General features: G+C 52.4%; 57 protein-coding genes and 1 pseudogene (1 of these 58 only partly in view). 20 read left to right on the top strand and 38 right to left on the bottom strand.

What is annotated here, in order from left to right:
• Positions 1-121: 121 nt before the first annotated feature.
• Complete coding sequence (locus tag Q4606_RS14200; protein WP_303607934.1) at positions 122-748, bottom strand: hypothetical protein; 627 nt, start codon at positions 746-748, stop codon at positions 122-124.
• Between the two features lie 1,008 nt (positions 749-1,756).
• On the bottom strand, positions 1,757-1,987 hold the full coding sequence (locus tag Q4606_RS14205) for a cysteine-rich CWC family protein (protein ID WP_303595913.1): 231 nt from the start codon (positions 1,985-1,987) through the stop codon (positions 1,757-1,759).
• Positions 1,988-2,148: 161 nt separating this feature from the next.
• Between Q4606_RS14205 and Q4606_RS14210 the strand changes: the two genes are divergently transcribed.
• Complete coding sequence (locus Q4606_RS14210; RefSeq protein WP_303595912.1) at positions 2,149-2,289, top strand: hypothetical protein; 141 nt, start codon at positions 2,149-2,151, stop codon at positions 2,287-2,289.
• 98 nt (positions 2,290-2,387) lie between these two features.
• On the opposite strand, the gene Q4606_RS14215 is transcribed toward Q4606_RS14210, so the two are convergent.
• On the bottom strand, positions 2,388-3,353 hold the full coding sequence (locus Q4606_RS14215; protein ID WP_303595911.1) for a LysR family transcriptional regulator: 966 nt from the start codon (positions 3,351-3,353) through the stop codon (positions 2,388-2,390).
• Positions 3,354-3,492: 139 nt separating this feature from the next.
• Positions 3,493-3,816, bottom strand: coding sequence for a thioredoxin (gene trxA, locus Q4606_RS14220; protein ID WP_303607935.1), 324 nt, complete (start codon positions 3,814-3,816; stop codon positions 3,493-3,495).
• 271 nt (positions 3,817-4,087) lie between these two features.
• Between trxA and Q4606_RS14225 the strand changes: the two genes are divergently transcribed.
• A complete protein-coding gene (locus Q4606_RS14225; RefSeq protein WP_303595909.1) occupies positions 4,088-4,339 on the top strand; it encodes a hypothetical protein in 252 nt (83 codons plus the stop codon).
• 114 nt (positions 4,340-4,453) lie between these two features.
• Here Q4606_RS14225 and Q4606_RS14230 read toward each other — a convergent pair whose 3' ends face one another.
• Positions 4,454-5,038, bottom strand: coding sequence for a 2-hydroxychromene-2-carboxylate isomerase (locus tag Q4606_RS14230; RefSeq protein ID WP_303607936.1), 585 nt, complete (start codon positions 5,036-5,038; stop codon positions 4,454-4,456).
• Positions 5,039-5,068: 30 nt separating this feature from the next.
• Positions 5,069-5,800 carry an SDR family NAD(P)-dependent oxidoreductase gene (locus tag Q4606_RS14235; protein ID WP_303595907.1) on the bottom strand — a complete coding sequence of 244 codons (732 nt, stop codon included), beginning with the start codon at positions 5,798-5,800 and terminating at the stop codon, positions 5,069-5,071.
• A gap of 76 nt (positions 5,801-5,876) precedes the next feature.
• On the opposite strand from Q4606_RS14235, the gene Q4606_RS14240 reads away from it, so the two are divergent.
• Positions 5,877-6,779 (top strand): LysR family transcriptional regulator, encoded by a 903-nt coding sequence (locus tag Q4606_RS14240; RefSeq protein WP_303607937.1) that lies wholly within the window; start codon positions 5,877-5,879, stop codon positions 6,777-6,779.
• Positions 6,780-6,959: 180 nt separating this feature from the next.
• Here Q4606_RS14240 and Q4606_RS14245 read toward each other — a convergent pair whose 3' ends face one another.
• Positions 6,960-7,865, bottom strand: a complete 906-nt coding sequence (locus tag Q4606_RS14245) for a LysR family transcriptional regulator (protein WP_303607938.1) — start codon at positions 7,863-7,865, stop codon at positions 6,960-6,962.
• Positions 7,866-7,983: 118 nt separating this feature from the next.
• Here Q4606_RS14245 and Q4606_RS14250 point away from each other — a divergent pair, with 118 nt between their 5' ends.
• Both Q4606_RS14250 and Q4606_RS14255 read left to right on the top strand, forming a co-directional pair.
• Positions 7,984-8,970, top strand: a complete 987-nt coding sequence (locus tag Q4606_RS14250; protein WP_303607939.1) for a zinc-dependent alcohol dehydrogenase family protein — start codon at positions 7,984-7,986, stop codon at positions 8,968-8,970.
• Between the two features lie 26 nt (positions 8,971-8,996).
• Positions 8,997-9,809 (top strand): SDR family NAD(P)-dependent oxidoreductase, encoded by an 813-nt coding sequence (locus Q4606_RS14255; RefSeq protein WP_303607940.1) that lies wholly within the window; start codon positions 8,997-8,999, stop codon positions 9,807-9,809.
• 80 nt (positions 9,810-9,889) lie between these two features.
• On the opposite strand, the gene Q4606_RS14260 is transcribed toward Q4606_RS14255, so the two are convergent.
• The 5 genes from Q4606_RS14260 to Q4606_RS14280 form a co-directional block, all read right to left on the bottom strand.
• Positions 9,890-10,144 carry a hypothetical protein gene (locus Q4606_RS14260; RefSeq protein ID WP_303595902.1) on the bottom strand — a complete coding sequence of 85 codons (255 nt, stop codon included), beginning with the start codon at positions 10,142-10,144 and terminating at the stop codon, positions 9,890-9,892.
• A 191-nt stretch (positions 10,145-10,335) separates the two neighbouring features.
• Positions 10,336-10,896, bottom strand: coding sequence for a hypothetical protein (locus Q4606_RS14265; protein ID WP_303607941.1), 561 nt, complete (start codon positions 10,894-10,896; stop codon positions 10,336-10,338).
• A complete protein-coding gene (locus Q4606_RS14270) occupies positions 10,893-12,299 on the bottom strand; it encodes a MipA/OmpV family protein (protein ID WP_303607942.1) in 1,407 nt (468 codons plus the stop codon). The genes Q4606_RS14265 and Q4606_RS14270 overlap by 4 nt, the downstream gene beginning before the upstream one ends.
• A gap of 24 nt (positions 12,300-12,323) precedes the next feature.
• Positions 12,324-13,058, bottom strand: a complete 735-nt coding sequence (locus tag Q4606_RS14275; RefSeq protein WP_303607943.1) for a hypothetical protein — start codon at positions 13,056-13,058, stop codon at positions 12,324-12,326.
• Between the two features lie 65 nt (positions 13,059-13,123).
• Entirely contained in the window at positions 13,124-13,732 is a 609-nt protein-coding gene (locus Q4606_RS14280) for a hypothetical protein (protein WP_303607944.1), read from the bottom strand.
• A gap of 343 nt (positions 13,733-14,075) precedes the next feature.
• Between Q4606_RS14280 and Q4606_RS14285 the strand changes: the two are divergent.
• A pseudogene (locus tag Q4606_RS14285) lies at positions 14,076-14,165 on the top strand (hypothetical protein); the annotation flags it as partial.
• A 29-nt stretch (positions 14,166-14,194) separates the two neighbouring features.
• On the opposite strand, the gene Q4606_RS14290 reads toward Q4606_RS14285, so the two are convergent.
• From Q4606_RS14290 to Q4606_RS14355, 14 genes are all read right to left on the bottom strand, one after another.
• A complete protein-coding gene (locus Q4606_RS14290) occupies positions 14,195-14,605 on the bottom strand; it encodes an ACT domain-containing protein (protein ID WP_303595897.1) in 411 nt (136 codons plus the stop codon).
• Between the two features lie 172 nt (positions 14,606-14,777).
• Entirely contained in the window at positions 14,778-15,704 is a 927-nt protein-coding gene (locus Q4606_RS14295; RefSeq protein ID WP_303595896.1) for a branched-chain amino acid ABC transporter permease, read from the bottom strand.
• A 49-nt stretch (positions 15,705-15,753) separates the two neighbouring features.
• Entirely contained in the window at positions 15,754-16,641 is an 888-nt protein-coding gene (locus tag Q4606_RS14300) for a branched-chain amino acid ABC transporter permease (RefSeq protein WP_303595895.1), read from the bottom strand.
• A 92-nt stretch (positions 16,642-16,733) separates the two neighbouring features.
• The gene (locus Q4606_RS14305; protein WP_303607945.1) at positions 16,734-17,948 is read right to left on the bottom strand and encodes an ABC transporter substrate-binding protein; all 1,215 of its coding nucleotides are present in this window, start codon (positions 17,946-17,948) and stop codon (positions 16,734-16,736) included.
• Between the two features lie 64 nt (positions 17,949-18,012).
• A complete protein-coding gene (locus tag Q4606_RS14310) occupies positions 18,013-18,741 on the bottom strand; it encodes an ABC transporter ATP-binding protein (RefSeq protein WP_303607946.1) in 729 nt (242 codons plus the stop codon).
• On the bottom strand, positions 18,738-19,547 hold the full coding sequence (locus Q4606_RS14315) for an ABC transporter ATP-binding protein (protein ID WP_303607947.1): 810 nt from the start codon (positions 19,545-19,547) through the stop codon (positions 18,738-18,740). Before Q4606_RS14315 ends, Q4606_RS14310 begins: the two co-directional genes overlap by 4 nt.
• A 41-nt stretch (positions 19,548-19,588) precedes the next feature.
• Positions 19,589-21,235, bottom strand: coding sequence for a fatty acid--CoA ligase (locus tag Q4606_RS14320; RefSeq protein WP_303608069.1), 1,647 nt, complete (start codon positions 21,233-21,235; stop codon positions 19,589-19,591).
• A gap of 283 nt (positions 21,236-21,518) precedes the next feature.
• Complete coding sequence (locus Q4606_RS14325) at positions 21,519-22,805, bottom strand: ABC transporter substrate-binding protein (RefSeq protein WP_303607948.1); 1,287 nt, start codon at positions 22,803-22,805, stop codon at positions 21,519-21,521.
• Entirely contained in the window at positions 22,802-24,160 is a 1,359-nt protein-coding gene (locus Q4606_RS14330) for a sigma-54 dependent transcriptional regulator (protein WP_303607949.1), read from the bottom strand. Before Q4606_RS14330 ends, Q4606_RS14325 begins: the two co-directional genes overlap by 4 nt.
• Positions 24,153-25,874, bottom strand: a complete 1,722-nt coding sequence (locus Q4606_RS14335; RefSeq protein WP_303607950.1) for a PAS domain-containing sensor histidine kinase — start codon at positions 25,872-25,874, stop codon at positions 24,153-24,155. Before Q4606_RS14335 ends, Q4606_RS14330 begins: the two co-directional genes overlap by 8 nt.
• A gap of 165 nt (positions 25,875-26,039) precedes the next feature.
• Entirely contained in the window at positions 26,040-27,674 is a 1,635-nt protein-coding gene (locus Q4606_RS14340) for a YdiU family protein (protein WP_303607951.1), read from the bottom strand.
• Between the two features lie 65 nt (positions 27,675-27,739).
• The gene (locus Q4606_RS14345; RefSeq protein WP_303595887.1) at positions 27,740-28,126 is read right to left on the bottom strand and encodes a hypothetical protein; all 387 of its coding nucleotides are present in this window, start codon (positions 28,124-28,126) and stop codon (positions 27,740-27,742) included.
• Between the two features lies 1 nt (position 28,127).
• Positions 28,128-28,604, bottom strand: coding sequence for a hypothetical protein (locus Q4606_RS14350; protein ID WP_303595886.1), 477 nt, complete (start codon positions 28,602-28,604; stop codon positions 28,128-28,130).
• A gap of 17 nt (positions 28,605-28,621) precedes the next feature.
• Positions 28,622-29,377 carry a hypothetical protein gene (locus tag Q4606_RS14355; RefSeq protein ID WP_303595885.1) on the bottom strand — a complete coding sequence of 252 codons (756 nt, stop codon included), beginning with the start codon at positions 29,375-29,377 and terminating at the stop codon, positions 28,622-28,624.
• A 266-nt stretch (positions 29,378-29,643) separates the two neighbouring features.
• Here Q4606_RS14355 and Q4606_RS14360 point away from each other — a divergent pair, with 266 nt between their 5' ends.
• A complete protein-coding gene (locus Q4606_RS14360) occupies positions 29,644-31,068 on the top strand; it encodes a DUF1254 domain-containing protein (protein ID WP_303595884.1) in 1,425 nt (474 codons plus the stop codon).
• Between the two features lie 96 nt (positions 31,069-31,164).
• Here Q4606_RS14360 and Q4606_RS14365 read toward each other — a convergent pair whose 3' ends face one another.
• Together Q4606_RS14365 and Q4606_RS14370 are read right to left on the bottom strand one after the other, a co-directional pair.
• The gene (locus Q4606_RS14365; protein WP_303595883.1) at positions 31,165-31,563 is read right to left on the bottom strand and encodes a helix-turn-helix domain-containing protein; all 399 of its coding nucleotides are present in this window, start codon (positions 31,561-31,563) and stop codon (positions 31,165-31,167) included.
• A gap of 115 nt (positions 31,564-31,678) precedes the next feature.
• Positions 31,679-32,641: an AraC family transcriptional regulator gene (locus Q4606_RS14370; protein WP_303595882.1), complete on the bottom strand. Its 963-nt coding sequence runs from the start codon at positions 32,639-32,641 to the stop codon at positions 31,679-31,681.
• A 222-nt stretch (positions 32,642-32,863) separates the two neighbouring features.
• Here Q4606_RS14370 and Q4606_RS14375 point away from each other — a divergent pair, with 222 nt between their 5' ends.
• The 3 genes from Q4606_RS14375 to Q4606_RS14385 are packed head-to-tail and all read left to right on the top strand — an operon-like array spanning position 32,864 to position 35,996.
• Positions 32,864-34,354, top strand: a complete 1,491-nt coding sequence (locus Q4606_RS14375; RefSeq protein WP_303607952.1) for a DUF1254 domain-containing protein — start codon at positions 32,864-32,866, stop codon at positions 34,352-34,354.
• Positions 34,355-34,380: 26 nt separating this feature from the next.
• Positions 34,381-34,506, top strand: a complete 126-nt coding sequence (locus tag Q4606_RS14380; RefSeq protein WP_303607953.1) for a hypothetical protein — start codon at positions 34,381-34,383, stop codon at positions 34,504-34,506.
• The gene (locus Q4606_RS14385; RefSeq protein ID WP_303607954.1) at positions 34,503-35,996 is read left to right on the top strand and encodes a DUF1254 domain-containing protein; all 1,494 of its coding nucleotides are present in this window, start codon (positions 34,503-34,505) and stop codon (positions 35,994-35,996) included. The genes Q4606_RS14380 and Q4606_RS14385 overlap by 4 nt, the downstream gene beginning before the upstream one ends.
• On the opposite strand, the gene Q4606_RS14390 is transcribed toward Q4606_RS14385, so the two are convergent.
• Genes Q4606_RS14390 through Q4606_RS14400 form a run of 3 tightly spaced genes read right to left on the bottom strand, consistent with a single transcriptional unit; the run spans position 35,985 to position 38,597 of the window.
• The gene (locus Q4606_RS14390) at positions 35,985-37,445 is read right to left on the bottom strand and encodes a malate:quinone oxidoreductase (RefSeq protein ID WP_303607955.1); all 1,461 of its coding nucleotides are present in this window, start codon (positions 37,443-37,445) and stop codon (positions 35,985-35,987) included. The two genes, Q4606_RS14385 and Q4606_RS14390, sit on opposite strands and share 12 nt — an antisense overlap.
• Before the next feature lie 46 nt (positions 37,446-37,491).
• Positions 37,492-38,193, bottom strand: a complete 702-nt coding sequence (locus Q4606_RS14395; protein ID WP_303595877.1) for an RES family NAD+ phosphorylase — start codon at positions 38,191-38,193, stop codon at positions 37,492-37,494.
• Positions 38,193-38,597 carry an antitoxin Xre-like helix-turn-helix domain-containing protein gene (locus tag Q4606_RS14400; protein ID WP_303595876.1) on the bottom strand — a complete coding sequence of 135 codons (405 nt, stop codon included), beginning with the start codon at positions 38,595-38,597 and terminating at the stop codon, positions 38,193-38,195. The genes Q4606_RS14395 and Q4606_RS14400 overlap by 1 nt, the downstream gene beginning before the upstream one ends.
• Positions 38,598-38,818: 221 nt before the next feature.
• Here Q4606_RS14400 and Q4606_RS14405 point away from each other — a divergent pair, with 221 nt between their 5' ends.
• The gene (locus Q4606_RS14405) at positions 38,819-40,060 is read left to right on the top strand and encodes a triacylglycerol lipase (protein WP_303607956.1); all 1,242 of its coding nucleotides are present in this window, start codon (positions 38,819-38,821) and stop codon (positions 40,058-40,060) included.
• Here the strand turns inward: Q4606_RS14405 and Q4606_RS14410 are convergent.
• A complete protein-coding gene (locus Q4606_RS14410; protein ID WP_303607957.1) occupies positions 40,055-41,116 on the bottom strand; it encodes a nitronate monooxygenase family protein in 1,062 nt (353 codons plus the stop codon). The genes Q4606_RS14405 and Q4606_RS14410 overlap by 6 nt on opposite strands.
• Before the next feature lie 230 nt (positions 41,117-41,346).
• Between Q4606_RS14410 and Q4606_RS14415 the strand changes: the two genes are divergently transcribed.
• From Q4606_RS14415 to Q4606_RS14440, 6 genes are all read left to right on the top strand, one after another.
• Positions 41,347-42,312, top strand: a complete 966-nt coding sequence (locus tag Q4606_RS14415; RefSeq protein WP_303595873.1) for an ABC transporter substrate-binding protein — start codon at positions 41,347-41,349, stop codon at positions 42,310-42,312.
• A 218-nt stretch (positions 42,313-42,530) separates the two neighbouring features.
• Positions 42,531-43,499: a beta-ketoacyl-ACP synthase III gene (locus Q4606_RS14420; RefSeq protein ID WP_303595872.1), complete on the top strand. Its 969-nt coding sequence runs from the start codon at positions 42,531-42,533 to the stop codon at positions 43,497-43,499.
• A gap of 125 nt (positions 43,500-43,624) precedes the next feature.
• Entirely contained in the window at positions 43,625-43,897 is a 273-nt protein-coding gene (locus tag Q4606_RS14425; protein WP_303607958.1) for a YebG family protein, read from the top strand.
• A 169-nt stretch (positions 43,898-44,066) separates the two neighbouring features.
• Positions 44,067-45,548, top strand: coding sequence for an NAD(P)/FAD-dependent oxidoreductase (locus tag Q4606_RS14430; protein WP_303607959.1), 1,482 nt, complete (start codon positions 44,067-44,069; stop codon positions 45,546-45,548).
• An 81-nt stretch (positions 45,549-45,629) separates the two neighbouring features.
• Complete coding sequence (locus Q4606_RS14435) at positions 45,630-46,307, top strand: FadR/GntR family transcriptional regulator (RefSeq protein ID WP_303607960.1); 678 nt, start codon at positions 45,630-45,632, stop codon at positions 46,305-46,307.
• A 2-nt stretch (positions 46,308-46,309) separates the two neighbouring features.
• On the top strand, positions 46,310-47,317 hold the full coding sequence (locus tag Q4606_RS14440) for a bile acid:sodium symporter family protein (protein WP_303607961.1): 1,008 nt from the start codon (positions 46,310-46,312) through the stop codon (positions 47,315-47,317).
• Positions 47,318-47,330: 13 nt separating this feature from the next.
• On the opposite strand, the gene Q4606_RS14445 is transcribed toward Q4606_RS14440, so the two are convergent.
• Complete coding sequence (locus Q4606_RS14445; protein ID WP_303607962.1) at positions 47,331-47,945, bottom strand: J domain-containing protein; 615 nt, start codon at positions 47,943-47,945, stop codon at positions 47,331-47,333.
• Positions 47,946-48,160: 215 nt separating this feature from the next.
• Between Q4606_RS14445 and Q4606_RS14450 the strand changes: the two genes are divergently transcribed.
• Genes Q4606_RS14450 through Q4606_RS14460 form a run of 3 tightly spaced genes read left to right on the top strand, consistent with a single transcriptional unit; the run spans position 48,161 to position 53,185 of the window.
• On the top strand, positions 48,161-50,242 hold the full coding sequence (locus Q4606_RS14450; RefSeq protein ID WP_303607963.1) for a TonB-dependent siderophore receptor: 2,082 nt from the start codon (positions 48,161-48,163) through the stop codon (positions 50,240-50,242).
• A 35-nt stretch (positions 50,243-50,277) separates the two neighbouring features.
• Complete coding sequence (locus Q4606_RS14455) at positions 50,278-51,240, top strand: ABC transporter substrate-binding protein (protein ID WP_303595865.1); 963 nt, start codon at positions 50,278-50,280, stop codon at positions 51,238-51,240.
• A complete protein-coding gene (locus tag Q4606_RS14460; RefSeq protein ID WP_303607964.1) occupies positions 51,233-53,185 on the top strand; it encodes a response regulator in 1,953 nt (650 codons plus the stop codon). The genes Q4606_RS14455 and Q4606_RS14460 overlap by 8 nt, the downstream gene beginning before the upstream one ends.
• A 47-nt stretch (positions 53,186-53,232) precedes the next feature.
• On the opposite strand, the gene gorA is transcribed toward Q4606_RS14460, so the two are convergent.
• The 5 genes in view from gorA to gspK are tightly spaced (at most 57 nt apart) and all read right to left on the bottom strand, a layout consistent with a single transcriptional unit that may run on beyond the window.
• Positions 53,233-54,594 (bottom strand): glutathione-disulfide reductase, encoded by a 1,362-nt coding sequence (gorA, locus tag Q4606_RS14465; RefSeq protein WP_303595863.1) that lies wholly within the window; start codon positions 54,592-54,594, stop codon positions 53,233-53,235.
• A 26-nt stretch (positions 54,595-54,620) separates the two neighbouring features.
• Entirely contained in the window at positions 54,621-55,289 is a 669-nt protein-coding gene (locus Q4606_RS14470; RefSeq protein WP_303595862.1) for an N-acetyltransferase, read from the bottom strand.
• Positions 55,290-55,346: 57 nt separating this feature from the next.
• Positions 55,347-55,877, bottom strand: coding sequence for a type II secretion system protein M (locus tag Q4606_RS14475; protein WP_303607965.1), 531 nt, complete (start codon positions 55,875-55,877; stop codon positions 55,347-55,349).
• A gap of 4 nt (positions 55,878-55,881) precedes the next feature.
• Entirely contained in the window at positions 55,882-57,186 is a 1,305-nt protein-coding gene (gene gspL, locus Q4606_RS14480; protein ID WP_303607966.1) for a type II secretion system protein GspL, read from the bottom strand.
• Between the two features lie 2 nt (positions 57,187-57,188).
• Positions 57,189-57,414, bottom strand: partial view of a type II secretion system minor pseudopilin GspK gene (gene gspK / locus Q4606_RS14485; RefSeq protein WP_303607967.1) — the 3' portion only. It continues 785 nt past the right edge of the window; only the last 226 of its 1,011 coding nucleotides appear in the window; its start codon lies beyond the right edge, outside the window — the gene reads right to left on this strand; it ends in the stop codon at positions 57,189-57,191.

The following is a 57,414-nucleotide window of genomic DNA, read 5'->3' on the forward strand; positions in this document are numbered from 1 at the left end:
TTGTGGGTGTGCCCCATGACAGGCCCCCTTTAGTGTCCGGTAAATGACCGTCCACTAAAGCGGTGCAAGATCAGCGCGCCTGCGCGTCACATTGCAGGCGTTTGTTATGTTTTCGATCCTCCTATGCTTCATTTACGAAATCTAGAAATATTTTACATCCTTCGTAGAAATGAATACGCATCTGAATCGAGCTCCTTAACGTGACAACTTGGTACTTGAACACGGACGGATTCTCGCCGAAGAAGACGACATCTCGAAACATATGATCGATTTCTTTGATGGCCTGCAATCGCTCAGACTCTTCCTGAGAATTCGACGGACGTGCAGCAAACTCCGGAATGAAAGAGATATCTCCTTCCCACTTCTTTGAAAAGTGCAAAAAGTAGAGAGCACAAGCAAAGTGGATAATGAAAGAATCCATTCGTTGAGTCTCTATTTCATGGCCAAATTTTTCATCCACTCTCACCGCCCTTGCAGCAAATCTGGCGATTATGCTGGGGTTTCTTTGATTTTGGCGCCTGATCTGATTGCAATAATGATTCCTTCCGACCTCATTAATTGCTTCTAAACTAGTAACCACGTTTAAGAAGTACTCGTCGTCCTTTGACTTTGTTGAGTTGTGCAGCTCGCATGAAGGGACTGTCTGCAACTCTTTTCTGAGATCTTGCCCAGCACCCAGATCCTTTGCCTTTGGGAAAAAACAACGTGGGGGAACATGCTCGCGGCCAACGGCTGGCGCGGCACACATGTAGCAAGTTTCCTCAGTATACTTATTCAACATTAGTCATCCGAAAGAGAAACATAACGCCGAAGCACAGCGGCGACCTTGGAGTGGCGACGAAGGAGCCACGTAAAGGGCGTCCGGCGGCCATCGGCCGCGAACTGCTGCGCCTTGTTATATCTTGGCGACCACAGCTAGATTGCGCGGTCCTTGTATTTAACAACAAACTCACGAGCCTCTTCCAAAGTATCTGGATATGGCACGGTGTCATGGTGCCCATTTCCAACACGGATTTTCTGGAAGCGAAACCCATGCTCAAACAGGAACCGTATCTTGGCCCATTGCTTTTTATCTGACCTTTTTGGGGCTTTAAAATGGCGACCAAAGTTGTGAGCAGGTCCGCCACAGTCTGGGCAAGTCAGTGTCAATGGACATTCCTCTGCCAAATTGAACTCACGCTTGAACGACTTGCAGCATGAAAGGCAGGCAAAAGCCATGTTGTACGGAGTAGGCATACTGCTCACCAAAAGATATAACAGCTTATTAGTTTGCATTCTTATTAAACCCCAACACCATCGCCCCGTCCAACACTACTTCAAAACCCGAATAAGCTTGATTTTTCAAAGCATTACTTTGCTATCTCAGAGGACTTTCGAGATCCTAATCTTGTAAAAGGTGTGCACGCGGGATATTTGTGCACGTTTTTGCAAGTTAAATCCAGAGGGGCGAAATTTTCCCATGCCGAAACAGATACCTACAGAAATGCTTTGTGAAAAATGTGCAGAGCCGTGCACACTAAACCGCAGGAATTTTGGCGCTTTTGAATGTTTTTCATTATACCCCCACTTTAGCGACAGGCCGTTTCACCATCGAGATTCACCGGTCGCAACCGGGTCGATCGAACGTTTCTGAATTTTGGAAATCGTGGTGTCAGAGAGGCGCTGGAGGAAAAAATGGGCGGAATATGGGCGGTTCTCGAATGTCCGCTTTTGTTTAGGAGCTTCCCTTCGGATGGGTGCCTTCTGTAGTGGTTGCCTAGCCGGTGAATGGAACATCTGCCGGCTTACCCAGGTCGCCGTTTCCTGCAGCACACCGGGGGCAAAGACAGACTTTGTTGGCCTTTTCTGCAGGCACCCGAGCCAAGGCGTGTTTGCTCACGGTTGCATTGAAACACCAGCATGGCGCGGCCACGTCTGCAGTGGTAGCACGCGCGCACTGATTGTCACCGCCACAAAGTGGGCAAAAACAGGCGGGAGTCTGCTCCATGTTTATCTTCTCCATATCAAGTTACCGACTGGCATCACTGGAAATGATGTGACGTATACCGCATAGGAATTTTTTGTTCGCTTCACAAACAACGAGAATCACTACCAAGCCAATCGGGTGAAATTGTTTTTCTCAATCCTTTCCAAAAGTGGAATCGTTATATGAAAGCTATCAACAAGTTCCTGTTCGTTTTTTCAATTCTTGCCTTCTCTGTACTTGCACAGGCAGAAGGTGTAAGCCAGGAAGATATTGAGCGTGGAAACAATCCGTCTTCTGTCACTGATTCTGGAACAGGTCATTAATTAGCCGGCTCCGGAGCCAATGGGTTAAGAGCTCCTTCACCCATTGGCAACAAAATCCAGACTGGTTCACGCCTACCTGGCTATGACTTGGCCGCTGATTAATCTGACTTTTGCTCGGCAACCAAATTTCTCGATCGGCCACACGGAGAGTTCGTCATGACGTCATGCCAGCGTTCCTGAAGAAGCCTTTCGATTTGATCCCGCATCCAGATGACCCCTGGGTCCCGGTCGTGGCGGGCATGCCAGATAAGGTAGAGACTGGTTGGATCAACGTCGAACGGCAGATCACCCATCCACAAATCATTCACGAAACCGCAATCCTGGCTGATTATTTCCGGAATGGCCGCTATCAGATTTGTTTCTTTTAATATTTCGGGAACACCAGAGAAATGATTGGTGGTGGCCGCAATGCGGCGACTCTTCCCTTTCTGGTCCAGATAGTTGTCTACGAAACCGTGAGCGTCTCCGGACATGCTCACCAGCAGATGACGGGCATCCAGAAACTCCTCCATGGTTATTTGCCTACCGGCGAGTGGATGATCTGCTCTCATCGCCAGTGCATACCCTCCGTCAAACAACCAGCTGCTGCGAAGACTGTGATCGTGGTGATTCAACATCCCAACTGCGAGATCAACATGGGCTTCACGTAAAGCATCTCTAGTACCTTCCGGTGTGTACGGCACAGCATGAAGGTCAATGCCCGGGGCCTCATGTTCAAGTAGCTCAAGCAATTGACGCCAGATCAACTCAACAATTACGTCGGTCGCCGCGACCCGGAACTTCCTTCGAGAAGCCAAGGGATCAAACTGGGTGGCATGTACAGCATTTGTCAGGGCGAACATTGGCCCTCCAACCTGATCCCAAAGGCTTCTTGCGTATGAGGTTGGCTCAATATTCCGCCCCTTTCGCACGAAAAGAGGGTCATTCCAGATATGTCTCATCCTGGAAATTGCGTTGGAGACCGCTGGCTGGGTCATCGCAAGCCTGTCGGCTGCACGGGTGACTGAACGCTCCGTCATGATCGCGTCAAAGATATAGAGCAACTGAAGCTCTTGGGTTTTCATGGCTAAAGTACCTTGGCAAGAAGAGCCGTGTTCAGTCTGACCGGTAAAAGTTACCGTCGCAACCAGGTTAAACCGACGTGTTGAATTCCAGGCAGACCAAAATGAAAAGCCTCCGAACGCGGAGACTTTTCAAAGACGGCTATAAGTGCCCTTTCACAAAACTTCGAAGCTGGCCCAGGCTACCGGCACCGGTCTGCTGCGCCACTACATCGCCATCGCGGAAAAGTACCAGCGTTGGAATGCCTCGAATTTTCATCCTCGCAGTCATTTCAGGACTGTCGTCCACATTTACCTTGACGACAGTTAGCTGATTTTCGAATTCGCCGGCAATTTCCTCAAGAAGCGGCGCCACAGTTTTGCATGGGCCGCACCATGGTGCCCAGAAGTCGACCAGAACTGTCTTTTCATTCCTTTCGACTACTTCGCCAAAGTTCGCGTCAGTTACATGAACAATATCCGTCATCTGTATACTCCGGTTATGGGTTGGTTCTCATCAAAATGCACCGGATTGAACGTGATAACTAATACGCTACAGATATAGTTTGTATTTCCCTGAGTGATACCCCAACTAATTCACCAAAGGCTTTGGCAACTCATCACACGAAATGATGTGTCGCATATTGTTTCAGAATTATCGCCCCACGCTCGTTAAACCCATACTTCTCCCATCTGATATCGAGTCGGTTTTCTACATCGGTATGAGCGTTAACCCATCGAACTTTGGAGAATATGTTATGCGTAAATTTGTACTGATTGCTCTTGCTTCTGTTTTTGCGGCCGCGGCCTTACCAGCAAATGCTACCTTGGCAGACCGGAAATCAGACGAGCGGAACTTCGAGCACGTTCAACCTGCACCATACAGCGGTCAGGTCGTCATTCGCGGTGAAATCCAGGGCCGGGACTCAAAGCGAGATGCTGCCGAACCCGCTCCGTACAGTGGCCAGGTCGTAATTCGTGGTGAGCTAAGGTCTGAAATCCACGGTTGAGTTTTAGGATTGGTTATCTATAGAGCGTCGCCGCAGAGGCTGAATAGCGCCTGCGGCGTAATTCCCCGTGAACACGTTAAAAACCGGCATCTCAGCTAAACGGTATGGGGCGAATTATTCAAGCGCCCTCAATACCCAGTCCAGCCTATCCTGTCCAAAGTGCATTTCATCATTAACGAAAAAGGTTGGAGCTCCGAATACGCCCCGGCTAACCGCATCATCCGTGGCTTCAATCAGCGCGCTTTTAATCTCGGGCAGTGCCATCGCCTCCATCACTTCGTCCGCATCAAAACCTGCTCTGATAAGCGTATCCCTCAGAACCTCGCGAGATGAGAGGTCTTTACCCTCGCCCCATGCAGCAGAGAACATGGCATGGTTGTAGTCTTCAATTCGATCCACGGATAACGCCCAAAGTGCGCCACGCATCGCGTTTACGGTACTGAAAATGAAGTGCGGGTTTTGCTGGAATGGAATGCCATAATAATCAGCGTGGCGCTGAAAATCGGCCTTGATCCACTCCCATTTCGCCGGAATGGTGACAGGAGACGTGTTGCCCGTGGCCTTGAAGACCCCTCCAAGCAGGATCGGTTTGTAATTGATATGGGCGCCGGTACCTTCAGTGAATTTCGATAACCGCATATACGCAAAATATGACGAAAGGCTTATGAAATCATAATAGAAATCGATGCGCTTACTCATGGTGCATACCTATCTTGAGTTGGTAGTGAATTACCAGGATTCGGAGAAAGGCCGGGCGTCCTGCTCGAATGTCCAGGCCGAACGGGGCTGCTTATGGAGCTGCCAATAGATTTCCGCAAGGTCGTCGGGCTCGATAATGCCCCCCTCTCCTTTACTGGCATAAAGATCAGGCAGAAATTCGGCGGTGGCCTCATTGCGTATGAGCCCGTCAACAATCACATGGCCAACGTGAATACCTTGTGGCCCCATCTCCCGGGCCATGCTCTGTGCCAGCGCCCGCAAGGCGTGCTTACCTCCGGCAAACGCGGCGAATCCACGCCCTCCCCTCAGGCTCGCGGATGCTCCTGTGAACAGGATGGTTCCCTCGCTACGGGGCAGCATTTTTTTTGCTACCTCCCGCCCAACCAAAAACCCTGCCAGTGCACACATTTCCCAGACCTTTCGGTAAATCCGGGCGGTTGTGTCGCAGACATCAAACTGAACGTTTCCACCAACATTGAATACAGCGACCCTTATCGGGCCCAGTTCGGATTCCACCCGTTCAATCAATTCGCTGACTTGGTCTTCATCCCGCGCATCCGAATGAATCGTGGTTGCACTCGATCCGAGGGCAGTGATTTCGGTACTGAGCGCCTGCAAATCTCCACGTCGACGGGTCACGACCAGGTGAAAGCCCTCCCTCGCGAAACGACGGGCAATTGCGCCTCCCAAGTGATCTCCAGCTCCGATCACTAACGCGACTGGCTTGTCTGTGTTGCCCATTCTTATCTCCTGATTGCGTCAAAGAACTGGTAACAGCCTAGACCAGCACTTAGCATAGATAAAATCGATTGTTTAAATGCAAACCACAAGCAATGGTTATTATATGGAGCTACAACAACTGCGTTTGTTTCTGGCAGCTGCCGAAACACAGAGCTTTACTCGAGGTGCAAAGAGAGCCTTTGTTTCGCAGCCGGCGCTATCAGCGTCGATCGCGAAACTGGAGGGGGAGCTGGGAGTCCGACTTTTTACACGGAACAAACGCAGCGTTGTATTAACGCCTGCAGGAAAAACCCTGCTCAAACGAGCAACGCAGATAGTAAATGAATGCAATAAAGCCCGGGATGAGCTAAAAAACCATGGCCAGTTAAGGATGCTGCGAATAGGCGTTGTGAACACATTGTCTATCGCCAACATAGCCCGTCTGATTGAGCCTTATCGACGTGAGAATTCCAGCCTGAAGCTACAGGTATTCGACGCCTCAAGCGAAGAAATGGAACGACTAATGGAGTCAGGCCGGATTGATCTGTCACTAACCATAATTCCGGAACGATCTGAAAAAAGAAGGCATGTCAGCTATTCAAAGCGTCTGTTTTCGGAGTCTTATAAAGTGGCTATGGCGGCCAATCACCATCTGAGTGAATCGCCTACATTATGTCTTGCCGACTTGGAGACGGAACCCTTTGTCTCTCGCTCTCACTGCGAATACCGCCACATGTTGAAAGCGGTAATGAAAACAGCTGGCGTGCGATTGAATGTTGCGTATATCACCAACCAGGACGACCGGGCGCTTTCCTTGGTGGAACAGGGGGCAGGCATTGCCATAGTTCCAGAGCACTACGAATCGCTGAATATCGTTAAACGCCCAGTTACCGAGCTGTCAGCGACGCGATCCATTGGTTTTGAATGGGGTGAAAGCGAGAATCAACATGAAATCGACCGATTCATCACGTTTGCGTCAACGGTCAGGTGGCCGGAATAGGCTTTAGCATTTTCCGAGGTGCTCCACTGTATATCATTCGAATCGAAAGGCAGACCAGGGCCAGCTCCATGAGGGATAAAAACATGGGTTGGACACTATTACCAGGCGGGCTATACGTGCTCTTCTCGCCTGATCGGCGGTTACCCCTTAGTAAGTGAAAGGTGTCTGATAATGTCAGCCTCACGTCATCCAGGGTGGTTTCTGGCCAATTCGCTCCACCAGAAAATCTATAAAAACCCGAACTTTTGCGCTTAATGCGTTGGACTTGGGGTACACCAGCCAAAGGGCCGGCTCCGCGCCCATCCGGTAGTCTGGAAGCACTCTTACAAGAGATCCCTCAGAAAGTTCTTGATGAACACTCCAAAGTGAGTGGATCGCAACCCCCGCCCCCGCCATGGTCGCGATCTTGTAACTCGAACCATCGTCAATGATCAGGCGATTCTGCGAGCCACGAGGGTTGAACTGCCCCTTTTCTCCCTTTGGGCCTGCCAGCGTTATCGTGGCCTGGGATTTAAAAGCAATTAATTGATGGGAGTGTAAATCAACGGGATGCTCCGGAGTTCCCCATTTCGCCAGATAATCTGAAGAAGCACAGAAAACACGCACATCGTCAGCCAGTTGCCGTGCTTTCAGGTTGCTATCCGGCAATACGGAATCTCTCAGTGCCAAGTCGAAACTGCCCTGTATGAGGTCTAGTTCCATATCCGACAATCGCAGATCCAGATTGATACCCGGGTACTTTTCCAAAAACGCCGGTACCAGCGGCACAATGTATTGCTGAGCGAAGGTACTGGAGGCCGTAAATCGCAGGGTTCCGGACACATGCTCATTGCCAAAACCCATCGCGGCCATAGCCGCGTTCTCCTGTGCCAGGATTTCCCTGGCAAAGGGCAGGAATTCCGCGCCTTCAGTTGATAGCGCCACCTTTCGTGTGGAACGGTGCAGCAGGTCAGCGCCGACGGCTTTTTCAAGCTTGGCCAACCGTGCACTCGCGACGGCTGGCGGCATCCCCAATTCCCGGCCGGCGGCACTAATGTTGAGCTTATCCGCTGCCAACACAAACAGTTTTATTCCCTCGGTGTCCACGCTTTATATCCATTTTACGAATTCTGAATACCATTATTGGTCATTTATCTCGTTTTCGCGACCACTTAACCTATTCAGCACACACTTGGACAACCCAAATACGAATTGGAGACAGACGATGAAAGCAATGGTCCTCAAGCAGTACGGCGCTCAGGCTGCGTTTGAGCAAGCGGATATGGCTGCACCCGAGGCGCGTGCAGGCCAGGTAATCGTGCGTGTTGCGGCAACGAGCATCAATACCGTCGACACCATGATTCGCCAGATGGGTAAAGATCTTCCCCTATCCCCGGACCTTCCGGCAGTCCTCGGCATGGACTTCGCTGGAACTATCGAAGCGATTGGCGAAGGCGTGACCGGTTTTGCTCGCGGTGACGAAGTCTACGGATGTGCGGGGGGCCTTGCCGATCTGCAGGGCGCACTTGCCGAGTTCATGCCCGCTGACGCACGGCTGATTGCACATAAGCCAAAGAGCCTGACGATGCGCGAAGCAGCCGCCTTGCCATTAGTTGGCATCACTGCATTTGAGGGCCTGCAAAGAGCCGGTGTGAAGGCCGGTCAAAATGTGTTGGTGCACGGTGGAACAGGTGGCGTGGGCCATGTCGCGGTTCAGCTGGCCAAACACTTTGGTGCCACTGTGTATTCAACGGCTTCCGGTGAAAAGGCATTCGACATCGTCAAAAGCTACGGCGCAACGCCGATCGATTACAAGACTGAAACCGTTGCAGACTATGTGGAGGCTCACACCTCAGGTGTCGGCTTTGATGTGGTTTTCGATTCGGTCGGTGGCGGCAACATGACCAACAGCTTTGATGCTGCAGCCCTCAATGGCCATGTGAGCACAACCGTAGCCCTGGTTGAACTGGACCTGACCCCGGCTCATTTCAAAGGCCTGTCGATTCACGTAGTCTTCATGCTGATTCCGATGCTGCACGACCATCACCGGGAAGCGCACGGGAAGATTCTGGCTCAACTGGCGCAGATTGTAGATCAGGGCGGCGTAAAGCCACTTCTGGATGAACAGGCTTTCAGCCTATCTGAAGTAGGCAAGGCCTATGATCGTCTGACCAGCGGTCAGGCCATCGGTAAGGTTGTCGTGGAGATCTAACAAATTTCGGCGTAAGGACTAAAACCATGACCAAGAAAATTCTGATCACCGGCGCCACTGATGGCATCGGGCTTGAAACTGCAAAGCGTCTCTATTCAGAGGGCCACACCTTGCTGTTGCACGGAAGGAGCGCAGAGAAGCTGACAGCGACAGAAAGAATGTTGGCAAACAGCACAGGCACGGGACTGATCTACACCTATAAAGCGGACCTATCGCGCCGGGCTGAAGTGCATTCACTGGCAGACGCCATCAACAAAGAGCATGAGCAGTTGGATGTAATCATCAACAACGCAGGCGTGATGCGTGTTCCCGAAACCGTCACCCAGGACGGACTGGATGTCCGGTTTGAGGTGAATACGATCGCCCCGTACCTGCTGACAAAACGCCTTCTACCAATTATGGGCCCAACTTCACGGGTGATTAACCTGTCGTCTGCGGCACAGGCCCCAGTAGAGATGGACGCTCTTCGGGGGAAAATACGGCTTCGGGACGACATGTCGGCCTATGCTCAAAGCAAGTTGGCACTCACCATGTGGAACAATGCACTGGCTGCCTCACTTGGCAGCCGAGGCCCAGTATTCGTTGCAGTCAATCCGGGGTCGTTATTGGCATCGAAGATGGTCAAAGAAGGTTTCGGAATCGCAGGAAAAAGCCTGTCGATTGGTGCCGATGTACTCACCCGAGCTGCGCTTTCAGACGAGTTTGCCAATGCGTCAGGCTATTATTTTGACAACGACAAAGGTCAATTCGGCCCTCCCCATCCAGATGCCCTGAATGATCAGAAGTGCTCTGAGGTTGTAGCCGTTATCGAGGAGCTGATTGGCAACGCAAAGTCCTGAAATATGCAGTTTAGGCAACCACTAATGCCGTATTTCGGTAATAAACGGCATTGACCAGCTCCCGAACGGGAGGCCCACCTTTACTCGACGAATCCAGCTTTATTGCAATGGGCCCGGAATTCCAGTTTGCTGATTCGATCATCTCCGTCAGCATCTGTGATCTGCAAAAATCGTAGTCCGAGGTCAAAGTCTGTCTTGAGTGGTCGCTCTTTACTGTCGTCTGGAACAGGGCCACACGCCAGACCCTCGGTGATTCCGCATTGGCGCAAATAGATCAATTCGGATTTATCTATGTATTCATTCCCATTACGATCCGCACATTTGAACTGTGCCATTGTTGCTCCAGCAGCCGCTTTGGCAGTCCCAGTCTGCGCAGAGGACTCAGTTGTAGTGCACCCGGACGCGCTTATCCCCGCGGTGACGATCAGTGTAGCTAGCAGTCGCGTTTTCATTGGAAGGATCTCCGATAGGTTCAGGGTTAATATTGTTTTTCGATACCTTTAACGATTGCAGAAGCCTGCGCCCGTTAGTCTATGTTAAGTGGAAAAAGATGATAGCTGTGTAGCCCAACACTGGCTTCGATTAAAAGCCCACCATCAATTAGAGTAAAAAGAGCAACGCCTTTATTATAAGAAGGATTATAGCTCGCGCCCCACAGTACCACCGTCGCGTTGGCCTGACCGGCAAACTGGAAAGTCCTATTCCTGAATAGCGCGACGTCTCTTGCATCTTTCAGGAACAATATCTGTTGGTACACCTGAAAGCCAAGGTCAGCTCCCGCCAGAAACTGCCAGTGCCAGACGATGTCCGTGGCAGCGCCATCCTCGACTAACCAACCTTTACCGACGGCACCTCCGAACCCTGTTCCTGCGCGAAAATTATTGGGCAGGATTACAATGGCCTCAGCGTTATCGAAGTAGTAATCCAGCTCGGGAATGATACGAAAATCCGAAAAAGCGTTTTCAAGTTCGGTCTGAAACCCGGTGGTCAACTTGCTACTATCGCCATTATCAGGTGAGGAAGCGCAAGCACTGAGCAGAAAAGTCAGCAGAAATCCTATGGTTTTGGGCAGGCGCGACAGGCTCATCGTTTGCACTCCAGGTGACCGGCAACGACATCTGAACCTCCGGATACATTACCCAGGATATCCGAGGTCGCGAAAATGCCTGAACGATGAATCAACGTGATTCCTGCATAGCAATTACGGACGCTTTTAGCCTCTATGAAATTGCGCAAAGGAACGTCCACCTGCGCCTCAAGGTAGTTGAGAAAATGCGACGTATACCGCCCTTTCCTCTCTTGCTTTATTTGCTCCACCATCGGTATTCGTTCTGCATAGTCAAAACCAAAGCCAAAGCCATAGCGAAATACCTCACGCTGGCTCCAGGGTGAGTAACCCGTCCCCATGGCCATCACATAAGCGCTGTAGTCCCAGAAATTTTCCTGCATACCATTCTCGAAGCGACGGTTCATCGAAACTTTGCCCCAGAAATCGAGAACATCTCCATCCGAAAGCAGCTTGCCCAGAGTCAAACCGGCCAGGTAGGCATCTACATCTTTGCTGCGGCTCAAGTCACCGCGGTGAGATTTGTGGAAGGTGCCCTCAGCCTGATATCCAGTCTGAATGCGCCAGGACCAGTCCTTCACTGACCAGTTGGAAGGGCTACTCTGATCGAACACATTGCCAAATTCATAATGGAACCCAAGGAACGCCATATAGATCTGGTCTTCGTCAACCAGCGGACTGTTCCTGATCTCCTTGTCCAGTTGCTCCCAGCTCAGGTTTGCAAAAACATGCCAACCTTCAAAAACACGATAAGAGCTGTTCAAACCCAAGCGAGTCAGGTAAACGGCCTCCGGGTGATAGTCAGGCAAATCACTTCTGGATTCTCCAGCGCTTACACCATAGTAGTAATCTACCAGCTCCTCGCTTTGGTAAATCAGACTGATATAAGGCGTAATACGCAAACGGTCGTAATCCAATAACTGGCGATAAGTCAGATCAGTAACGTAGCCATTGTGGTGGCCCTGGATGTCGTTCAGCAGGTTCACGGAAAATTCATGGGTACCCCAAAGACGATTTAACGCGAGACCACCTTCCAACGTCTGGCTGCGCTTCTCCACCGTCCGGTAAAAGTCACTGGTTTCCGGTTCAAGCCGGTCAAAGCGATATTGCACAACGGCATCAACACGGAAGCTGTCGTCCCATAGATGCAGGCCTGCCCGAGTACCATGTGAGAACAGGTACTCACCTTCATAAAGGTACAGTGGCACCCTGTCCGCGTTGTTCTCATTCTCTAGACTGGAGAGTGACTCAACACCCCGGTAAGGGCTCCGCCCGAAACGTAGGCCCGCACCAAGCCCCACTGTACCCGCAGGGGTATCCGCGAAAGGAATCTGAGTGACCTGGTTATCTGCTTCCAGAGAGGACGAAAGGAGTAGTCCGGCCGCAACGACGAAAAACCACTTCTTGGCCATGTGCTTTGCCATTCGCTTGTCGCCCCGCCAACCCTGTTACCTGACGGATAGGGCTTTAGTCAGCTGAAAGTCAATCAAGGTTCCAGGCGGGATAACCACCTGATTACCCCCACTCAAGACAGCGACTCCGGCGCCCACCTTTGCCCCTGTCCGGGCTCCACTGGACCCGTCGGCTAAAGCCCCGACCGCCGCACCTCGAGCCACCTTGCCCGCGGAGGACGCGCCTGTTGGAAGGGTTAGTGCGTTAATGCTGCTGGTCGAGATGGGGACAATAACCCCGTCCAACTTGACCCCGGTAATGGTGATAACCAGACTAGCTTTGCCTGCGGCCCGCCCCGATTTTTTGGCCTCAGTAACCTCTCCAAAGACCGCGCTGCCGGCCGGAGCGACGGTGGTGCCGTCTACCGATAATGCGCCTTCCAGCGAACCTGTAAACTTGTGACCACGGGAATGCTGTCCACTATTCAGGCTATCCACCAAACGCACAGTAAGCTGAGTGCCCGCAGGCACTATGGCGGAACTTCCGGTTGATGTTTTTTCCGCCGTCTCAGACGGGGCCGCTGGACTCACAGCCGCGCCCATATCAATCGCCTCGACATCCTCTGCTTTGAACGTCATGGTGATGCCGTCGGCATCAAACTCGATACTGTCCCCCTCACGACCAATAAACGTCCCCTCAACGGTCCTGCCATTTTTGAGCTGGATGGTATCTGCAAGACACAGGGTTGAAATGAAAAGGGTGGCGAAGGAAAACAAGAAAAAGCGTTGCATGAGATTATTCCTCAGTGAAACTCACCAAAAAGGGCTACCCGACGCCGCCCCTCCATTCCTGAATTTCAATTCGAGAAATTTGTTGTTTTTTCGGGCTTAACTGACACTGCCACTGCTTCGGTGTAGGTTACCAAAACCTGATCCCCGGCATTCACTGTCTTAAAATGGTCAGGATTCTTCACCAGAAGCTCGAATATTCGACCCTGTGGACCTTTCAGAGTAATCGTTCCCTTCCCAGGGCTGACAGCCACGACATCGGCAAGGGCCTGAATGACCTGCCCTGCCCCTCCAGAGGGTTTCACGCCTAATTCAGCGCTTGCCGCAGCGACGCCGATTGAGATGTCACTGTCATCGGAGCGGACTTTCTTCAAGGTCAGTGACAACGATTGGATATACTCAACATAGATTTCATCGTTCAGGCTGATCTGGTCGAAATTACGAATCCGCTCATCCGCAGCGACCTCAACGAAATCACCGTCAGCAAACTCGAGCATCAGTGTTCGGGTTGCTGTTTCGATTCCTTTAACGATTGCAGAGCCAGTGACGATGTTGGTTTCGGTTACGCTGCCAGCCCGGCTGTCGGTTATCGAATGCTCCTGCGGTGGGCTCTGCGCTAAAACAGGCCAGGACACGAAAGACAAAGCCAAACATTTGATCAACACTAAATGACGCATTGTGCTTTCCCTATTTTCAGTTAGCCGTTAATGACTTTTTGATCGCAACATGCGTAATGCAAAGCCCGCCAGCGACATTCTGCCGCTATTCGAAAAGTTAACAGCCTGCAGCAATGCAAGACATTGGCCTTTGGACCTAATGTTCTGCTCCGGTTTTTTAAACCAGTGTGGTGTTGGTACCCCTCATAAGTCACCCAGACCGGTTTTAGTGCCATCCAGAGTCAGAGAAATCCGATTGATCGACTGAAATACAAGGAATCGAGATCCTCACATGTGAAACGTGAAGATATGCCAACGCTGAGAGGAGAGGGCTACCGAGGGCGAAATGCTCAATGCCGTCGCAGGCTTGATCGATGCCGGGAACCTCAAGCGCGCCCACGCCCTGATTAAAACCTGCAGAGCGCAGGGCAAGATTGTATTGGAGGGTTTCTGAAATACGGGAGCTCAGGCGGCGTGACCGATTTAGCTGTTGGGCTCGTTCGCAAGATCCTTCAGTGCGGCCATGGCCTCATCGGCTCGATCGCTGGGTACAAACATGTGGTCGTGATAAAAGCCGGCGATTACATTTGTGGTGATTCCCCTCTCAGTAAGCAAGGTGGTTACAACCGACGTAAGCCCCAGTGCTTCGAGGCTGGAGTGGCCTTTAAGCGTGATGCGACGAAAGACTCTGTAGTAATCCAGGCCCTCATCTTTGGCCTGCTCCAGAGGAATTACCAGAGTAAGACCTTCCAGTTCCGCAATGCTGACTATGGGGTTGAGGCTTCCCAATTCGCCATACTTTGCTTCAGGAACCGTGCAGTAGACATAGGATTTTGAATCCAGCGCTGGCGAGAGTTGCTTGATCAAATCCTGGAGGAACTGTTTGCGCTTCATCTTTGGGTGTCCTTTAGCCAAATGGCATGGGTGTCGCTTTGCGAAATATCAAAATAGTCTGTTAAAGGATAGACAATTACGAACAATGACACCAACAAGTTACCGGAGAAGCCGCCTGAAAACCGACGCCCTACCCTTTGTTTTACGACCTTGAGTCACACCCTGCAGTTGATCAACTTGAATTTTTTCGAATCACCTTCTGTAGCTCGCCAACCAGACCATTCCGGAATGCCAGCACGCAAATAACAAAAACAACGCCCATCAATACATGGATGTAGTTTGCCAGAGGGCCAGAGGCAAGAAAGTTCTGCATTGAAACAATCGTTGCTGCACCGATAACCGGGCCCCAGATCGTGCCCATGCCGCCCAGCAGTGTCATCAGCACCACCTCACCCGACATAAACCAGTGAACGTCTGTGAGTGAGGCCAACTGGAAGACCAGTGCTTTGGTCGAACCGGCCAGACCGGCCAGTGTTGCCGAAAGCACGAAAGCCATCAGCTTGTACTGATTCACTTTATACCCCAGAGAAATGGCCCGGGGCTCGTTCTCGCGGATCGCCTTCATCACCTGGCCAAAGGGGCTGTGAACGGTGCGGTAGATGGTCAGAAAACCGATAATGAAGACCGCGAGAACAAAGTAATACATGGTGAGGTTGTCGGTCAGGTCGATCAGGCCGAACAGATTGCCGCGCGGGATCCCCTGAAGGCCATCTTCGCCGCCAGTGAACGGTGACTGCAAAAAGAAAAAGAACGCCAATTGGGCTAATGCCAGAGTAACCATGGCGAAATAGATGCCTTCGCGGCGTACCGCAAGTTTGCCGTAGATAAGGCCGATCAACGCGGACATAACAACGCCTGCAAGAATCCCGAGCTCCGGAGTCAGACCATAGGTAACCATCACATACCCGGTAACATAGGCCCCCGATCCCAGAAAAACAGCGTGGCCGAAAGAAAGCAGCCCGGCGAACCCGAGTAACAGGTTAAAGGCGCATGCGAATAGAGCGAAGCAAAGCACCTTCATGAGAAAAACAGGATAGAGAATAAATGGGGCGATCAGCGCGAGGCCCAGCAATACCAGGTTGAGTTTTTTGTTGTACATGTTTGTTACCTTAGAGCGAAACAGCGGCGAAAATGTAGCGCAGTGATTCCTACGCTTCCTTACCGAACAAGCCTGCCGGTTTGATTAGCAGCACCAATACCATCACCAGAAAGATCACGGTGTTGGAGGCCTCGGGGTAGAAGTATTTGGTAAGGCCTTCAACGATACCCATGGCCAGCCCGGTGATAATGGCGCCGCCAATGGAGCCCATTCCGCCGATAACGACGATTGCAAAAACCACGATGAGGATATTCGAACCCATATCGGGAGACACAGTGTAGATGGGAGCTGCCAGAACACCGGCTAGCCCTGCCAGGCCAACGCCGAAACCATAGGTCAAGGTGACCAGCAGCGGAACGTTGATACCAAAGGCCTGCATCAATTGAGCGTTTTCGGTCCCGGCACGCAGATAGGCACCAAGCCGGGTTTTCTCGATCATGAACCAGGTGCAGGCGCAGACCAGCAACGAGAAAACAATGATCCAGGCCCGGTAGTTGGGCAGGTACATGAATGGCAATCGTGTGCCGCCCTTCAGCGCTTCAGGCATTGCGTAGGACAGGCCGGATGACCCATACCAGTGGGTGAAGAGACCTTGTAGAATGAGGGCGATACCAAACGTCAGTAGCAAGCTGTAGAGGTGGTCTTCGTTGGCAATAGGACGAATCAGCGTACGCTCAATTACAATACCGAAGGCTCCGACAGCCAGAGGAACCAGTATCAGCGCCCACCAATAGCTGATCCCCAGGTAGTTCAGCGCTATCCAGGCGGCAAAAGCACCCAGCATATAGAGCGCGCCCTGAGAGAAATTAATGATCTTCAATAGCCCAAAGATGATCGCCAGGCCCAACGCGAGCAGCGCGTAAAAAGAGCCGTTGATCAGCCCGATCAGCAGTTGGCCAAACAGGGCAAAAAGATTGATATCAAAAAAAGTCGCCATAACCACACCCGAAAGTCTTTAGATAGAAGCAAGCGCTTCTTTTTCTTGTCGTTAGTCAGGGGTACGGGGCAGGCGCACCTGCCCCGGAACGGTTACTTCTGGTTCAGCGCGAATTCGCAGCCGCCATCTTCGAGCTTCAAGAAGGCGTCTTCACCCTTTATCACTTTCTCTATCGTAAAGATGTCGTTGGCATCACTACGCTCATCAGCATTCTTGATCCGAACCTGCAACATGTCGTGGACCATTCGGCCGTCTATACGCAGGTACCCGTTACGGGAAAAGAAATCCTCGACTGGCGTCTCCTTCATCTTGGCCATTACGGCATCAGAATCGTCAGTGCCAACCGCTTCGACAGCGTTCAGGTAGTGCATAACCGAGGAATAGGCGCCAGCCTGCGCCATGGAGGGGAGTTTGCCATCCATACGCGCCATATAGCGTTTGGACCACTCGCGGGTCTGCTCATCCATATCCCAGTAGAAACCTGTTGTAAGCTTCATGCCGCCGGCAATTTCAGGGTCCAGAGCCTGGGCGTTAGGGGTGAAAACCAGCAAACCGGCAACGTCGGCCATCTCTGTGAGACCGAATTCGGCGGCAGTTTTAAGGGCATTAACCATGTCACTGCCAGTATTGGCCAGTGCGATTACATCAGCGCCAGAAGACTGGGCTTGAAGGATGTAGGAAGAAAAATCGGAGGTTCCGAGAGGCGCACGTACGCCGCCGACTACTTCACCGCCGTTGGCTTCGATGACACCGGTAGCAACGGATTCCAGTGCATGACCAAAGCCATAGTCAGCGGTGACGAAAAACCATTTTTTTGCACCCCCGGCAACCATCGGTTGCACCGTACCATTTGCCAAGGACACTACATCGTAGCTCCAGTGCGCGTTATAGGGAGAGCATCCTGAGGTAGTAAAGGCGTGACTGGCAGGTGCAGCGATCAAAGTGATCTTTTTGGCATCGCTCATTATTTTGGTTACAGCTCCGGTTACAGAGCTGGCGACTGCCCCGCTAATAACGTCGACCTGTTCGTTCTCGATCCATTGGCGGGCAATCGTCGAGCCGATGTCAGGCTTGAGCTGGGTGTCAGCGCTGACAACTTCGATGGGCTTACCAAGAACTTTACCGCCGAAATCATCGACGGCCATCTGCACGGCCTCAATACTGCCCTGCCCGGTTATATCCGAGTACACGCCACCCATGTCTCCCAGAACGCCTATCTTGACCTTGTCATCAGAAAGACTGGCGTGGGACAGGCTGGCCGCGGTAATCAAAGCGGTAGTAGCAGCAGTTTTGAATATTCGTTTCATGGTTTTCTCCAGTGTCATTGTTTTTATTTCAGGGTGTACTTCGTGAATGAACGCCTACCGGGTTCTAAACGCCCAGGTAGGTATTCAAAAGTTCGGTCTTCTCTTCCAGTTCGTGGGCTTCGATTTCGGCTACCATATGACCGTGCTCCATCAGGTAGTGCCGGTCGGCAATCGGCGCCGCGAAGTGAAAGTTCTGTTCAACCAGAATGGTCGTCAAGCCTCGCTCTTTGAGCTTGGTCAGCACTTCAGCAAGCTTTTGAACAATCACCGGAGCGAGGCCTTCGGTGATCTCATCGAGGAGTAATATGTTTGCGCCGGTTCGCAGGATTCGGGCCATGGCAAGCATTTGCTGCTCACCACCTGAGAGTTTTGTCCCCTGGCTTTTCCGGCGCTCGGCCAGGTTCGGGAACATGTCGTAAATTTCCTCAACCGACATGCCTTCAGAACGCACCTTGGGGGGCAACATCAGGTTTTCCTCAACATTGAGGCTGGAAAAGATGCCACGCTCTTCGGGGCAGAAGCCTATCCCGAGGTGCGCAATCTTGTGGGCCGCCATGTTCAGGGTTTCCCGGCCGTTGATTACGATGGAACCCGTGCGTTTCCCCACCATGTTCATGATCGCCCTCAGGGTGGTGCTGCGCCCCGAACCGTTTCTTCCCAGCAGGGTCACCAATTCTCCCTGGTTAACCGTCATGTCGATGCCGTGGAGAATGTGGGACTCGCCATAGAAAGCGTGAAGGCCGTTTATCCGAAGCTTTTCGCGGTTGGATTCAACTTTCAGAGCAGTGCTCATATCGTGTCCTCCACCACGGGGATATGGCCTGAAGCGCCCTCACCTTCTTGTTCATCCTCCTGGACACCCATATAGGCTTCACGCACCCGAGGGTCGGCCGAAACTGTCTCGTAATTGCCTTCGGTGAGGATCGCGCCCCGCTGGAGCACGGTAATCGTATCGGAGAGGTCTGAGACCACGTTCAGGTTGTGCTCGACCATGAGGATGGTTCGGTTCTTGCCGACCTCTTTGATCAGTTCGGCAACCACGCTGATATCCTCGTGGCCCATGCCCTGAGTCGGTTCGTCCAGAAGCAGCAATTCAGGATCTAACGCGAGAGTGGTAGCTATCTCCAGCGAGCGTTTTCGGCCGTATGGCAGATCGACGGCCAGCGCCCTGGAGAACTCCCTCAGCCCAACTGAATCGAGCAGATCCAGTGCGCGGTCGTTGAGTTCATCCAGAATCTTTTCAGAGCGCCAGAAGGCGAAGCCATCATTACGTTTTTGCTGCAACGCCACCCGGACGTTTTCGAGTACCGTCAGATGAGGGAACACGGCTGAAATCTGGAAGGAGCGGACAACCCCCATTAGAGCGATGGAGGCGGAATCTTTCCCGGTTATATCCTGGCCGTTGTACAGCAACTTTCCCCGGGTAGGCGTCAGAAACTTGGTCAACAGGTTGAATACCGTGGTTTTGCCCGCGCCGTTGGGGCCGATCAAAGCATGGATGGTTCCACGCTCAATTTTCAGATTGACGTCGTCGACAGCGGTAAAACCTTTAAACTCTTTGACGAGACCTCTCGTCTCGAGAATCAGATCCTGGTTCATAGCTTTTCCTTGTTATTATTCGAAACACCGAGCCGTTATTTCTATGCATCTAACTCGCTACGAATCAGCTTTTTATTGATCTTTCCCACGCTGGTTTTCGGAATTTCATAAACAAATTCAATCCGCTCCGGAATGGCCCATTTGGCAATTTCACCGCTTTCGACAAACTGCTTCAGGTGGGCCTTGATAGCGTCGGAGCTCACATCAGCACCTTCTCTGACCACGATGGTAGCGACCGGACGCTCATCCCAGCGCTCATCAGGAACGCCAACCACGGCTACTTCCGATACCGCCTCGTGCTTGCTGATCAGGTTTTCCAGTTCAATGGTTGAGATCCACTCGCCACCGGTCTTGATCACATCTTTGATTCGATCCTTGATCTGCAAGGTACTATTGCCATCAATCGAACCCACATCTCCGGTGTGTAGCCAGCCGCCTTCCCAAAGCTCAGCGCCTTTCTCCGGCTCCTTCAGGTAGCCCTGGGTCAGCCAGGGAGCACGTGCGACCACTTCACCAACAGACTCGCCATCGTGCGGAACATCCTTGCCTTCGGTGTCAACGATTCGAATATCAACCAAAGGTGTTGCGACGCCAGCGAGGATGCGAGCTGCGCTTTGCTCAGCGATCGGCAGCGCACGCTCTTCATCTTTCAGGTTAACCATCGTGATAACCGGGCAGGTCTCGGACATGCCGTATGCAGTTACGAAATTGATTCCTCGATCCGCCATCTGGGCGGACAGAGCCTGGGTCGGCGCGGAGCCCCCGGTGAGCATGTTCCAGCCAGACAGGTCCGTGTTTTTTGCTTCTTCGCAATTGAGTACCATCTGCAGCACAGTCGGGACGCCGTGAGAGAAGGTAACGCCCTCATCGCGGAACAGCTGAACCAACCGGTTCGGCTCGTAACGACCCGGATAGACCTGTTTTACTCCGAGCATTGTGGCGATATAGGGAACACCCCAGGCATGAACATGGAACATGGGGGTCATGGGCATATAGACATCGTCGCTACGCAACATGGCGTTTGCGTCCGAGCTGCCAAGTGAGATAGCTGTAACCAATGTATGAAGCACCAATTGGCGGTGACTGAAGTACACGCCTTTCGGATTGCCGGTAGTTCCCGTCGTATAAAAAGTCGTTGCGATCGAGTTCTCGTCAAAATCCGGGAAGTCATACTCTGGGAGAGCTTCAGCCAGCATCGATTCGTACTCGCCAACAACGTTCAACGTGGTGGGTGCAGCGGTTGAAGAATCTGTCAGCTGAATATAGCCACGCACAGTGTTGAGTTCGGGAGCCACTTGCTCGACCAACGGTAAAAAATCGTCGTGAACCAGCACCATGTCGTCTTCTGCGTGATTCATGGTGTAGATAATCTGGTCAGGGCTCAGACGAATATTCACGTGATGCAACACAGCCCCAATCATGGGAATGGCAAAATAGGCTTCCAGGTACCGATTGCTGTCCCAATCCATGACCGCCACTGTGTCACCGGCACCGATACCGGCCTTCTCCAGTGCATTGGCCAGACGCGCGATGCGCTCATTCAAAGTCAGGTAGTCGTAACGGGTGATATCGCTATACACGATTTCGCGATTTGGGGAATAACGCTTACCTGACAGCAATAGGCTTTTGATCAGTAGCGGGTATTCATAAGCATTTTCGGCGCTGGGGAGCAGCTTGGTTTTTTTCATCATTGGCCTCGTTTTTATTGGAGCTCTGTCATGGGTAGAGCAAGGCCAATGCCAACTGAGGAAAAACCAACAGGCTATTGTTTTTATTAGAAAACTTTACAGGAAAGCCCAGGTGGTGCGGGAGAGCGAGCGGAAAGCGCTCAGTTTTGATCGGACTATGAGCGGGTAACGCTCATAATAAACCCGTTCATGAGCGGACACCGCTCATGAACCATGGGGCAAGGAAACCGAAACTATCATTGGCGTATAATCAGACTGACCGGAGCTCACCAACTTCAACGCTTCAACGGCTCAGCTCCGGCATATAGATCTTCCAGTTCCCCAACATACGTGTTGCGGGTGGATAGTCTTCGTTGGGAAGCGACTCGCCAATAGCGATAACCTGCATCATCTGATGGCTGACAGGGTCTATCCACGATTGAAAGCCTTGAGGATCCTCCGGTAATGACAACTCCAATCCCTCTAATGCCTGGCGCACACCTTCGGCATCTTTAACCTCGGCGTTCCGCCAGGCCTCAGCCACCGCCAGAACGACGGAATAACTGGTCTGAGCCATGAAATTGGGATACCGGCCGCTCCTTCGATAGAACTCTTCTACAAACTCACGGTTAACCGGAGTGTCAGGCCAGTTATTGTGGTGATGCCCTGAAAGAATCACGCCGGGAGGCATGTCATCCCCCAGCGCCGACATCACACTGTACCCTCCTCCGGTATCGAAGTTAGCCAACTGACTTACCTCCAACAGTCCCTGCTGGTGTGCCTGACGTACAAAATTGGCGAAATCATCACCGAAAAAATTGCAGACCACGATATCCGGCGGCGAAACCAACAGTGCTTCGATATACGCGGAAAAATCCGGCTCCGAGAGTTTTGGATAGTACTCATCGGTGAGTTTGAAGGGCACCTCAAGAGACTCCAAGCCCTCTAACAGGTCATCCAAAGCCTGATGGCCATAGTCATAGTCAGGGCCGACGTAGGCCAGTGTGGTCCAGGGATTAGCAGTCTGTATTTCTTTGAGGTAGCGCGCACCGGCCCGCATGGATTGACGACTGTCATTATTGACCATGAAGTACCAGGGGTTGACGGGTACCTCCGTTAGCCTTGATGACGTGTGCCCCCCACCAATGAAAAGGACCTTCTGCCGTTCAGCATAAGCGCTGATCTCAAGAGCAATACTCGAATAAACGACGCCACACAGAATATCAACGCCTTGTTCTTCAACCAGTTGCCGGGCCAGAGTAGCGCTACGGTGGCGTTTGCCCTTGCTGTCTTCGAGGAGTACCTTCAGGCGCGGATAGGGGACGGGCTCACCGCTGTTTACGAGCGTTTGGTTCAAGTGCTCAATTTGATCCACCGCCATACCCAATGCCACATCCGCGTCACGACCAAAAAATCCCATCGGGCCAGTAAGAGGATACAGGCAGCCGATCGTCACGTCGGCTTCTACCGACTGGTCTATAGCCTTATGTTCCTGACCATAAGCTGAGGGCAATACTGACAAGAGTGCAATGGTCGCAATCAGTGCCTTGCGAAAGGAACGCGATACACTCAAACGACTCTGGAGTTTCATTCTGTAATCCCCAACTTCTGTAATCGTCGTTTGAGTGCATGCCGGGATATGCCCAGCTTTACCGCTGCAACGCCCTTGCGCCCGCCCGCCTGCTCCAGGGTTCTGATGATAATATCCCGCTCTGTTTCGGCCAGGCGATCACTAATAGAAGCATCAGACGCGTCGGCGGATGGCTCTGGAGCGTCGATCAGTTGCATTTCCGGAGGCAGCATGTGAAGTGTTACAACTTCACCAGGATAGAGCACTGTCAGTCGCTCCAGGAGGTTCTTCAGCTCGCGAATATTGCCAGGCCATACGTAACCTTTCAGGTGCTCCACAACCTCTGGCTCAAACAACACAGGTGAACAGCCCTCACTGGCAGCCATCTTCAGGCTGAAATGCTCGATCAGCAAAGGGATATCGTCCCTTCGCTCTACCAGTGCCGGCACACGAATCGGCATCACATTAAGACGGTAATAAAGGTCTGCTCTGAAGCTGCCCTCTTCCGCCGCCTGCCCCAGCTCGCGATTGGTGGCTGCAACAATACGCGCTTCGGCCTGATAAACGCGGCTGGAACCGATGGGGCGGTAGCTATGATCTTCAAGAAAACTCAGCAGTTTGGCCTGCAGCGCCAGCGGCATCTCACCAATCTCGTCCAGAAACAGGGTCCCGCCATTCGCCAACTCCACGAGACCTGAACGACGTTGGTGAGCCCCCGTGTAAGCACCCTTTTCTGCTCCGAAAAGCTCGGCTTCCAGCAAGTGTTCGGGCAAGGCTGCGCAATTCACCTCAACAAAAGGGCCAGAAGCCACCTTCGATAGTTGATGGATTTCCCTTGCAACGGCCGTTTTACCAGTGCCCGAGGCACCTTGTAACAGCAGAGTTTTGGCACCACTACGCGCGATTCGGGTCAGATCTTCGTGCAAGCGCCGCATTGCCTCGCTCCGACCGATCAGCCGAACTTCTCCCAGTTGGCGCTCGCGAAAAAAACGCACCTCTTTATCCAGCCTGCAGCGCTCGAGCGTGCGGGCAATCAAAGATTTCAGTTCATGGATATCAAAGGGTTTGGTAATAAAATCCAGAGCGCCACTTTTAACCGCTTCGATTGCGACCTTGATGTCACCATGAGCTGAAAACATGACGACTGGACAGCCAGCCAACTGCAGTTGTAACTGTTTTAACACTTCCAGGCCACTGAGGTCCGGTAGCCGCAGATCCAGTAATACCAGGTCCGGCTGACAGTCCAGCGCCGTCTCAATGCCTTCATTACCCGTATGGGCAGCGGCAATCCGGTAGCCATCCGTTTCCAGTGCCAACTGCAGCGAACGCACCAGTCGCTGCTCATCATCAATAATCAGAATCAGTGCCTTATCCATGAGTGCCCTTAGAAGCGTTGAAAATAAGCGACACCCGTGTGCCAGTGCCTGGTTCACTGTTAATGCTCAGCTTCCCACCATTGAGCTGCACCAAACGTTTTGAAATTGACAATCCCAACCCCGTTCCCTGAGTTCGGGTGGTATAGAAGGGTTCCGTAGCCCTCTCCAACGCTTCAGGCGTCATACCAGAACCCGTGTCGCTGACGGTGATCACTGTATTTTGGTTAACTGTTTGAACATCCAGACTCAACTCGCCACCTTCCGGCATCGCCTGAATGCTGTTGAGCGCCAGGTTCATAAGCACTTGTTGAATCTGATTTTCATCCACACACAGACGCGCGTCCATGTCACCCGAGAGACACAGGTTGGTATTCTCCCTGACGGCAAGGGGTTCAATCAGCGCCGCCAAACGCCGTAGCAGGTCACCCCCTGTGACCCATACACGCTCAGGATCGAAAGGCCGGGCAAAGCTTAGAAGGTTCTCAACTACGCCATTTACGCGATCGATTTCCTCCAGAACCAGCGTAATCAGCTCCTTGCTTCGAGGGTCCTCGTCTACTGGAAAACTCTGGACGCACACTTTGATGGTGGCCAGCGGGTTACGTACCTCATGGGCGATACTGGCAGAGAATTCCCCAAGAACAGCTTTCTTTTCAACCTCCAGACGCGAGTCAATCAGCGCCTTAAGCCTTCCACCCATTCGATTGAAGGCTCTGGCAAGCAGGGTTATCTCATCATTCCCGTCGGGAGGGATATGCACATTCCAATCCCCTCGAGAGACCGCTTCCGCGCCCTCTATCAAGGGCACAAACCTTCGCTTTAGTCGCAGGATAAGAGTCATGAAGAAGCCGCCAACAAGTACCACAGACGCGCCCACACCCAGCAGAAAAACGGGGCGCCTGAGTTCCTGGCTAAGATCAACAGCCGGATCGTGTTTGATTACTTCAATTGACCAACCCGGGGCAAACTCTTCACTGAGCCAGCTGGGAGTCTGCTCCATTGCAGGTTGACCATTCACCGTAAATCTATGCCCTTCGGCGGTACTTAAGAGTGGCCTGAACCCGTCGATCCGAGCCTGGCTTTTGAGTAGTTCGGTCAGGCTGGCAAACCGAACATGTAAGGCCACAAATCCAGAAGAGGACGTTTCGCCTGAAGTCGCCGGTAATGGCGCTGCAAACAAAAACCAGCCTGAACGACCGGGGAGAGGTGCTTGGGGGCCAATCAATACGAAATCAGCAAAATTTCTCCTCGGCAGCCCCGCCAGAGATAACTGCTTTTCGCCCCAATAAGGCGATCCCGATGATACAACACCGGGTAACGCCGTTTTTAATTGCCATTGAGCATCAAAGAAAAGTACACCATAGATATCGAAGCTGTCCGTCTCGAAGCTGATCAACGCACGAGTTGACTCCAACTCCGGTGAGAGCGGATCCCCTGAAACGAACCGCTCGATATCAGGCAAATCTACAATAGTTTCTAGTTCAAACTGCCGGGCTTTCAGAAAGCCAGACAATGCAGCACGGGTTGCATTCATCGAATGCTGAACTTTTTGCTCCCCCAGATTCTCAAGCAATTCGCCAGTGAAACGGTCATAGAGCCAGGTAACCACCAATAGGGGCAGTACAGCGACCAGCAGCGCAAGCACCAGATAACGCCTTAGCAGGCTGTTACGCCATAAACTGATTTTTGTCTGAGTTACGGAAGGTTCCTTCAACGCTGATTCGCTCTTGAGTATTGGCCTGCGCCAGAGTTTGTCACTATTAATAACTATCGAATGAAAAGCAATTAATAGGCCAAGCTCAATACCAGCAGTGACTGCGATCAACAAAGTGGATCAGGCAAACACGTCTACCTCAACTTATTATTGGGTTCATAACAGCTACGAAGAGCAGCTGTAATGGGACGATCCGCCGATATCAAATAACTCTGCAGGCTTCAGCCTGTAGTATTTCTCCTCTACGTCTTCCGATTGCTCGTCATAGGGCTGCGTCATGACTTTCTGGAGCTCTCGAATCAACGAATAGTTACCCGCTGCTGCCTGTTGATACGCAGGCACAACCAACCATTCCCGCAAACTGTATTTCGGGTTGGCAAGTTTCATCTCCCGCGACTGCGCCTCGCGAGAGCGAAGTTGAGTGGCCGATTTCCATTTTCCAAGCCATGCCGACCAGCGCTTCTCGAACTCCAACGGGTCGGAAACATTCCTTGAGTTTTTATAAAAGCTCTTTTTCAGCGGAGTAATGTTGTCGGGTACGTTTGAGAGCTCGCGGAAGAAAATGGTGTAATCCACTGGCGTTTGCACCATCAGCGTTGCAAGTTCGCTAAACAGTGCCGGGTGAAAGTCTGCAAGCCCCAGTTTTGCAGCCCACATGCTTTCCATTTCCGCCTGCATCACACCCGCAAAACCCTCTCTGATCTCATCAAGTTGCTGCAAGCTCTCCGGATACTCGGTAAGCAATGGCCGCAACGCGGAACAAAACGTGTGGAAGTTGCGCTCTGCTGCAGCCGGCTGGTTCAGGAATGAATAGTGAAGTCCCCCACCCGTCCATGGCTGGAAACGTGGATCAAACACATCGCAGAATCCGAATGGGCCGTAATCAAGTGTGAAGCCGCCGGCCGCGCAGTTGTCGCTGTTGAAGTTGCCCTGGCAGTAGCCAACCCGGATCCAGTTCGCCACTAGCGATGTGAGTCGCCTGCGGAATTCGCGTGCCAACAACACCACTTTTTCGGTTGTGGCCAGCGTATGGTCGATCACGTCTCCGTACTCACGGTCAATCAAATGCAACACTAGCTTCTCAAGCTCCTCCATCGCTTGCGGGTGTTCGTGTTTGCGGGCTCGCCGCGCGAAGAGCTCAAGCTGTCCGACCCGAATGAACGACGGCGCTACCCTCGTTGTTATGGCGACGGGTTCAAAGACGAGTATGTCTGGGTTTTGGGAGTGTGAGCCCTCCGAATACCATGGTCGCTGCACCTTCTCCGTTTTCGAAACGTACAGACTCAAGGACCGTGACGTCGGTACCCCGAGTGCGTGCATATGCTCCTGCGCCAGGAACTCCCGTACACTCGAGCGCAGAACGGCCCGACCATCGCCGCCGCGGCAATATGGCGTCCGGCCACTGCCTTTTAGCTGCATTTCCAGACGTCGGCCCTTGATAACCGACTCAAACACTGAAATCGCCCGCCCATCGCCGTATCCGTTGCCAGTCTGGAATGGGCACTGCTGGGTGTATTCTGTGCCGTAGATAGAAAGTGCGTAGCCGCACGCCCAACCAACCTTTCGCATAGGCTCTGGAACGCCCGTCAGATCGCCTGAGAAAACACGAACGAAATCGGTCGACTGGGCCATGCTGTCGGCAAAACCCAGCTCGCGAAACAAGTCTTTGCTGTGGACGACGTACTCTGGGTTTTCGATTGGTGTGGGGCTTACGGGCACAAAGTGGCCCGTAAAAACCTGGCGCGGCTCGTGGTCGCGGCCATTTGCTTTCGCGTCAGGATCGCAATTGAGGGAGTCCATCAACGAATAATTTGCTGACTTTGCAAGGTCACCGAGGTATGTGAAAGGTAGCGTCAAACTAAAACCTATTGCCCGTTTTTAGAAACCACCGCGTCCCATTCTTCTTTAGTCATCTGGTTGCGGATAGCGAATCGATGATCAAGCGCACGGGATTGAGCTGACTCCCAGTCGGCATTCATCGAGTCAAGCTGTGCCTGCATGCTGGCGGTTTCTGTGTCGTAATTTTTGTATAGCTTGCTTAATTCCCGTCCAGACTTCGCGAACACCTTGTCGAACTGCTTAAGTTCACTATTGAGTGCTTTTAACTCCTGTCGCACTGCTTCCGCCCTATCAGGGTCTGTGATGACCTGCTGAGCGAACGTTTCGAAGCTCTTGATCATATCATGGGTCAGGATAGCAGCGGATGCGCTGGGCCCACCAAGGAAAAAAGCAACCAGTATTGCAACTAGCATCTCATTGGCCTCCTGCTGTGTAGCTCATGGTTCGGGGGTTAAGATTCTTGAGTTCAAACTTCGCCAACGTTTCCCATTCTTTAGCCGTAACCGTTGCTTTCATCTTGCCCATTAGCACCAGAAACCTGGTTTGAGCAGCTCGGCGTTCCTGATTGTATTCCTGAATGAGGTTGTCCAGTTGCTCGCGTTCGGTCGAGTAATCCAGGTTCATGTCCCTCAGCTTTTTCGAGTATTGCTGCACTGAAGCTGCATGTTGGCTGACTAGTCGATCCCGTTCTGCCGATAAAGCCGCGAACTCTTTAGCCCTTAGCGGGTCGTCGATTTCACTGGCAATCAGGTTCTGATAATCGGTATGTAATTCTGTCTGCTTTGATTCAACCTCTTGCGGACTGAGATCTTTGGATGAATTGGCGCAACCAATTAAGGCTGACCCTGCGATGCTGGCAATGAGTACGATAAAAATATGATGGCGTTTCATCTGTTTTTCCTAAGCCTCTAGAAATCTAATTTAAGATAGGCCAGCGCGCCCTCGTATTGCCAGCTCATGTTCCCATCGAATCTGTTTTTGGAGACACTCACATCGAGCTCTACAGCATTAACACCAACACCAATTGCAATGGTTTTCGTTAAGCTAAAGTCGAGACCGGCGAAGACGTCGTACAAAGACCCCTCGTAATCTCCGTAATCAACAAAAAATATTTCGCCGCTACCTCGCAGCGCCCACCGATCAGCAAACCGGTATTCTCCGCGCAGACCAATAACGGGCAAAGGAGCTGTAAGGTCGTTCGATTCGGCCCTGGCACCCCCCGATGTGGACAGAGTCGCTCCAAAATCTGCAACGTAAACGCCAACCGTCGCACCGAGAAAATTGCGATCGCGTTTCAGAAACATCCAGGTGTATGCAGCCTTATAGATCGTCAGGTCGAGATCGGTTTTTACGGTGCTGCTGAGCGGGTAAGTTGTGTTATCCCAGATGATTTCCTTTTCAATCTGTTTAGAGGATGAGCGGGACAGGTCGAATGCGCTGAAGTCGAAACGATGCTTCTCGGCAAATCGCCAGTAGCCATCCACGCGGAAAACAGTATCGGATTTCTTCAGCCCGAGGTCGTCCTCAAGATCTATGTCCGTTCCCCGGCCCGAGTCCCCATCGAGTCTCGACCGGCTTTCACGGTCAGTGAAAAAAGCGCCGATGCTTATACTGAATGTCGGGTCTTCCTGCGCGATCGCCGTACTCGTGATCATCAGTAACATTAAAAGCCACGTGGCTCGCATTTCATCCCCTCCCCTGACTTTATCTCCTCAGTATTCTCCTCAATGCGTCTGCTCGCTATCAAGAAAGCGCATGGCACTATTTCCAGCACATATTCTTGCTACCACCACTGCCGCCCTGTGTCCACTGTGTCTTGCGCATAACTGATAGCTCCATAGAGACGAACAGGTGATGCTAACCCAGAAGCTTTAAACACGTCACCGGCTCGCACACAAAACAAATTAGAGATCAATCAGGAGCAATTGCTGTGAAAACATCCCTTCACACCGCCTTCAAACTCACCATCGCAAGCGTGTTTGCGCTAGCCATGCTGCCAGCCGGTTCTGCTAGCGCTGCTGGACCCGCTGTAACGCCAGCCGAAGCCCGCGCCATCGCCAAGGACGCATACGTCTACGGTTTCCCGATCGTCGACAACTACCGCGTCTCGTACGCTTACTACACCGACAAGAGCGACCCGAACTTCAAGGCACCCTGGAACCAGATTGCAAACATCGCGCGCGTCTTCACCCCGGCCGATACAGCTGTGCAGACACCGAACTCCGACACGCCCTATTCCTGGATGGGTATGGACCTGCGTGCCGAGCCGATCGTTCTGACCGTGCCGGCGATGGAAAAGGAACGCTATTTCAGCGTCCAGTTGACCGACGCCTATACCCAAAACTTCGACTACATCAGCAGCGGAGCAACAGGGAACGATGGCGGTGTGTTTGTCGTGGCCGGCCCGAACTGGAAAGGCGAGAAGCCTGAAGGAGTGGACAAGGTCTTCCACTCGGAAACAGAACTGGGCGTAGCGGTCTATCGGACGCAGTTGTTCAATCCGGGCGATATCGACAACGTGAAGAAGATACAGGCGGGCTACAAAGTCGAGACGCTGTCATCATTTCTCGGGCAACCGGCCCCAGCTGCGTTACCGGCTATTGATTTCCTCAAGCCTCTGACGCCCGACGCACAGAAAACGTCGCTGGAGTTCTTCAAAATACTCAACTTTGCTTTGGGTTATGCGCCGGCTGTTCCGTCTGAAGTGGAGTTGATGGAGCGATTTTCCAAGATCGGCGTCGGCCCCGGACAGACATTCGATGTGGCGTCCCTGTCGCCCAAGATGAAAACCGCAATTGAGAACGGCATGGCAGAAGCTTGGGCAGAATTTGGCCAGTTCCGGAAAGAAAAAGTCGACACCGGCGAAGCGACATCTGGGGATTTTTTCGGAACCCGCGAATTTCTGAAGAACAACTATCTCTACCGCATGGCCGGTGCTGCTCTTGGCATCTACGGCAACTCGAAGCAGGAAGCGATGTATCCGGTTCTTGCGGTTGATTCCAAAGGGGAAAAATTGAACGGTTCGAACCGGTACACTCTGCATTTCCCCGCGGCGGATCTTCCTCCGGTGAATGCGTTCTGGTCAACAACCATGTACGAATTGCCAGCAAGCCTGCTCGTTGCCAATCCGATCGACCGTTATCTCTTGAATTCAACGATGATGGCGCAATTCGTCAAGGACGCCGATGGTGGCATCACCCTCTACTTCCAGAACGAGAATCCCGGTAAAGACAAACAAGCGAACTGGTTGCCTGCTCCCAAGGCTCCATTCTGGGTCATCATGCGGCTCTACTGGCCAAAGGAATCTGCGCTGGATGGTTCGTGGACCCCGCCAATGCTGGTCAGGGCGGAGTGAAACGGCTCGGGTAATGCGCCCCGTGCATTTCGCCTGCGCAGATTGAGCATCAATCTGCGCAGTGTTTAAACACAAACAAGTACTTCTATCAGTTGATTACTGCCAGTCCGATATCCGCTCAGGTCGTGGGTGTGAATTCAAGGTATCTGACGGCGATTCGCCAAGCAGTCGCTTGTAGTCGATCGAAAACTGCCCCATGTGGGTGAAGCCGCATTCGCGCGCGATATTCGCAACCGTGGCTGTAGATGGGTCGGCATGCTGCAGTAGCCTCCTGGTTTTCATCAAACGCTCCCGTTTAACGAAGGCCATGGGTGTAATACCGTAGGTGCGCAAAAAAAGATAACCAAGCGTCCGCTTGCTCACACCTGACACTTCAGAAAGCTGACCGAGCTGGATTCTTTCTTTCATGTGTTGCGTGATATAGGTGAGCGCTTCATTCAGCCTGTCAGGATGGTTCGATCCCTTCATTTGCATGGTCTTATTAATGGCAGCCACTCCTGGATACCAGGTTGCGTAAGAGTTGATTCTAATCAGGTGAGAAATAGCTTCGCTATCGCGAATACGCACGGTATCGATTGGCGAGAAGGGACAGGAAATCAGGCTTACGTATCTATATGGTCGCTCGCGCAAGCGTGGCACTTGGACATTCACCGAATGCATTCTTGTACTGGGTGGTAAACAGACTCAGGTGGTTGAAGCCGAGCCCGAAGGCCTCATTGGTGACAGTTGTTCCGCCGCCTGAAGCTTTAAGTCTCTTGCGCACCTGGTGCAGCCGCATCAAGCGAAAGTAGCGTGAAGGGCTTGTTCCAAAGGCCTCTGCGAAGGCGTATTCCAGGTATCGACGGCTGGCGTTCATGGCCACACACAGTTCGTCGATGCTCACCGGTTCTGCGATCCTCTCCCGCATATAACATTCGGCACGCTTGGCGATAATGAAATGCCCCCGGGCCTGAGACATGACTTTCGCTGGAGCAACGTCGATAGAGCTCAGGGCGGCGCCCAGCGCATTACGAAGATCGGTAACCAGCCAATCGGCTGCACGAGTATCCAGCGGAATTTCAGCGGGCTGTACTATGTTTTCAATGGCTTGCCACAGGTCTTTTAATCTCTCCGGATCAGGCCTTATGGATGTACAGGAGGTGATCTGAGTCAGGTTCGTGCGCAAAGTGGTTTGTTCAATTGACTCGATCCACTCGGGGAGAATAACCAGAGAAGTCCACCCATAGATTGTCGACGCACACCCGCTGATTTCCTCACCTGGCTTGCAGAACAGCAATTGCGATTCATCGACAGAGTTGCCATTCCAGTTCGCATGAGCCCCCTTAGTGAAAGCGCCAATGCTGAACCGCGTCGGGTCAAGTTCGCCCATCATGCGGATAGGCAGGTTGATGGTGCCGAGATCAATTGAAACATCACCCAGTGAAATCTGATCAAGCGCAATATCGAGGTTTCCGGGCTTCAGTTGGACAAATTCGAGATTAGCGCCACTAACGGCATGATTAACCTCGTCCAGGTCGTGATATCGAGCCGGGGGATGGTATTGCTTCCCTAAAATATAGAACCCTTCACTCATGGAACGCTTCCTGCGCTTTTTTGATAGGCACATCAAAGCATAGGCCAGATAACACGTCACCGCTACAAAATTAGCAACAAGCAGTCAGCCAGTGTCGCTCTTATAAATACACCCTGAATTCGGCAATGCCTTGCGCATAATTGATAGCACGATATGAGCGAACGGGTAATGCTAAGCATTATGAAGCTCCCTTTTGGTGCATAAAATAAAGGATTAAAAAACATGGAATATAGAACGGCTGTGACGTCGGCAAAAAAACTTTCCTTGAAGCTGATGATGGTGATTGCCTTGATCGGTTTCGCAGCAGGTGCTCAAGCTGTTTCAAACACTGAGCACAAACCCGAAACGATCGCCGAGCAGGCTTATACTTACGGTCTCCAGCAGGCAATCTTTTACGGCCAGCGCTGGATCTATACCCAGAACGATGCAGCAAGCAATGATATCTATTCGGGACTGAACCGTTTCTTCTGGGTGCGGAAACAGATCACTCCGGATTTCCCCGTTGTGACACCGAACGCAACAACACTTTATGGGTCCGGCTTCCTGGATTTGCGTGACGGGCCTGTCGTTATTGAAGTTCCGGAAATCACCGACCGCTATTTCAGCGTTCAGATCATGGACCAGTATGGAATCTTCCGGATGATCGTTGGGTCGCCCTTTAATGGCACCAAGGCCCGCAGCTACATTCTCCTTCCACCGGACTTTTCTGGAACGGTGCCGGCTGACTTCCCGACAACAGACATAGTTCAATGGCCAGCGAAAACTGCCTACGGCGTTGTCCGCATGGGTGTTGAGACTGGGTCGGATGCCGAAATCAAAACCATTAATGCTTACCAGGACCAAATTACCATGACGCCTCTGGCGGACTGGCTGTCGAACGGACATAAAGGCGTGGCCCAGGCAGACCGAGCCATTGTGCCGGGCGATTTTCCCATCCCTGCCGGATTGCCGGAGTATGCGGTTGGACAAGTAGACAAGCAGACAGCTGAGCAGTACTACACCCTGCTCAACACCATCCTGAACGATCCAACCATGCAAGTGATTGAAGATTCGCTTCTGGAAACCGAGATGCTTGCCCAACTCGAAACAATCGGAATTGGCAAAGGAATGAACTTCGATTGGTCAAAGCTGACGGCAGAACAGAAAAAAGCCTTGGAGAACGGATTCAAAGCGGGTTTCGAGAGTGTGCGCAAAACGTTGAAAACAAACCTCATCAACATGAACGGTTGGGGCATCGTGCGCAATGATGGTGGCTTTGAAACCAGATGGATGGACAGAGCAGTCATTGCCGATGCAGCTTGGGCGGCTCCAGACAAAAACATCTCCCACTCCGGTGCATTCCTGTTCACCGACGCCGATGCCAAACCACTGACCGGCGACAACAAATATACGCTGACCTTCGACATGAACGACCTGCCACCGGTAACCCAATTCTGGTCGATCCCGATCTATGACGCCAACGGATATTTCGTCGCCAACGAGATCAACCGCTATACCGTGAACAGTTTCATGCTGGAGGCCGGCGACCTCGTTGCCAAAGACGGCAAGCTGGTGATCTACGTGCAGAACGAGAAACCCACCGATCCGGATCAGGCAAAGAACTGGCTCCCGGCTCCGGCTGAAGGGTTCAGGTTTACAGCGCGATTCTATGGGCCTTATGCCCCGCTGACGAACGGCACATACAACATGCCCAAGGTCGAAAAGTCTCTTTAACCTCTCAATAATGGCAAGGAAAAATAATGAACAAGCCAGCGATCGCATCGCATATCGCCACCGCGCTGTTATTTAACGCCGGCACGGCACAGGCAGACAACGACCGGGAAACTGAGTTGGTAGAGAGCAACACCAAAGGGGTAACGAAATGATCACCCGAATTATTGCAACAACAATTGTTTTGGCAGTCGCCAGCTTCCCTGCGTCAGCCGAGGTGTCGAAGGCTGAGCTGGAGTCCGTTTCTATTCCGGATACACTCGATACGTCTATTGGCACGTTGGAATTCTTTGATGGCGTCCCCACCGACGCCACCATCGACACAGTTTATGACAACCTTGATCGCATGCGGGCAGTCGAGGCATACCTCGACAATCAGGGTGCCGCTTCGCTGTTTGCCATGCGCAAAGGCAATGCAGCCATCGGCGCGACGTCAAACAAAGTCAGCATCACCGAGCAACTGCTCAAGCCGGAATCCCTGTACCTGACCGGTAATACCTCCACTTTGTATGCGTTGACCTATCTCGACCTGAAAGTCGACGGTGCGCTGGTGGTCGAATTGCCACCAGGCATGCTCGGCTTTCTGGACGACGCCTGGTTTCGCTATATTGAAAACATGGGGCTGCCCGGCCCGGACAAAGGAAAAGGCGGTAAGTATCTGCTGTTGCCTCCAGGCTATGACGGCGAGGTGCCTGAGGGGTATTTCGTCGTCAAGATGCCCACTTACCATAACCTGATGTTCTTGCGCGGCTCCATCGCCAAAGGCCTGGAGCCAGCTGTCAAAAATATCAAATCCCAACTCAAGATCTATCCACTGTCCAAGGCCGACAATCCGCCTGATACGGAGTTTGTCAATATCTCCGGCACAAGCTACAACACCTTAGTGACCCGAGATCTGAGCTTCTTTGAAGGCCTGAACCAGGTTGTTCAGGAAGAACCAATTGATGCCATAGGGCCTGAGGTGCGCGGCACTCTGGCTGCCATCGGTATCGTCAAGGGCCAGCCATTCAATCCCGACGCGCGCATGCAGAAGCTACTGGCCGAGGCCGCTGACATAGGCGCCGCGACCGCACGTGCCATCACCTACCAGCCTCGCATCGATGGTGTGGAAATCTATCCCGATACTCACAGCGCCTGGACCATGGGATACGCGAACAAAAACACCTCGTTCACGGCTGATGGAGCCATGAATCCCGATGCTCGGGTATTGTTCTACTTCAACGCTACTGGCGTCACTCCGGCCATGGCAATGACGAGAGCAGGCGCCGGCTCCGATTATGGCATTGCCTATCTGGATGCCAACAAGAAGGCATTTGACGGCTCCAAAAGCTACAAGCTACACCTGCCACCTAACGTGCCTGTGAACAATTTCTGGGCCGTCACTATCTACGATACCCAGACACGTTCACTACTACAGACATCTCAACCGTTCCCGACGCTCGGCAGTCAGGATAGTCGCATTGAAAAAAATGCGGACGGTTCCTACGAGCTCTATTTCGCACCAAAGGCGCCAAAAGGAAAAGAAGGTAACTGGTTGCAGACCCTACCAGGAAAAAGCTGGTTCGCCATCCTGCGGATGTACGGCCCACTTGAACCCTGGATCAACAAAACCTGGCGCCCGAGCGAGATAGAATTAATAGAGTGATTCAGTAATACCCAGCAGCCCATTGACGGCATCGCGAACCTCTCGGTAACGCTCCGGATTATGGGCCAGGGTATCCAGGTTGTCCTCGGGGAAGATATCTTTCATCTTTTTACCCGCTTCCTCACTGGTAAAAATAGATGGAAGAATCTGCTCCAGGCAACGCAACATGACTTCCGGCGATACCGACGCCCCGGGTGATGCACCTAGCAGTGTGCCATAGGTTTTGTCACTTGAGACCAGAATCTCGGTACCCATCTGCAGGTCACCATCCCGGATGATCTGCACACGCTGCCCTGCCTCAACTGCCTTCCAGTTGAACTTTTTACTCATGCCCGGGGCGAAGTTATCCAGCTCCTTGAACATGCTCTTCTCACCTTTGAATGTCTCCGAAACCAGATACTTGACCAAAGGAAAGTGCTCAATTGCCACGTTCAGCAAGCCCGGAATATCATGCAGGCGCATGGAGCGCAGGTAATCGAGGAAACCACGGCCTCTCTCAAGCACAGGTTTGAACGACGCGAAGGGGCCGAACAGCAGGTAGTGCTGGCCATCAGCGACCCGAAGATCCAGATGCGGGACAGACATCGGAGGCGCACCAACCTTCGCTTTGCCATAGGTTTTCGCCCGGTATTGCGTAGCCTGCTCGGCGCTGATCGGCGCCTGCAAGAAGCGACCACCAACGGGGAAGCCGGTGAACCGACGGGAGAATGGCAGGTGGCTCTTTTTCAGAAGCGGGAATGCGCCCCCTCCGGCACCGACGAAAAGCACGTCCGCCTTGTACTGCCGATCAACCCCCTTATTCTTGGTTTCAACAAGCCAGCTCCCGGCTGGGCTTCGATGCACACGTTTAACATGGGTGCCGTATTCAATCTGTACACCCAGATCTTTAACCGCATAACCGGCCATTTGCTCGGTCAGCGAACCAAAGTTGACGTCCGTACCCGTTTCGATCGCAGTCGCTGCCATTTTTTCGTGGCGGGGACGCTCCTCCATGGTGTAGGGAATCCAGCTTTTGATCTCGTCGAAATCTTCGGAATAGCGCATCTGCTCGAAAAAATGGTGGGCGGACATTTCCTTGAAGCGTAACCGCAGTTCTTCGATCGCCGATTCGGAAACAATAGTGCAGTGCTTGGTCTGGTTTATGAACGATTTAGGGTCTTTGATAGCGCCCTTCTGGACGAGATAGGCCCAGAACTGTTTGGCCACATTGAACTGGGCGTGAATTTTCACCGCCTTATCAACCGAAATAACCTCTTCGTCCACCGGGGTGTAATTGAGCTCACAATTCGCCTCATGCCCGGTGCCGGCGTTATTGAACACCCAGGAATTTCCTGCCCCGGGGCCGTCAAGCCGTTCAAGAACTGTGATATCCAGCTCCGGTGCCAACTCTTTTGCCAAAGTGGCAAAGGTGGTTCCCATAATCCCTGCGCCGATAATAATTATGTTCATAAGATCTATTCGCCAGAGTCAGTTTTATGAAAGTTACAGGAAGGGCTCAATGCCCGCTTAACACGTGCGCCTCCCCTATTTCTGCCCAATGAGTAATACGTTGCTTGTCTCCATCCCAGAAGTATTTCAAGTGAGGTCCTTGCACTGGAATAGAAACGGCTCGCGGTTTGAACGCAGCGATACATTCGCTGCCGGGGCACCGGACACTGTTGTATAAAAGCCCGTTTGATCCTTTGGTGCGCCAACGACTTGCAAACTTCTGGCTCAGCACGTAATCATCCGCATCCGGATTATGCAGATCTGCAAACTCTGGCCCCCGAATGTCGTGCATGTCCAGCGCCACACTACCAATGTAGGCGCGCATGGTAAGCGCTATTGAATCTTCATTCGCGGCCGCCATTTCACGTTCTTTGTGATAAACCGTTTCCCGGATTGCAGCATCAAGGCTGCTGGCTGCGTAGTAAACCCCAAAATGCCTGTCGGCGAAGCGACTTCCAAAGCCCAGATGGGTAAACGATGCCATCACAGGGGTACTGCCTGGCCCGCTGACTCTGTCGTCAGGACGAACGAGTTCAATATCCCCTACCTGATCCCGCAGCCGTGGATTTGTCATACCTTCGATCTCGAACGCAAGCTCGAATTCCTCTGGATCGTAGATGCGCTCAAAAAGGTCTATGGGTGGATAATGGCTGGGGATGATTCGATAGGTATCCCACTCAGGGAGGTGTAAAGGGGGGGTGGAGAACATCACCACCCCCGTTTGGCATCAAAATACTGACGGGCCAACATAAGGTTCATCATCGAGCCTTGCGTCATGAACTCCATCGCCGACTTTCCGCCAAAGGGCACTTCAGACGTTTTAAGGCGGATCCTGCGATTCGCTCGCTCATGAGTCGGATACAGAAGCTGAAGAGCCTTGTAGATGCCCAGGATGTAGCTTATTCGCTCCATTGTGTCATTGGAAAGTTTGGTCGGATTAAGCTTTGCGTAGTTATAAAGCGTTGTCCTGGATGGACCGCCAAGAAGCTTGCTGCGCTCTTCAGCATTACACCCCCATTCTTCCGTTACCCGAAAGAATCCCTTTAGCGCAACGCGCCCTTTCTCGGCTTCACGGTCGCCTTCCGCGCTTTTACGTTCAACCACAGCTGTCATGGTGCACTCCTCACCGCATGCCGTTCATATGTGAACAATATAACAACAATTGTATTTTTTTGATAGCCTTGAGTTTGTACTCCGAATCTTGTCATTTACGCTGGAAATGCCGAGTTGTCACCATTTATCTGAAAACGGGCCATTTGCGTGCGCCAGGATTTGCCGGATAGTGTTCTATCCTATGATGAGAACGTTCTGAACGACTTCTGGAGCACAGTAAAATGGTATCAATCAAATCGATACACGGTTCCGCCCAACTACTCCTGGATGTTACCAGTGGCGTTACTCAGATTGTCGAAAGAACGCATCGCACTATTGCGAGGGAAGTGAACCCACTGAATCGACTGCGCGACATGGCGGGAGTGCCTCCTGAGGAGGGGGCTCAGGGCCGGACTTACCAGGTCATCCAGTCGACCACTTCATTGGTGCAACAGGAGCTACATCGGTCGCTTGACAAATTCTCAGCCCAGGAAGATATCCTGAAGTCATCACAAAGCGTGAAGGTTGCAGCCGCACTGAACGGAGTATGCGGGGATCATCTGGAAGCCAGCAACAATCCCCTGGCCATTACCATGCATTTTCGAAACAGCGCTGGTCAGAAAGTCGGGCCAGGCTCTGTGAATGGCTTTGCCTCAATTCAGGATGCCAGCTCAAAAATCGTAGTATTGGTTCATGGTTTATGCCTCTCCCATGAGTACTGGAAAGGACACAATGAAGGGGACCTGGGTACGGAGTTGCAACGTGAGTCTGGCTTCACACCCTTGTATCTGAATTACAATACTGGAAAGCATATTTCACACAATGGCAAGGAGTTAAGTCAGTTACTTGAGAATTTAGTTGAATCCTGGCCAGTTGAGATCGAGGAGCTTACCCTGATTGGCCACAGCATGGGAGGACTCGTTATTCGTAGCGCCTGCTGGTACAGCAGTGAACTCAACCTGCCGTGGACCGGGCTTTTGAAAAATGCCCTTTATCTCGGCTCGCCTCATCATGGCTCAGCCGTAGCCAAGGCCGGAAACATGCTGACCTTCGTTATGAAGAAATTCCGTTACGCCAGTCCGTTTGCTCTGGGCCAGCACACCAGCGCAGGCATCAAGGACCTGCGACACGGCAATTTACTGGACGATGACTGGGAGGGTATCGATCAGGATGACTTCCACCCGGACTACCGCAAGCCGGTTCCGCTGCGAGAAGGCACGCGGCACTTCTTTATAGCTGCAGCCATTGGTAAGAACGTCTCCGACTTTACCAGCATGATGGTAGGCGACCTTCTCGTTCGGCTGGACAGCGCAGAAGGGCATCATTCTGATAATTTAAAGAAGCTCTCCATAAGCCCCGAAAACTGTCGCGTGTTCGAAAATCTGAATCACCTGGACTTACTCGACAACAAGGTGGTGCACGATCAGATACTGGAGTGGCTGGCTGCACCCCCCGGTACTTGCAGACCTGTCGACCAGTTATGACACCCACTCTTCCAGAATCAATGCCACCAAATCCGCGGCCGGTAACTCCCGCGCCAAAGGTGCGCCTTGCCCCGCCCATTGCGCAGCGAATTCATGGTTGCCAAGTCTGGACGCCGCTCCATTGAGATATTTAGCTGCATCATAGGCAACCGGGTAATCGGCTGGCGGCGGGCTGTCTTTGGCTTCGCCAAACGAAATGAGCCGGTTAACCATCCCCCGTGCCGGCCTGCCCGAGAGCACTTTGGTTAGTCGCGTTTGCTTTACTCTTTCGCTTTTCAGTGCTGCCCGGTATGCATCATTTGCAGCGGATTCCGGGCATAGAACAAACGCGGTGCCGAGCTGCACAGCAGCTGCACCGGAAGCCATCGCGGCTTTCATGGCAAAACCGTCCATAATCGCACCTGCAGCAACAATAGGCAGAGTGGTCTGGTGTGATAACAGTCGCACAAGGGCTAAAGTACTCAACCCTTCATCTGTAGCTTTGGTGTTGAAAGTCCCCCTGTGCCCACCAGCTTCAATTCCCTGTGCCACGATGGCGTCAATTCCAGCCGCTTCAATCTGCGCTGCTTCGCCCGGGCTTGTGGCCGTGGCCATGGTATAGACTCCTGCTCCCTGCAATGCCGAAATGTATTCAGGCGATGGAATACCAAAGTGAAAACTGACAACCGCAGGTTTCAGCTCAAGCAGCATTTCGAGCGTTTCGGCGTCTTCAACAAACGATGTGTAAATTTCACTGAGCGAATCCGGTGGCTCCACGCCCGCTTCAGCGAACAAGGGTGCCAGGTACTTCAACCAGTTGGCCTCCCGGGCGGGATCTCGTCGCGCAGGCTGATGACAAAACACATTCACATTGAATGGCCCAGTGGTCAGAGCCTGAGTCTGCTTGATCATTTCCCTGGCCTGAGCTGGAGAGCTTGCGCCTATTCCCAAGGAACCCAGGCCACCAGCATTGGTAACGGAAGCCGCAAGTTGAGGCGTCGAGACCCCGGCCATTGGCGCCTGAACGATGGGATACCGAATACCGGATCGTTTCAGAAAACTATTGTGCGAGTTCATTCCAGCTCCTTTGTTGATCATGTGTTTGTCGCCAGCATTGTCCGGAACGCCAGACACAGGCGTCTGCAATTCCAGACACTGGCATCATGAAAGTATCACCAAACCATTTAAAAACAGATAGATAAACGCAGGCCTGGTTTTTGCTTAAGTACTCCGGGGTGTATCACCTCAGATTACCCGGCCGTCTGGCCCGCTTTCCTTTCAGCCAAAAAACAATAAAAGGTCATTTCATGCGTTTTCTTATCCTAGCTCTTTTACTGGTCAGCCCTTTGTGTTTCGGAAAAACTGTCGTCGTTATCGAAAGCTATCACGATGAATACAAATGGGATGCTGATTACCTCCGCGCCATCGAATCGGTCCTGGGGGCTAAATATGACATCCGCGTACTGGCGCTCGATACCAAGCGCCTACCTAAATCAGAGTGGCCTCAGAAAGTAGCAAGCATCCAGCAAACTGTGGCTGAAATAAAACCGGACGTTGCGATATTGGGTGATGACAACGCATTTACACTCATGGCACAGCACCTTGCCGACAACGAAATCCCAGTGGTCTTTTTCGGAGTAAATGGTGGCCCTGACCAGCACCCAGCGCTGACGCACCCCCTTGTCACCGGTATTCTTGAGCGCCCTTTCTTTGCTGAGAACGTTCGCCATATGCGTAAGGTACTGAAGCAAAATGAACGCTTTCTGGTCTTGATGGACGATTCACCAACTATGAGAAATGCGGTTGAGGAATATTTCGGAGATGTTCGTCAAACCAGGCTTCATGGCTCTCATCTGGATATCGTGCTCACCAACGATAAGGACGCCTGGCTAAACGCCGTATTCACAGCACACGAGCGATATGATGCGATCATCGTAGGCACCCATCACACCATCCGTGACCGAAACGATAAATACATCCAACCCAGGGATCTGATGGATCAGGCGTTCATTCGCTCTCAAGTTCCCATATTTTCATTCTGGGATATTTTCATCGGGGAAAATCAGGGCATCGGCGGATTTACCGTTTCCGCCTACCAGGAGGGGGTCACGGGTGCCCGGCTGGCATCACTGATTCTTAATGGCCTGAAGCCCCACCAGATACCTCAAATCAAATCTATCAGTGGACATTACGTGTATAGCCGAAGCGGCATGCAACACTGGAATGTTGCCCTCTCACCCCTGATCGCAAGTCAATCCAGCTTTGTTGATTAGAAGCCCCAGAAACGAATCAGACACCGGATGAAAAAGACCGGCCAAACGGAAGTTTTCACCGGTGTCTTTGACAAACCGCTAATAACAGACAAAGGTTCAGAGGTATAGCATGCTCGCAAGCCAAGGAGCGTTTAAAACGCATTGAGTGCCCGAGACATCATAAGGGCGCTATAGATGCATATTGCTCCCTAATCGGACACACCGTGGGATTTTCGCGAATGACCTTTGCACGTATTGCCGGCACTGGCTCTTATCTGCCAGAGAATATAGTTACCAATAAAGACCTCGAAAAGACAGTCGATACCACAGACGAGTGGATCCGTGAGCGCACAGGAATCGAACGGCGGCACATTGCTGTTGAGGGCCAGACAACAGTGGACCTGGCCGAGCAGGCCGCGCTCAATGCCATAGAGGCCGCTGGTATCGATGCCAGCGATATCGATCTGATCATTTTTGCCACATCCACTCCCGACAAGATTTTCCCGAGTTCTGCCTGCATTCTGCAGGCACGGCTGGGTATTCGTGGCTGCCCGGCTTTCGACATACAAGCGGTATGCAGCGGCTTTGTCTACGCTCTCTCGGTTGCCGACAAATTCATAAAAACCGGAAGCAGTAAAAAGGCACTGGTTGTGGGTGCGGAAGTGTTTTCTCGTATCATAGACTGGTCAGATCGAGGCACCTGCGTGCTATTCGGTGACGGTGCGGGCGCTGTTATTCTTGAAGCACATGAAGAAACCGGGATTCTTTCCACGCACATCCACGCAGACGGTAAGTACGAAAAACTCCTGCATGTTCCCTGCGGCATTGCCGATGGCTACGATCAGGTAAAAGCCGGGCTGGCTTTCGTGGAAATGAAAGGCAACGAAGTCTTCAAAGTTGCTGTAAACACCCTGGGCAAGATTGTTGACGAGACCCTGGCAGCAAACCGAATGAAAAAGTCTGATATTGACTGGCTGGTTCCCCATCAGGCCAACCTCCGAATCATTTCTGCCACCGCAAAAAAACTGAATATGTCCATGGACCAGGTGGTTGTTACCGTCAACGAACACGGCAACACCTCCGCTGCTTCCATTCCCCTTGCCCTGGATGTTGCGGTCAGAGATGGGCGTATTCAACGCAATGAGGTTATTTTGCTTGAGGCGTTTGGCGGCGGCTTTACCTGGGGTTCGGCGCTGTTACGCTATTGATTGGAATTTTATAAGCCTTCCCGACGAGCTGACAGCTTTCGCCGCTCATGGGTGTTTTTCTATGTGATAGTCGGATACACTGTATGCTTATACAGTAAAGCAGACATTCACTGCGAGGAATGACCATGGCGGTACAAGCAGTCTATTTTTCCGATAGGGACGGCCTGGATATGGCATTAAAAAACCCTGACACCATGCTTTTCACTTCAAAAACAGACGCTGATGCCCGAGACAAAATACTCGAGCTGGCGGAAGAAATTCAGGTTTTTCTGGCGCGGAAAGTTGAAGGCCTGGGCGATGATATGGCCGAAAAGTGCGCCATGGCCATCGCCGAGGACAAAGATCTCTTTCAGAAAGCTCTGAAAAAGCCAGACCTTCTGAACGCTGCTCAGGATTAACCTGGGCAGCCGTACCAGACACCCTCATCAAACCGTTCCTGCCCGCCCCCCGGGCAGTACACTCTGTGCAGCCACCCACACTGTCCTAAACTGCCATAACGCCCGTTACGCCAGGTGCGTATAATGAACAATGCGTCACTATTATAATAAAACGGTTGGACCAGCAGATATGACTCAGCAAAACAGCAGTACGCAGCCCTCAATCATCATAATCGGAACCGGGTTTGGCGGCCTGGGCATGGCGATTCAACTAAAAAAAGCAGGCTTTGAGCGGGTCACACTGCTGGAAAAAGACAGCCAAGTTGGTGGTACCTGGCGCGACAACACATACCCCGGCGCTGCCTGCGATGTGCAATCGCACTTTTACTCCTACTCTTTCGAACCCAAACACGACTGGTCGCGCAAATTCGGGCTACAGCATGAACTCCTCGGGTACATGGAACACTGCGTTGAAAAGTACGGCCTTGGAAATCAGATCCGTTTCAACTGCGAAGTGGCGGAAGCGACGTTTGACGAAAGCCTCAACCTCTGGTCGCTAAGACTTACCAGCGGTGAAACCCTCGAAGCACAAGTCGTCATCACGGCAACCGGCCAGTTGAATCAGCCTGCGTGGCCCGATATCAAAGGCATGAACGATTTTGAAGGAACCTGCTTTCACTCGGCACGTTGGGATCATGATTATGATCTTACGGACAAGCGCGTTGCGGTTATCGGTACCGGAGCCAGCGCGATTCAGTTCGTACCGGAAATTGCTGGCAAGGTTCAATCGCTTTCCCTGTTTCAACGCTCGGCCGCCTGGGTTCTGCCAAAAGCAGACAGGCCCTTCAAACGCTGGGAGCAAACCCTGTTCAAGGTCATTCCCATTTGGGACAGGCTTTACCGCTATCTGATTTATTGGAAGAACGAAAGCCGGGGCCTGGCGTTCACCCGTTTCAGTCGCCTGCTCGACATATTTGCCAGACAGGCCAAAACGGAGGCCACCAAATATGTTTCGGATCCGGAAAAGCTCAAACACATCATTCCCGATTACCAGATTGGTTGTAAGCGGATTCTGATTTCCAATGACTGGTATCCAGCCATTAACCGACCCAATCTGGACCTGGTTACAGACCCGATCGAAAAGATTGACAGCACTGGCGTCCAGACACGGTCCGGTGACCACTATCCTGTTGATGCCATTATCTTTGGAACCGGCTTCCGTGCCTCGGAGTTCCTGTCTCCAATTCGTGTAACCGGGCGCGGCGGAAAAACGCTTAACGAAGCCTGGCAAGATGGCGCTGTTGCCTTCAAAGGCATTACGGTCTCCGGCTTCCCGAATCTTTTTATGCTGTATGGGCCGAATACCAATCTGGCGCACAATTCCATTCTGTACATGCTGGAATCACAATTTAACTATGTACTCGATTGCCTGAAGGTTCTGCAAAAGTATCCCGGTGCCGCCATGGACGTTCGAAAAGATCGCCAGGAACGCTATTCCAGCGTTGTTCAACAGGGGCTTGAAGGCAGCGTGTGGAGCTCTGGTTGCAATTCCTGGTACCTCGATGCCAACGGAAAGAACACCCTGAACTGGCCAGGCTTCACCTTTTCCTATCGTTTTTCCACCCGCCACGCCGACACAGCTGACTACCAACTACTCGATCCGCCCGGGTGATACCCGGCTTTAGCTTCAGAGTTTGCATTGCCCACAAATACATAGGATGATTGGATGATAGGTTAAACGGATGATAGGCTCATGTTAGAAAGAATCCAGAAAGGCTCGTTGGTGGAAACTGCGATAGAAAGCCTGAGACACGCCATAGAAACCGAGCAGTGGCCGGTAGGCGGCAAACTGCCCGTGGAATCAGAGCTTTCAGACGCTCTTGGAGTGAGCAGAAACACCGTTCGTGAAGCCGTGCGAGTACTGGCCCATGTCGGGATGCTGGAAACCAGACAGGGCGATGGCACCTATGTACGGGCCACCCGAGATGCCGGGGAAACTCTCAAACGCATCGCCCGCACCCAACTCACGGATCAGCTGGAAGTCCGGATCATGCTCGAAACAGAAGCATCAAAACTCGCAGCGCAACGACGCACAGACCACGACCTCCGCACCATGACCATGGCACTGGATGCAAGAGGCAAAGCGGATACCAACCTGGAAGCCCGCATTCGCCATGACGAGGCCTTTCACCATGCACTGGTGGCTGCATCCCATAACTCCGCATTGGCGGAGCTCTATGATTACTTCTCCCACGCCATCACGCAGACAATCGAACGCACGGAAAGCGACGCGGACTTACCCGAGCCATCGCAGGAAGATCATGAACTGCTGCTGGCCGCGGTGCGCCGACAGGATTCAGTAAAAGCTGAAAAGCTTGCCCGAGAGCTTCTTGCCCCCAGCCTCAAAGCGCTTCGCAAGAGAGGCTCCTGATCATGAAGTTCAGACCAGACATCTTTACCATCCTGCTCCTAGGCGCCATTGTCCTGGCTTCATTTCTGCCCGCAACAGGCTCTGCCGGGGATTTTCTGGCCAGTGCCGGGACAGTAGCCGTCGCCCTGCTCTTCTTCTTTCATGGTGCCGCACTGTCGAGGGAGCAGATTGTTGCCGGCGCTTCACACTGGCGACTCCACATTCTCATCACCCTGCTCACGTTCGTGTTCTTCCCTCTGGTTGTGCTCCCCATTAACGGCATGAGCAGTTTTGCACCGTCTTGGATGCCAGCAGACCTGGGCCTTGGTTTTCTCTACCTGGGAGTACTCCCCTCCGCGGTATCCTCATCCATTGCCTATACCGCCATGGCGCGCGGGAACGTCCCTGCAGCCATCTGCAGCGCTGCGGCATCCAATGTGTTTGGCATGATGCTCACACCCTTCTTGCTTCTGTTGCTCGTGAGTTCCGCCGGTAGCGGCGACTTTGCGGTGGGCGAAGCCCTGAAAGATATCGTCTTGCAGCTGTTATTACCGTTTGCAGTGGGGCATGCCATGAGACCGGTTCTGGGAGGGTATTTGGCGCGCAATGAAAGCCTGATGGCGCGCTACGATAAATGCGTAATCTGGCTGATCGTGTATTCCGCCTTCTCGCATTCAGTGGAAAGCGGGCTCTGGCAAAACCTGCCTGCAAAAGCCATTGTCCTCACTATCCTGCTGTGCATCGCCTTGCTGGCATTGTTTATGTTTTTTGCGAGGTTGCTGGTGCGGCGGTTCGGGTTCAGTCTGGAAGACGAAGCGGCGGTAGTTTTCTGCGGCTCCAAAAAGAGCCTGGCTTCCGGGCTGCCAATGGCAAAGGTGCTATTCTCCGGGCACCCCGGGTTTGGCATGATCGTTTTGCCGATCATGTGCTACAACCAGGTTCAAGTAATTCTCGGCGCGATTCTGGCCCAGAAATACCGGGACAAAATTGCCGAGTCCAGATCAGCGCAAATAGAAACGGATAAAGCGTGATCGGGTGGTGACGTCAGCCACCGCCCATGCCGCCAAAAAGCATGGCGAGTATGACAAGCCCGATAACCCAACCGATAACCGCCGGCCAGAAATTGACCATTTGCGGAGGCTCTGACTCTATCCCCTCCTCTGCCATATCCGGCTCTGGATAAGTACGCTCATCTTCCAGAGCTACGGCGTCCTGAAGGCTGTGCCAGTCAAACCATTCTGCCAGAAAACGCACAACCGGCCCGGGAAAACTGCCATTTTCAGCCATGGGGCGAAGCTGGGGCTCCAATTGCCGGCCTATCTCCCGGCGCACGGGCAACTGGTCAGCCGGGGGCTCGCAGAGAATGGCTTTCCATATTCCGGCATCCGAAGTCCTGCCAGAGTCATTCAAAAGCGCCTTGATCTGAATAACAACCTCACGGGCAACCTGGCTTTCCGAGGCATCCAGCTCCCGAGTTTCTGAACTTACTGCCGGGGCTACGGGCGTCTCTTCAACCGGCTCACCAATCGCTTCCCGGAACGCTTCTTTCAGCTGGACAGCTTCGCTATCCGACGCAAACCGAAGCTGGTTCTCGTATGCGTCCTGAACCCTCTGGCGATCGCGGGTAGGCTCAATTCCAAGAATTTCCCAGCAATTCATATCAGGCTTACTCCTACCCTTGTAATTCATGACATTTTTGAGAGACAAACACCATGTAGTCAAATACGATAGTGAAAAACACAAGAAAATTGTTATTTCGCTTTTAACTCGGCAATTATAGAACGACACCCATGTCCGTTACGAATTTCAGAGATCACAGTCGACGGCGTTCCTCGCCCTGTACCCTCAAGTTTTTAACGAGAGGGATTCTGGGATTGCTACTCTCGACTCCAACCCTTGCGCAGCCGCTTTCCGAAGAATCTGGCCAGATTGGTTTCTACGGATTCAACGACGAGATACCGGAAGTACTGACGACTACCCGGTTACGGCAGCCCAAAACAAGGGTGCCCGGAACGACCACCGTTATCGACGGCGCGATGATTCGTGACCTCGGCATAATGAGTCTGGCGGAGATATTCCGCCTTGTCCCGGGGATGGTTGTTGGAGATGTGGGCAGCGGCACTCCAGTCACCACCTATCATGGCACTGTACATTATGAACAACGGCGCATGCAGGTTCTGGTTGATGGCCGCACCGCGCACCGCGCTACCCTGTCTGATATGGACTGGCAAACCATGCCGGTTCCGCTGGAGCTTATCGAAAGAATTGAAGTAAGCCGGGGCCCGAATTCTGCGGCCTATGGCATTAATGCCTTTCTGGGTACCATCAACATCATTACCCGCAACCCGGCCGATACCGCCGGTACAGAGATTCGCGTTGTTGGAGGCTCCAGAGACTATCTCCGTACCTTTGCTTCCGTTGGCGATGTCAGCGACAGCTACGACTGGCGGTTAGCGTTCGAAAAGCGCAAATTCGGCGGTTTTGATTATCAACTTGATGACGACGAAGAGCCTATACCTTTTAACAGCGGCCATGATATCAATGTTTTCAACTATGACTCACGACTCAAGGTTAACTCCGGCTTTAATGCAGATATTCGCGTCGGCGTAGTAGATGGAATAAACGAAGAAGATTTTTTTAAAGACGGCGAACTCGGCGCCACTGACAACCCGGACATCGACGTGCGGGACTATTATCTTCAGACGCAGCTTAACTTCACCACATCGAGAACCCATTTTTTTCACGTTCAGGTGAACTTCGAGAATTTCAATCGCAGACAGCGTTGGCCCATAGAAGTACCCGAATCAGTAGTAAATTGCCTCATCATCGGTGCCGATGTATTTGACGAAGCTAATAACTGCTTTCAAGCAGGCGGCACGCCACTGACCGCCAACGTAAACTCAGACTCCGAAGACTCCAGACTTGAATTTGAATTTCAGGATACGTTGTTATTTAGCGATGAGTTGAAGCTCGTTACCGGATTGGGTTATCGCAAAGACACGTTTCGGTCTGAGACGTTTTTCAACGGGCGGGGGACCAGCTACCAGTCGCGAGTATTTGGTAACCTGGAATATACCCCTATCGACTGGCTCACATTAAATGGTGGCGGTAACTGGGAGCGCACGACAACCACCGACGAGGGCTACTTTTCACCCCGGTTTGCTGCAAATTTCACACTTGGAAACAATCACGCGCTAAGGTTTGTGTATTCGAAAGCTGTGCGCACACCTGATAGTTTTGAGCAGAACCCGGAATATGGGTATACATTGAGAGATATCGCGCCGGCGCAATACGCTTTACTCGAGGGCTATCGGGTAGAATCCCCCCTTGATACTCGTACGGGAACGCTTGAAGAAGAGAACATTATTTCACGAGAAATCAGTTATTTCGGGCAATTCCCTCTGGATCAAGGCCAGTTCTCTCTCGAAGTCAGGGTATTCAAGGACAAGATGCGGGATATGATAAGCGGCATCATAGGGTTCCAAGACTGGACGATCGACAACAACGTGGATATCGACCAGAAAGGTTTTGAAGTGGAAGCAGCCCTGGATTACCCCGGAACAACATTCAGAGTCAGCTACGGCTATCTTGATCAGGACGACTGGTACAACGGTCCAGAAATTTCTAATAACGAGACTACCAACTACAAGGAAAAGAAGTACAAGGTAGCTCTTCTGGGAAGACTTTCGGCAAGGCACTCCGGCAGTATCGTATTGATTCAGAACTTGCCGTTCGGTCTGAAAGGCTCCACCGCCTTTTATTGGGCAGATCAACTCAAAGAATCCAGGTTTGAGCGCCTCGACCTTCGCCTGGCAAAATCGTTCCTTCAGCCCCGGTACACGGCCGAGTTTGCTGTTACAGTGCAACATTACATGAACACAGATCCAGATGTGAGTATCGATAATAATATCGAGGATCAGAACCAGCTTTTCCTGGAAGCAGGTATCCGTTTCTGATCTTTAATCAGGGAATGCTTCTGGCCCGGGATGGTATGACAGAAAACGCCGTTTTGTTTTGGAAACTGGCTAAAGCCACTTTGCTCCGCGCTGTGTTGATAGCGGTAGTAGTTGTCGGTTCAGTTTCCGCTCAAACCGGTGGTATTGAGCGTTCACCAGTCTACCTGGCAGTTTCGGGCAATGTTGCCCTGGACCAGCATATCCATGACCTCCTGCAGCAAAGTTTTCATAAGCATTGGGATCTGATTTCCGTTTCGGGTGAACAGGCAGCCCTGATTGAAGACGCTCCAGTGATTACAATCGGCCCCGGCGCGTTTTCCCGAGTTCGTCAGGCAAACCGAAAGGTCCCAGTTCTTGCCATGCTGACAACACGGGACTTTCTCGAAGGCTTCGCTAGCCGGTCTCCTGGGCAGATTTCCGGGGTCTATTTCGATGTCCCATTACTCCGGCAAGCTTTGATCGGAAAGACCATTCTTCCCCACGCTAGCCGAATAGCATTGATTGCTACCACAGCTTCCGCTGAGCTTTACGACTCTCTTATTGATGAGCTTCCGCAATACGGGCTTGAGGCACAGCTTTTCATTGTTAAAGAAGATAAACAGCTTATCCCGACACTCGTTCGGGCGCTCAGTTATGGCGATTTCTTATTGGCTGCACCAGACAACGCCATATATAACCCCAGAACTATAAAGCACGTTCTGCTCACCGCTTACCGCAGGAACAGAATCGTTATCGGCCCCAGCCAGGCCTATGTCAAAGCGGGTTCCATCGCAGCCGGTTACGCGCCTTTCCCGGTTATGACCGAGATGGCAGCGGAGTATTTGCAAGAATTCTTTGAAACCGGAACTTTCCCGGAACCGGATTACCCCCCCTCCTTTAACATTGCGATCAACCAACAAGTTGCCAGGTCCCTGAACATTCCTCTCGCCCCCAAGGAGCAGATCGTTAAGTCCGTTGAATTACAGATAGAAAATAAGGGAGTGCAAATAGATGAGTGAGCGTAATGCCGCCGGCACTCCACTGTCCCGGAAGTTGTTGCTGTTAGGCGCAATGCCCGCCATTGTGATGTTTATAACTCTGATCGGTTTCTTTACATCTGTGCGGCTCGAAGATGCACGACAGGATCTGGCCGACAGCAACCAGCTCATGGCGGATAGCCTGGCACCCTCTCTCGAGTACGCAGTTGTTTCCGGGAACACCCTGGCACTGCAAGAAATACTCTCCCAGTCGATCAGGCATAGCAAGGCTGACTGGGTGCGCGTAACAGACGTGACTGGTGAAGAGATTGGCATTGCGGCGAATGGCAAAATCGAACTGTTTGAGCTGCCGGGTGAGTTCAAGGTTTATGAGGCCGAGATTCTTCAGAAACCGCTAGAGTTCGAAACGGACAGGGACACCCATTGGTTCGAACCAGAATACGGATACGGATCAGGTGCACTGCGAGTCGGGACCGTTCAGGTGGGCGTCAGCGATGAGGCCCTGGAAGCACGACGCCGGGATATCCTCTGGACATCCGTGACACTTGGCATTTCGCTGCTGCTGTTTACCATTCTGGTAGTCAAACGCTCAGTGACAGCGATTCTTTCGCCTATTCACGAGGTTTCCGGGCGTATCAAGCGCCTGATCGAACGGGATTACCGGGCAGCAAAAGTATCTACAAAACGCAACTCAAGAGACGTGATTGCCATACAGCAACAACTCAACGAGCTAGCAGAACATCTTAGTGCACTGCGAGCGCTACAAGAGAAAACCCTGGCCGTTTCCGAGCAGGCTCGTGAAAAGGCAGAAAACGCCAACCAGACCAAGTCCGAGTTTCTGGCTACCATGAGCCATGAATTGCGTACTCCGCTGAACGGTGTACTGGGTATGATTGACCTTGCGCAGGAGGATACGCTCACTCCGAGACAGCGGGATTATTTGCAAACTGCCCGACAGTCCACCGAGGATCTGCTTACTGTTATAAGCGACATTCTTGAATACGCCCGCATGGACAGGGGCGCGGTTGTTCCGGAGCAGAGGGTTTTTGATCTGCGGGCACTCATCACGAATTGCGTTGCGTCATACCGTCATGTGGCTGAAGCACAGGGCTTGGCCCTTACGCTTGATTTTTATGGTGACTGGCCTGAGACCACGCACGTAAAAGGAGATGCGCCGAGGATTCGGCAGATTTTTGCGTACCTGCTCGATAACGCAATCAGGTTCACAACCGAGGGTTTTGTATACGTACAAGTTGGTTGTTTGGGCGTTGAGGATGGGTGCATGATTCTCAACTGCTCTGTAAACGACTCGGGTAACGGCATACCTCATGATGCTCTACCTGATATGTTCAGTTCACTCGAACAGCTGGATACAGACAACGCCGGATCTTTTGGTGGTGTCGACATGGGTTTGTCTCTAGTCCAGCGCCTCGTTGAACTATTGGGTGGGCACATACAAATCGGAACAGACCCGGGTAAAGGCTCTTCGTTCCGCTTTGAGTTGCCTCTGGAGTTTGTGACTCTGGCTGAAAACGCGATATCCTCTGAAACAACAACGCAAGGCGAATTATCTCTCTCCATGCAGGCACTGGTTGTCGAAGACAATCCCGTAAACCAGCGCGTTGCAACCGCAATTCTGAACCGACTTGGCTTCAATACAGACACAGTTACGAACGGAAAGGAAGCCCTGAATAAGGTCCGAAACAGCCATCAAGGTTACGACGTAATTCTGATGGATTGCCAGATGCCAATCATGGATGGCTACGAAACCACACGCGATATCCGTGAATGGGAAGTTGGAAACGGCTTGGGAAGAACGCCCATTATTGCCCTCACAGCCGACCTGCTGCCAGAGACTCACCAAAAATGCCTTGAGAGCGGCATGGACGACTACTTATCCAAACCTGTGAAAAAGGAAGATCTGCAGGAGGTGTTGAAACGCTGGGTAACGCTGACAGAAAGCTGATCGCTAGTGGGTGAAGAACCGAGCCCATCCATGGGCTCCTGCTCTGATCAGGACACAGGTTCCCGCATGGTGACGAACTCTTCTGCAGAAGTTGGGTGAATGCCCATGGTGGAATCAAACTGAGCCTTGGTTGCACCCGCCTTGATAGCCACGGCAAGCCCCTGGGTGATCTCACCAGCGTCTGGCCCGACCATGTGCGCACCAAGAACCCGATCAGTTGCGTCATCGACCACAAGCTTCATCAGGCAGCGTTCATCACGACCGCTGAGAACATATTTCATGGGCCGGAACTCAGACCGGTAGACTCTCAGGGTGTGCCCTGCTTCCCTTGCATCTTCTTCGGTTAGCCCTACGGTACCGATATTAGGCTGACAGAAAACAGCCGTCGGGATTGATGTGTAGTCCATCTCTCCCTCGCCATCCCCGAACAGCCTGCGCGATAGCACCATCGCCTGTGCTATTGCCACCGGCGTCAGTTGCGGCGTACCGATAATATCGCCCAGCGCCGTTATAGAAGGGACTGAAGTCTGGAAATGGTCGTCCACAACAACATGACCGGATGCGTTAAGCTCAATACCCAGCTCAGTCAGGCCCAGACCATCTACCAGGGCCCTTCTGCCGGTTGCCGCCATCACAAGCCCGGTCTCCATAACCGTCCCGTCACTGCGTTTGACCTTGTAGTGGGAGTTCTCGGCTTCAACCGACTCAATCGTCACACCAAACTCAAGCCGGATGCCTTTTTTACGCATTTCCTGCTCGGTGAAGCGCCGAACATCATTATCAAAGCCGCGAAGGAACAGATCGCCCCGGTAAAGCAGCGTGGTTTCGACCCCGAGACCTGCCAGAATACCGGCGAATTCCACTGCGATATAACCACCACCCCAGACTACCGCCTGCCTGGGTAGCTGCGGCAGATAGAACATCTCGTTCGACGTGAGGATGCACTCCTTACCCGGAATATCCGGAACCACCGGCCAGCCCCCTGTCGCCACAGTGATGTGGGATGCTGAGTATTCCTTTTCGCCTACCGTGACCGTGTTCGGGTCTTTAATGGACGCGGTACCATTGATCACCGTAACACCCGCGTTCTCAAGCATGCGCGCGTAAATACCGTTAAGCCTCTCGATCTCGGTATTTTTATTGGCGACCAGTGTTGGCCAGTCAAAGCTAACGTCGTCGAGTGGAACCTTCCAGCCGTAACCTGCCGCGTCTTCCAGCTCATCATGGACATGGGCGCCATAGACAAACAGTTTTTTGGGCACACAGCCAACGTTCACGCAAGTACCCCCAAGATAGCGGGACTCAACTACCGCTACCCGGGCACCACGCCCGGCCGACATACGCGCCAAGCGCACGCCACCTGAACCTGCACCAATAACAATCAGATCATAATCGTGGCTGTCAGACACAGTCTCTCCTGCTGTTAAGAAAAATGTTAGTTTTGGTTAACCGTAGTTTTGGCCTCAGGGCGGATTTCACGGAACAGTATATGATCCTCATAACCACCAAGCCGTATTTTTCCGAGACTACGGAAGCCTTCCGATTCATAAAAAGGGAGATAGCGGCTATTGCCAGTATCCAATACCAGCCCGCTTGCTCGCGGATTTTCAGCACAGAGTTTCTGAACAGCCCTGAGCAGAACCCGACCGTAACCGCGATTCTGATACTTCGGGTTCACGCCCATCATTGGCAACTGGTGAGCCAATGGCTGCGGTAACATTGCGCGTATTTTTTCATGGTAATCAAGATAGCGCCGGGTAGAGGCAAAACCGGCTGTAAGTACCATGCGGATCCTCCAACTGAACTGACTCGCCAGGTCCATACGCAGATCCGGGTCGCCGATGAACGCAACGGCAACCAGTGTATCGTCGACCATCACGCCGACCGCTTCCTGCTCCAGCTCAAAGTAGAGATCAACCAACTCACGAATGGTTGCCCGAACACGTTGCTTGTAACCAGGTTTCCGGTGATTGAACAAAAACTGAAAGGTTGGCTCCCCCCTGTATGCGTCATACAGAATTGACCTGGCTTCATTCAAAGCGCTGACATCTAACCGGACAATGACCGGTTCTGGCTTATTATTGTTATTGCTGTCGCTACTCATGCTTTCACTCCTGCCTCTGTCCGGAGAGATAACCTCCGGCACCCTGTCACTCAAAAGTCAGATTGCCAGTGTTAAACGCACCGACACCCTGCCAGGTTCACCAGACCGATCGATCGCAGCCTGATCAATCACTACACCGTGTTTACCATTGAGCATTTCAAGCCAGCCTGCAAACTCCGCATAGGGAACGGTTTCCAGCCACACACGGATCGCACTCTCTCCGCTTGGCTCAAACCTTTGCAACGTAAGGCCGGATTCTCTTGCCGAACGTGTTACCAGAGCCATCAGCGCCCGGCCATTCTGGGGGACATCCGCTGACGTTGCAGCCTGCCCTGCGCCACTGCTTCCCAACCGCCTTATAGTCGGCTCATTGGATTGTATCCAGGCTACAAGCTCTGAGGCATTTTCCTTACTTGCAGCCGCCTGATCGTGAAAACCGGTAACCGGCTTCCAGATCGCAAAATAGAGAATCCCTAGAAACACAGCAAGGGCCAACACCACAAGTGCCTGCTGATCCCGACGGGGGAGCTGATCATACTGAGCAATTAACTTGCCTACCGAGGGCTGTTCTTTCAGCTTCGTCAACATGATCCTAGCCTCCCGAGACCGTAAGGCGGCCACGGGCACCGCTGGATTCGTTTACTACGGAGCCAATCTTGGCATCAAGGCCCTGACCAGCCAGGCCGTTGCGCAAAGCGCTCAGGCGATCGTAGCTTTCGGCACGCACATCAACGACCAGCTCTCCACGAGACTGGCTATAGTTAATGGAGTTGAACGTTACTGAGCCGGTATTCGCCACTTGGGAGTACTGCTGGCCGGTGTACTTCATCAGCGTGACAAAACTTGCATCCGGGCCGTCGGAGCCGGCCATGCGCAACTGGCCTTCGACCACACGCCTGACATTGCCGGCATGAGTTCTGCTGTCACCCGGAAACGACGCCCGGTAAACCGACATCGCCTGCTGGCGCAATTCATCTGCCTGCTTCTGATAATAAAACCCCATTCCCGCTTCCAGGGTTACCTGCACCACAAACCACAAAGCGGCAACCGCAATTAACGGCTTCCAGGGCTTTAAGGGGCTTGCCTTGCCACTGCTGACTGAGAAGTCTCGCTGGCAAAGGTTAATCGGCCGGCAAAGGTGATTATGATGGGCATGGGCCAGCAACTCCAGCGGCATCAACGCCAATGACTCCTGGCGAACTGAAAGCCGTCCAGGAGCCATAAGTTCCCCAAGCACAGCTTGCTGCTCTTCAAATTCCGTTTCTGTACCGTAGACCACCACAGGTACTTCAACCACAACATCTTCTGAAGAGGGGGCGGCCAATGTGTGCGCGAACATTCCCAGGTTGGCAGACTGCATGCTCAGCCATTCGCCCCGGTCGCTCACCATCATCGCGTTATCACCATCGAGGCAAATGGACCAGCCACCTTCTGTCACCGGAAGCAGCGCGGCATCTGGGTAGATGGCATCAAGCCTGGTATGTAACCAACCGCTGAATAGCTCAAGCCATTCAGCCATTCTGCCGCGATCAATCGCTGCTACCCGGAAACCTTCCTGAGTGTGCAGGCCTAGTGCCAGGTGAACACTGTCTATGTCCTGTGCAATCTGCTCTTCCACAGCATATGGCAGCGCCTGGTTGATGAACCGGCTTTGTTTCGCTGGAATATCCGCAACGCAGAACAGTGCCTCATCGCCCGGAATGAGTCCTGCCAGTAAAACATCATCGAGCCCATTCTGGCTCAGCGTCTGTTCGACCGTACTGCGCAGATCGCGGCTTCCCTGTGCCTGGGCGTCACCGCCGGCATCGTATAGCACCCAGTTATACAACAGGGCTTCCGGGTCTTCTCCGCTACCCGCGCTGAGCGGTAACGGCCGCACGTAAAGGCGATAAGACATGATTATCCTTCTGAGATGGTATAGGGCTCTTTCGTAATGCGATTCTTTTGTCCGGTATCTCTGCGAACGGTCCGGACATTACCTTCCTGATTGCGAAAAACGGTGCTCACCATGCTTACCACACGATTATCGTAGGTAATCCGTGAAACAACTTCAAAAAAACGGGTTTGCAGCCCCAGCCGATCGGATTTCAATCCCAAACCTGCAAACGCAGGAAGCGCGAGAAAG

This window comes from Marinobacter sp. 1_MG-2023 (genome assembly GCF_030549045.1).
Taxonomy (GTDB): Bacteria; Pseudomonadota; Gammaproteobacteria; order Pseudomonadales; family Oleiphilaceae; genus Marinobacter.

Coding starts and splice junctions, on each gene's coding strand:
- Q4606_RS14200 (WP_303607934.1), bottom strand. CDS start 748: ATGTGTGCCGCGCCAGCCGTTGGCCGCGAGCATGTTCCCCCACGTTGT.
- trxA (WP_303607935.1), bottom strand. CDS start 3,816: ATGACGGATATTGTTCATGTAACTGACGCGAACTTTGGCGAAGTAGTC.
- Q4606_RS14470 (WP_303595862.1), bottom strand. CDS start 55,289: ATGAGTAGCGACAGCAATAACAATAATAAGCCAGAACCGGTCATTGTC.
- Q4606_RS14345 (WP_303595887.1), bottom strand. CDS start 28,126: ATGCTAGTTGCAATACTGGTTGCTTTTTTCCTTGGTGGGCCCAGCGCA.
- Q4606_RS14235 (WP_303595907.1), bottom strand. CDS start 5,800: ATGGGCAACACAGACAAGCCAGTCGCGTTAGTGATCGGAGCTGGAGAT.
- Q4606_RS14410 (WP_303607957.1), bottom strand. CDS start 41,116: ATGAACTCGCACAATAGTTTTCTGAAACGATCCGGTATTCGGTATCCC.
- Q4606_RS14290 (WP_303595897.1), bottom strand. CDS start 14,605: ATGAAGCGCAAACAGTTCCTCCAGGATTTGATCAAGCAACTCTCGCCA.
- Q4606_RS14415 (WP_303595873.1), top strand. CDS start 41,347: ATGCGTTTTCTTATCCTAGCTCTTTTACTGGTCAGCCCTTTGTGTTTC.
- Q4606_RS14420 (WP_303595872.1), top strand. CDS start 42,531: ATGACCTTTGCACGTATTGCCGGCACTGGCTCTTATCTGCCAGAGAAT.
- Q4606_RS14460 (WP_303607964.1), top strand. CDS start 51,233: ATGAGTGAGCGTAATGCCGCCGGCACTCCACTGTCCCGGAAGTTGTTG.
- Q4606_RS14215 (WP_303595911.1), bottom strand. CDS start 3,353: ATGAAAACCCAAGAGCTTCAGTTGCTCTATATCTTTGACGCGATCATG.
- Q4606_RS14280 (WP_303607944.1), bottom strand. CDS start 13,732: ATGCGTCATTTAGTGTTGATCAAATGTTTGGCTTTGTCTTTCGTGTCC.
- Q4606_RS14210 (WP_303595912.1), top strand. CDS start 2,149: ATGAAAGCTATCAACAAGTTCCTGTTCGTTTTTTCAATTCTTGCCTTC.
- Q4606_RS14475 (WP_303607965.1), bottom strand. CDS start 55,877: ATGTTGACGAAGCTGAAAGAACAGCCCTCGGTAGGCAAGTTAATTGCT.
- Q4606_RS14205 (WP_303595913.1), bottom strand. CDS start 1,987: ATGGAGCAGACTCCCGCCTGTTTTTGCCCACTTTGTGGCGGTGACAAT.
- Q4606_RS14455 (WP_303595865.1), top strand. CDS start 50,278: ATGACAGAAAACGCCGTTTTGTTTTGGAAACTGGCTAAAGCCACTTTG.
- Q4606_RS14270 (WP_303607942.1), bottom strand. CDS start 12,299: ATGGCAAAGCACATGGCCAAGAAGTGGTTTTTCGTCGTTGCGGCCGGA.
- Q4606_RS14395 (WP_303595877.1), bottom strand. CDS start 38,193: ATGTTCTCCACCCCCCCTTTACACCTCCCTGAGTGGGATACCTATCGA.
- Q4606_RS14255 (WP_303607940.1), top strand. CDS start 8,997: ATGACCAAGAAAATTCTGATCACCGGCGCCACTGATGGCATCGGGCTT.
- Q4606_RS14325 (WP_303607948.1), bottom strand. CDS start 22,805: ATGAAACTCCAGAGTCGTTTGAGTGTATCGCGTTCCTTTCGCAAGGCA.
- Q4606_RS14340 (WP_303607951.1), bottom strand. CDS start 27,674: ATGGACTCCCTCAATTGCGATCCTGACGCGAAAGCAAATGGCCGCGAC.
- Q4606_RS14295 (WP_303595896.1), bottom strand. CDS start 15,704: ATGTACAACAAAAAACTCAACCTGGTATTGCTGGGCCTCGCGCTGATC.
- Q4606_RS14310 (WP_303607946.1), bottom strand. CDS start 18,741: ATGAGCACTGCTCTGAAAGTTGAATCCAACCGCGAAAAGCTTCGGATA.
- Q4606_RS14265 (WP_303607941.1), bottom strand. CDS start 10,896: ATGAGCCTGTCGCGCCTGCCCAAAACCATAGGATTTCTGCTGACTTTT.
- Q4606_RS14375 (WP_303607952.1), top strand. CDS start 32,864: ATGGAATATAGAACGGCTGTGACGTCGGCAAAAAAACTTTCCTTGAAG.
- Q4606_RS14445 (WP_303607962.1), bottom strand. CDS start 47,945: ATGAATTGCTGGGAAATTCTTGGAATTGAGCCTACCCGCGATCGCCAG.
- Q4606_RS14275 (WP_303607943.1), bottom strand. CDS start 13,058: ATGCAACGCTTTTTCTTGTTTTCCTTCGCCACCCTTTTCATTTCAACC.
- Q4606_RS14260 (WP_303595902.1), bottom strand. CDS start 10,144: ATGGCACAGTTCAAATGTGCGGATCGTAATGGGAATGAATACATAGAT.
- Q4606_RS14440 (WP_303607961.1), top strand. CDS start 46,310: ATGAAGTTCAGACCAGACATCTTTACCATCCTGCTCCTAGGCGCCATT.
- Q4606_RS14405 (WP_303607956.1), top strand. CDS start 38,819: ATGGTATCAATCAAATCGATACACGGTTCCGCCCAACTACTCCTGGAT.
- gspL (WP_303607966.1), bottom strand. CDS start 57,186: ATGTCTTATCGCCTTTACGTGCGGCCGTTACCGCTCAGCGCGGGTAGC.
- Q4606_RS14250 (WP_303607939.1), top strand. CDS start 7,984: ATGAAAGCAATGGTCCTCAAGCAGTACGGCGCTCAGGCTGCGTTTGAG.
- Q4606_RS14400 (WP_303595876.1), bottom strand. CDS start 38,597: ATGACAGCTGTGGTTGAACGTAAAAGCGCGGAAGGCGACCGTGAAGCC.
- Q4606_RS14350 (WP_303595886.1), bottom strand. CDS start 28,604: ATGAAACGCCATCATATTTTTATCGTACTCATTGCCAGCATCGCAGGG.
- Q4606_RS14430 (WP_303607959.1), top strand. CDS start 44,067: ATGACTCAGCAAAACAGCAGTACGCAGCCCTCAATCATCATAATCGGA.
- Q4606_RS14320 (WP_303608069.1), bottom strand. CDS start 21,235: ATGAAAAAAACCAAGCTGCTCCCCAGCGCCGAAAATGCTTATGAATAC.
- Q4606_RS14300 (WP_303595895.1), bottom strand. CDS start 16,641: ATGGCGACTTTTTTTGATATCAATCTTTTTGCCCTGTTTGGCCAACTG.
- Q4606_RS14435 (WP_303607960.1), top strand. CDS start 45,630: ATGTTAGAAAGAATCCAGAAAGGCTCGTTGGTGGAAACTGCGATAGAA.
- Q4606_RS14370 (WP_303595882.1), bottom strand. CDS start 32,641: ATGAGTGAAGGGTTCTATATTTTAGGGAAGCAATACCATCCCCCGGCT.
- Q4606_RS14390 (WP_303607955.1), bottom strand. CDS start 37,445: ATGAACATAATTATTATCGGCGCAGGGATTATGGGAACCACCTTTGCC.
- Q4606_RS14315 (WP_303607947.1), bottom strand. CDS start 19,547: ATGAACCAGGATCTGATTCTCGAGACGAGAGGTCTCGTCAAAGAGTTT.
- Q4606_RS14240 (WP_303607937.1), top strand. CDS start 5,877: ATGCAAACCACAAGCAATGGTTATTATATGGAGCTACAACAACTGCGT.
- Q4606_RS14385 (WP_303607954.1), top strand. CDS start 34,503: ATGATCACCCGAATTATTGCAACAACAATTGTTTTGGCAGTCGCCAGC.
- Q4606_RS14230 (WP_303607936.1), bottom strand. CDS start 5,038: ATGAGTAAGCGCATCGATTTCTATTATGATTTCATAAGCCTTTCGTCA.
- Q4606_RS14355 (WP_303595885.1), bottom strand. CDS start 29,377: ATGTTACTGATGATCACGAGTACGGCGATCGCGCAGGAAGACCCGACA.
- Q4606_RS14305 (WP_303607945.1), bottom strand. CDS start 17,948: ATGAAACGAATATTCAAAACTGCTGCTACTACCGCTTTGATTACCGCG.
- Q4606_RS14425 (WP_303607958.1), top strand. CDS start 43,625: ATGGCGGTACAAGCAGTCTATTTTTCCGATAGGGACGGCCTGGATATG.
- Q4606_RS14225 (WP_303595909.1), top strand. CDS start 4,088: ATGCGTAAATTTGTACTGATTGCTCTTGCTTCTGTTTTTGCGGCCGCG.
- Q4606_RS14380 (WP_303607953.1), top strand. CDS start 34,381: ATGAACAAGCCAGCGATCGCATCGCATATCGCCACCGCGCTGTTATTT.
- Q4606_RS14330 (WP_303607949.1), bottom strand. CDS start 24,160: ATGGATAAGGCACTGATTCTGATTATTGATGATGAGCAGCGACTGGTG.